48 protein-coding genes (1 of these 48 running past the window's edge) are annotated in these 57671 nt (G+C 61.8%); 29 read left to right on the forward strand and 19 right to left on the reverse strand.

The features are described from left to right. Positions 1–858: 858 nt before the first annotated feature. From K6T12_RS11495 to K6T12_RS11525, 7 genes are all read left to right on the forward strand, one after another. Positions 859–2109 carry an ABC transporter substrate-binding protein gene (locus K6T12_RS11495; protein ID WP_222222583.1) on the forward strand — a complete coding sequence of 417 codons (1251 nt, stop codon included), beginning with the start codon at positions 859–861 and terminating at the stop codon, positions 2107–2109. A 57-nt stretch (positions 2110–2166) separates the two neighbouring features. Continuing rightward, the gene (locus tag K6T12_RS11500; protein WP_222222585.1) at positions 2167–3102 is read left to right on the forward strand and encodes a carbohydrate ABC transporter permease; all 936 of its coding nucleotides are present in this window, start codon (positions 2167–2169) and stop codon (positions 3100–3102) included. Next, complete coding sequence (locus K6T12_RS11505; protein WP_222222587.1) at positions 3095–3967, forward strand: carbohydrate ABC transporter permease; 873 nt, start codon at positions 3095–3097, stop codon at positions 3965–3967. Before K6T12_RS11500 ends, K6T12_RS11505 begins: the two co-directional genes overlap by 8 nt. 31 nt (positions 3968–3998) lie before the next feature. Then, entirely contained in the window at positions 3999–5120 is a 1122-nt protein-coding gene (locus tag K6T12_RS11510) for an ABC transporter ATP-binding protein (RefSeq protein ID WP_222222589.1), read from the forward strand. A gap of 316 nt (positions 5121–5436) precedes the next feature. After that, positions 5437–6678, forward strand: a complete 1242-nt coding sequence (locus K6T12_RS11515; RefSeq protein ID WP_222222591.1) for a maltoporin — start codon at positions 5437–5439, stop codon at positions 6676–6678. Between the two features lie 110 nt (positions 6679–6788). Continuing rightward, the gene (locus tag K6T12_RS11520; protein ID WP_222222593.1) at positions 6789–7721 is read left to right on the forward strand and encodes a MalM family protein; all 933 of its coding nucleotides are present in this window, start codon (positions 6789–6791) and stop codon (positions 7719–7721) included. A gap of 64 nt (positions 7722–7785) precedes the next feature. Next, positions 7786–8685: a carbohydrate kinase family protein gene (locus tag K6T12_RS11525; RefSeq protein WP_222222595.1), complete on the forward strand. Its 900-nt coding sequence runs from the start codon at positions 7786–7788 to the stop codon at positions 8683–8685. A 445-nt stretch (positions 8686–9130) separates the two neighbouring features. Here the strand turns inward: K6T12_RS11525 and K6T12_RS11530 are convergent, their stop codons facing one another. Further along, complete coding sequence (locus K6T12_RS11530; RefSeq protein WP_222222597.1) at positions 9131–9418, reverse strand: hypothetical protein; 288 nt, start codon at positions 9416–9418, stop codon at positions 9131–9133. 374 nt (positions 9419–9792) lie between these two features. Between K6T12_RS11530 and malE the strand changes: the two genes are divergently transcribed. The 5 genes from malE to K6T12_RS11555 all read left to right on the forward strand — a co-directional run bounded on the left by malE (position 9793) and on the right by K6T12_RS11555 (position 16623). Then, positions 9793–10980: a maltose/maltodextrin ABC transporter substrate-binding protein MalE gene (gene malE, locus K6T12_RS11535; protein ID WP_222222599.1), complete on the forward strand. Its 1188-nt coding sequence runs from the start codon at positions 9793–9795 to the stop codon at positions 10978–10980. A 189-nt stretch (positions 10981–11169) separates the two neighbouring features. Continuing rightward, entirely contained in the window at positions 11170–12678 is a 1509-nt protein-coding gene (gene malF / locus K6T12_RS11540) for a maltose ABC transporter permease MalF (protein ID WP_255611682.1), read from the forward strand. Positions 12679–12681: 3 nt separating this feature from the next. Next, positions 12682–13572, forward strand: coding sequence for a maltose ABC transporter permease MalG (gene malG, locus K6T12_RS11545; RefSeq protein WP_222222602.1), 891 nt, complete (start codon positions 12682–12684; stop codon positions 13570–13572). A gap of 563 nt (positions 13573–14135) precedes the next feature. Continuing rightward, on the forward strand, positions 14136–15887 hold the full coding sequence (locus tag K6T12_RS11550) for a methyl-accepting chemotaxis protein (RefSeq protein ID WP_222222604.1): 1752 nt from the start codon (positions 14136–14138) through the stop codon (positions 15885–15887). Positions 15888–16101: 214 nt separating this feature from the next. Beyond that, positions 16102–16623, forward strand: coding sequence for a DUF1993 domain-containing protein (locus K6T12_RS11555; protein ID WP_222222609.1), 522 nt, complete (start codon positions 16102–16104; stop codon positions 16621–16623). A 330-nt stretch (positions 16624–16953) separates the two neighbouring features. Here K6T12_RS11555 and malK read toward each other — a convergent pair whose 3' ends face one another. The 5 genes from malK to gap form a co-directional block, all read right to left on the reverse strand. Further along, positions 16954–18066 (reverse strand): maltose/maltodextrin ABC transporter ATP-binding protein MalK, encoded by a 1113-nt coding sequence (malK, locus tag K6T12_RS11560; protein WP_222222611.1) that lies wholly within the window; start codon positions 18064–18066, stop codon positions 16954–16956. Positions 18067–18129: 63 nt separating this feature from the next. Beyond that, positions 18130–19755 carry an alpha-glucosidase gene (locus K6T12_RS11565; RefSeq protein WP_222222613.1) on the reverse strand — a complete coding sequence of 542 codons (1626 nt, stop codon included), beginning with the start codon at positions 19753–19755 and terminating at the stop codon, positions 18130–18132. Positions 19756–20049: 294 nt separating this feature from the next. Beyond that, positions 20050–22806 carry an HTH-type transcriptional regulator MalT gene (malT, locus tag K6T12_RS11570; protein ID WP_222222615.1) on the reverse strand — a complete coding sequence of 919 codons (2757 nt, stop codon included), beginning with the start codon at positions 22804–22806 and terminating at the stop codon, positions 20050–20052. 313 nt (positions 22807–23119) lie between these two features. Next, positions 23120–24568, reverse strand: coding sequence for a pyruvate kinase (pyk, locus tag K6T12_RS11575; protein WP_222222617.1), 1449 nt, complete (start codon positions 24566–24568; stop codon positions 23120–23122). Between the two features lie 13 nt (positions 24569–24581). Further along, on the reverse strand, positions 24582–25586 hold the full coding sequence (gene gap / locus K6T12_RS11580; RefSeq protein ID WP_222222619.1) for a type I glyceraldehyde-3-phosphate dehydrogenase: 1005 nt from the start codon (positions 25584–25586) through the stop codon (positions 24582–24584). A 346-nt stretch (positions 25587–25932) separates the two neighbouring features. Between gap and edd the strand changes: the two genes are divergently transcribed. From edd to K6T12_RS11600, 4 genes are read left to right on the forward strand one after another with little or no spacing between them, the layout of a single operon-like run. After that, on the forward strand, positions 25933–27765 hold the full coding sequence (gene edd, locus K6T12_RS11585) for a phosphogluconate dehydratase (RefSeq protein ID WP_222222621.1): 1833 nt from the start codon (positions 25933–25935) through the stop codon (positions 27763–27765). Next, on the forward strand, positions 27762–28727 hold the full coding sequence (locus tag K6T12_RS11590) for a glucokinase (protein ID WP_222222623.1): 966 nt from the start codon (positions 27762–27764) through the stop codon (positions 28725–28727). The genes edd and K6T12_RS11590 overlap by 4 nt, the downstream gene beginning before the upstream one ends. After that, a complete protein-coding gene (locus tag K6T12_RS11595) occupies positions 28724–29623 on the forward strand; it encodes a D-hexose-6-phosphate mutarotase (protein ID WP_222222625.1) in 900 nt (299 codons plus the stop codon). The genes K6T12_RS11590 and K6T12_RS11595 overlap by 4 nt, the downstream gene beginning before the upstream one ends. A gap of 16 nt (positions 29624–29639) precedes the next feature. Beyond that, positions 29640–30512 carry an aldo/keto reductase gene (locus K6T12_RS11600; protein ID WP_315853599.1) on the forward strand — a complete coding sequence of 291 codons (873 nt, stop codon included), beginning with the start codon at positions 29640–29642 and terminating at the stop codon, positions 30510–30512. Positions 30513–30744: 232 nt separating this feature from the next. On the opposite strand, the gene K6T12_RS11605 is transcribed toward K6T12_RS11600, so the two are convergent. Both K6T12_RS11605 and pgi read right to left on the reverse strand, forming a co-directional pair. Beyond that, a complete protein-coding gene (locus K6T12_RS11605) occupies positions 30745–31203 on the reverse strand; it encodes a methylglyoxal synthase (protein WP_222222627.1) in 459 nt (152 codons plus the stop codon). Between the two features lie 10 nt (positions 31204–31213). Beyond that, the gene (gene pgi, locus K6T12_RS11610; RefSeq protein WP_222222629.1) at positions 31214–32869 is read right to left on the reverse strand and encodes a glucose-6-phosphate isomerase; all 1656 of its coding nucleotides are present in this window, start codon (positions 32867–32869) and stop codon (positions 31214–31216) included. Between the two features lie 292 nt (positions 32870–33161). On the opposite strand from pgi, the gene K6T12_RS11615 reads away from it, so the two are divergent. From K6T12_RS11615 to fusA, 4 genes are all read left to right on the forward strand, one after another. After that, entirely contained in the window at positions 33162–34502 is a 1341-nt protein-coding gene (locus K6T12_RS11615; protein WP_222222631.1) for a flavohemoglobin expression-modulating QEGLA motif protein, read from the forward strand. A 242-nt stretch (positions 34503–34744) separates the two neighbouring features. Beyond that, entirely contained in the window at positions 34745–35200 is a 456-nt protein-coding gene (locus K6T12_RS11620; RefSeq protein WP_222222633.1) for a GNAT family N-acetyltransferase, read from the forward strand. Positions 35201–35338: 138 nt separating this feature from the next. Beyond that, the gene (locus K6T12_RS11625; RefSeq protein WP_222222635.1) at positions 35339–35779 is read left to right on the forward strand and encodes a host attachment protein; all 441 of its coding nucleotides are present in this window, start codon (positions 35339–35341) and stop codon (positions 35777–35779) included. A gap of 52 nt (positions 35780–35831) precedes the next feature. After that, on the forward strand, positions 35832–37910 hold the full coding sequence (gene fusA, locus K6T12_RS11630; protein WP_222222637.1) for an elongation factor G: 2079 nt from the start codon (positions 35832–35834) through the stop codon (positions 37908–37910). A 38-nt stretch (positions 37911–37948) separates the two neighbouring features. Here the strand turns inward: fusA and K6T12_RS11635 are convergent, their stop codons facing one another. Further along, the gene (locus tag K6T12_RS11635; protein ID WP_315853600.1) at positions 37949–38584 is read right to left on the reverse strand and encodes a class I SAM-dependent methyltransferase; all 636 of its coding nucleotides are present in this window, start codon (positions 38582–38584) and stop codon (positions 37949–37951) included. 434 nt (positions 38585–39018) lie between these two features. Between K6T12_RS11635 and K6T12_RS11640 the strand changes: the two genes are divergently transcribed. Continuing rightward, positions 39019–39228: a cold-shock protein gene (locus K6T12_RS11640; protein ID WP_222222641.1), complete on the forward strand. Its 210-nt coding sequence runs from the start codon at positions 39019–39021 to the stop codon at positions 39226–39228. A 719-nt stretch (positions 39229–39947) separates the two neighbouring features. On the opposite strand, the gene K6T12_RS11645 is transcribed toward K6T12_RS11640, so the two are convergent. From K6T12_RS11645 to gloB, 8 genes are all read right to left on the reverse strand, one after another. Beyond that, on the reverse strand, positions 39948–40355 hold the full coding sequence (locus K6T12_RS11645; protein ID WP_222222643.1) for an immunity protein Imm33 domain-containing protein: 408 nt from the start codon (positions 40353–40355) through the stop codon (positions 39948–39950). A 305-nt stretch (positions 40356–40660) separates the two neighbouring features. Continuing rightward, a complete protein-coding gene (locus K6T12_RS11650; RefSeq protein WP_222222645.1) occupies positions 40661–42277 on the reverse strand; it encodes an ABC transporter ATP-binding protein in 1617 nt (538 codons plus the stop codon). Beyond that, positions 42278–43303: an ABC transporter permease gene (locus K6T12_RS11655; RefSeq protein ID WP_222222647.1), complete on the reverse strand. Its 1026-nt coding sequence runs from the start codon at positions 43301–43303 to the stop codon at positions 42278–42280. Positions 43304–43306: 3 nt separating this feature from the next. Next, positions 43307–44401: a microcin C ABC transporter permease YejB gene (locus K6T12_RS11660; protein WP_222222649.1), complete on the reverse strand. Its 1095-nt coding sequence runs from the start codon at positions 44399–44401 to the stop codon at positions 43307–43309. Beyond that, a complete protein-coding gene (locus K6T12_RS11665) occupies positions 44401–46209 on the reverse strand; it encodes an extracellular solute-binding protein (protein ID WP_222222650.1) in 1809 nt (602 codons plus the stop codon). The genes K6T12_RS11660 and K6T12_RS11665 overlap by 1 nt, the downstream gene beginning before the upstream one ends. Before the next feature lie 82 nt (positions 46210–46291). Then, a complete protein-coding gene (locus K6T12_RS11670; RefSeq protein ID WP_222222652.1) occupies positions 46292–46540 on the reverse strand; it encodes a hypothetical protein in 249 nt (82 codons plus the stop codon). A gap of 13 nt (positions 46541–46553) precedes the next feature. After that, positions 46554–48212 carry a LysM peptidoglycan-binding domain-containing protein gene (locus K6T12_RS11675; protein WP_222222654.1) on the reverse strand — a complete coding sequence of 553 codons (1659 nt, stop codon included), beginning with the start codon at positions 48210–48212 and terminating at the stop codon, positions 46554–46556. 194 nt (positions 48213–48406) lie between these two features. Then, complete coding sequence (gene gloB / locus K6T12_RS11680; protein WP_222222656.1) at positions 48407–49180, reverse strand: hydroxyacylglutathione hydrolase; 774 nt, start codon at positions 49178–49180, stop codon at positions 48407–48409. Between the two features lie 190 nt (positions 49181–49370). Between gloB and K6T12_RS11685 the strand changes: the two genes are divergently transcribed. The 3 genes from K6T12_RS11685 to dnaQ are packed head-to-tail and all read left to right on the forward strand — an operon-like array spanning position 49371 to position 51324. After that, a complete protein-coding gene (locus tag K6T12_RS11685; RefSeq protein WP_222222658.1) occupies positions 49371–50144 on the forward strand; it encodes a class I SAM-dependent methyltransferase in 774 nt (257 codons plus the stop codon). After that, positions 50131–50571, forward strand: coding sequence for a ribonuclease HI (rnhA, locus tag K6T12_RS11690; RefSeq protein WP_222222660.1), 441 nt, complete (start codon positions 50131–50133; stop codon positions 50569–50571). The genes K6T12_RS11685 and rnhA overlap by 14 nt, the downstream gene beginning before the upstream one ends. A gap of 6 nt (positions 50572–50577) precedes the next feature. After that, positions 50578–51324 (forward strand): DNA polymerase III subunit epsilon, encoded by a 747-nt coding sequence (dnaQ, locus tag K6T12_RS11695; protein ID WP_222222662.1) that lies wholly within the window; start codon positions 50578–50580, stop codon positions 51322–51324. Between the two features lie 114 nt (positions 51325–51438). Here dnaQ and nhaB read toward each other — a convergent pair whose 3' ends face one another. Continuing rightward, on the reverse strand, positions 51439–52944 hold the full coding sequence (gene nhaB / locus K6T12_RS11700; RefSeq protein ID WP_222222664.1) for a sodium/proton antiporter NhaB: 1506 nt from the start codon (positions 52942–52944) through the stop codon (positions 51439–51441). 451 nt (positions 52945–53395) lie between these two features. After that, positions 53396–53731 (reverse strand): SCP2 sterol-binding domain-containing protein, encoded by a 336-nt coding sequence (locus K6T12_RS11705; RefSeq protein WP_222222667.1) that lies wholly within the window; start codon positions 53729–53731, stop codon positions 53396–53398. Between the two features lie 99 nt (positions 53732–53830). Between K6T12_RS11705 and sohB the strand changes: the two genes are divergently transcribed. From sohB to K6T12_RS11730, 5 genes are all read left to right on the forward strand, one after another. Further along, positions 53831–54919, forward strand: coding sequence for a protease SohB (sohB, locus tag K6T12_RS11710; protein ID WP_222222668.1), 1089 nt, complete (start codon positions 53831–53833; stop codon positions 54917–54919). Positions 54920–55010: 91 nt separating this feature from the next. Continuing rightward, complete coding sequence (locus tag K6T12_RS11715) at positions 55011–55667, forward strand: TetR/AcrR family transcriptional regulator (protein WP_222222670.1); 657 nt, start codon at positions 55011–55013, stop codon at positions 55665–55667. Between the two features lie 10 nt (positions 55668–55677). After that, positions 55678–56154: a L,D-transpeptidase gene (locus K6T12_RS11720; protein WP_222222704.1), complete on the forward strand. Its 477-nt coding sequence runs from the start codon at positions 55678–55680 to the stop codon at positions 56152–56154. A 3-nt stretch (positions 56155–56157) separates the two neighbouring features. Then, positions 56158–57171, forward strand: a complete 1014-nt coding sequence (nagZ, locus tag K6T12_RS11725; RefSeq protein WP_222222672.1) for a beta-N-acetylhexosaminidase — start codon at positions 56158–56160, stop codon at positions 57169–57171. Between the two features lie 5 nt (positions 57172–57176). Continuing rightward, positions 57177–57671 carry the start of a mechanosensitive ion channel family protein gene (locus K6T12_RS11730; protein ID WP_222222674.1) on the forward strand. The gene runs 645 nt beyond the window's last position, so 495 of the gene's 1140 nt are visible here — the first part of the coding sequence; its start codon is at positions 57177–57179; its stop codon lies off the right edge, out of view.

A 57671-nucleotide genomic window follows, 5' to 3' on the forward strand; every position in this document is an offset into this window, starting at 1 on the left:
CGGGGCCTCATCTACAGGGCAGTCTTTTCGACTTCGCAGCCCGCCTGGCTCACCGGCTCCTTGCGATGGGCGGTAGCTAATCACCCATCAACGAGAGATACAAGCAGCCCGCTCCGAGGGCGATCTATCCGGGCTACGTGAGTTCTGTCGCGGTCGGAGCCCGCGGCTACAGGGGCTGTTCTTCGTAGCAGCCCGCTCCGAGGGCGATATACCTGGGCTACGTGAGTTCTGTCGCGGTCGGAGCCCGCTGCTACGAGGGGCTGAGCTTCGTAGCAGCACGCTCCGAGGGCGATCTATCCGGGCTACGTGAGCCCTGTCGCGGTCGGAGCACGCTGCTACGGGGGCCGAGCTTCGTAGCAGCACGTTCCGAGGGCGATCTATCCGGGCAATGTGAGCCCTGTCGCGGTCGGAGCCCGCTGCTACGAGGGGCTGAGCTTTGTAGCATCCCACTCTGTGGGCGACAGCTATGGGCTTCATTGATCGATTCTGTAACTTTACCTAAATATTGATTTGTCTAGATATTGCCGGTCGGACACTTGAAGCGGTAGTTAGGTCACTGATGCGGTCGCTATTTCTTTCCTGATGTAACAATGCAACGCTTGTTTTGGCTTGTTCTCTGAATATATCTTTTGTATCTAATCTATTGATAATAAAAAACTTTATTTGAAGGTTGCGTGGCCGGAGTGGGCCGGTTCGATTTAAAAAAAATTAAACAACTGATCCGGCTTTGTTGCACTTTGTTACATTAGCTTGCAGTAGGTTACCCACCTGCAATCGCCGCTTTGTTATGTTGAATAACTACGGAGCCTGGCTCCGCTGGAAGTTGCGTCACACAAAAAATATAAAAGGCGAACCTCAATGAAAATGTTGAAAAGCTGTCTGACTGGTCTGGCTCTCTCTGTTGCGGCGTCGGTTGCCCCGGCCGCCGAAGTTGAAGTGCTGCACTATCTCACCTCGAGCGGCGAAGCCGCCGCGATCGATGTTCTGAAAAAATACCTGAAAGGTGCCGGGCACAATTGGAAGGACTTTGCCGTGGCCGGCGGTGGTGGCGAGTCCGCCATGACGGTGCTGAAATCCCGTGCCATCTCCGGCAATCCGCCTGCGGCGGCACAGATCAAGGGGCTCGATATCCAGGAGTGGGGCGAGCTGGGTTTCCTGACCGACATGGACGCGATCGCCCGGGCCGGTAACTGGGACGAACTGTTGCCGCCGGTGGTCAGCAAGGTGATGAAGTACGACGGCAAGTACGTGGCGGTGCCGGTCAACGTGCACCGGGTAAACTGGATCTGGGCCAACCCGGAGGTGTTTCGCAAGGCCGGCGTCGGCATCCCGACCACCTGGCAGCAGTTCCTCGAGGTGGCACCGAAGATCAAGGCCGCCGGCTTCGTACCGCTGGCCCATGGCGGCCAGGCCTGGCAGGACGCCACCCTGTTCGAAGCGGTGGCGCTGGGCTTGGGCGGCGCCGAGTTCTATAACAAGGCGTTCGTCGAACACGATGACGCGACCCTGCAGAGCGAGCAGATGGTCAAGGTGTTCGAAACCTTCAAGCAACTGGGCGACTATATCGACCCCAATGCCAGCGGTCGCGACTGGAACATCGCCACCTCGATGGTGATCAACGGCGAGGCGGCGATGCAGGTGATGGGCGACTGGGCCAAGGGCGAGTTTACCGCCGCCGGCCAGCAGCCCGGCGTCGACTACGTCTGCCTGCCGGCACCGAATACCAGCGGTACCTTCACCTTCAATATCGACAGCTTCGCGATGTTCGAGCTGAATGACGAGCAGCGCGCCAAGGCGCAGCAGCACCTGGCCCGACTGGTGATGGAACCCTCCTTCCAGAAAACCTTCAACCTGAACAAGGGCTCCATCCCGGCCCGGCTGGGGATGGACCGTGCGCCGTTCGACAGTTGTGCCCACGCGTCGATGGACGCCTTCGTGGCCAGCGCCTCCAGCGGTACGCTGGTGCCCAGCTTCGCCCACGGCCTGGCGACCACCTCCCAGGTGCAGGGGGCGATCTTCGACGTGGTGACCAACTTCTTCAACAGCGACATGAGTGCTCAGGACGCTGTTGCCAAGCTGGCCCGCTCGGTGAAGGCTGCCCAGCTGTAAGTCCCGGCGGACCGGCGATCGGCCGGTCCGCCTCCCGTAATTCTACGGATCTCCGCTATGAACAATATCGACGCTGTCCAGACTCTGTCTGAGGCAAAACGGGCGCCCCTTGCCCGAATTCAGGACCGGCTGGCCGACTGGCTGCCGAAACTGGTCCTCACCCCGACGCTGCTGGTGGTGCTGGTCTGCATGTACGGCTACATCCTCTGGACCGGCCTGCTGTCGCTGACTAACTCGCGCTTGCTGCCGGTCTGGAACTTCATCGGCACCGGCCAGTACGACAGGCTGTTCGACAATGATCGCTGGCTGGTGGCGCTGAACAACCTGGTGCTGTTCGGCGGCCTGTTTATCCTGGTCTGCCTGGCGCTCGGCGTATTCCTGGCGATCCTGCTGGATCAGAAGATCCGCCAGGAGGGGGCGCTGCGCACCATCTACCTCTACCCGATGGCGATCTCCTTCATCGTCACCGGTACCGCCTGGAAATGGCTGCTGAATCCGTCGCTGGGGCTGGAGAAGCTGGTCCACAGCTGGGGCTTCGACAGCTTCAGCTTCGACTGGCTGGTCGATCCCGACCGGGTGGTGTTCTGCCTGGTGATCGCCGCGGTCTGGCAGTCGTCCGGCTTTGTCATGGCGATGTTCCTGGCCGGCCTGCGCGGCGTCGATCAGGAGATGGTCAAGGCCGCCCAGTTGGACGGTGCCTCCATGCCGACCATCTACCGGCGGATTATCCTGCCGAGCCTGAAGCCGGTGTTCTTCAGCGCCTTCGTGATCCTGGCCCATATCGCGATCAAGAGCTTCGACCTGGTGGCGGCGCTGACCGGCGGCGGGCCGGGCTACAGCTCCGACCTGCCGGCCAACTTCATGTACACCCACGCGTTCACCCGGGCGCAGATGGGCTTGGGCGCGGCCAGCGCGATGGTGATGCTGGGCGGCGTGCTGGCGATCCTGGTGCCGTACCTCTATTCGGAACTGCGAGGTAAGCGCAATGCTTGATAATTCCCGGACCGCCAGCCAGCAGCTGCTGCGCTGGGGTATCTATGGCCTGCTGGCGCTGATGGCGCTGATCTACCTGATGCCGCTGTGGGTGATGCTGCTGACCTCGTTGAAGGATATCGAGGAGATCCGCAGCGGCACGCTGCTGTCGCTGCCGCAGGGGCTCAACTTCGACGCCTGGCAAAAGGCCTGGAGCAGCGCCTGCACCGGCGGTACCTGCGAGGGGATCTCGCCGTACCTGGCCAACTCCTTCCTGATCGTGATCCCGGCGGTGGCGATCTCCACCCTGGTCGGCGCGCTGAACGGCTATGTGGTGGCGATGTGGCGTTTTCGCGGCAGCGAGCTGTTCTTCGGCCTGCTGCTGGTGGGCTGCTTCATCCCGTTCCAGGTGGTGTTGCTGCCGATGGCCCGCACCCTCAGCTTCCTGGGGCTGGCCAATACCACCACCGGTCTGGTGCTGGTGCATGTGGTGTACGGCATCGCCTTCACCACGCTGTTCTTCCGCAACTTCTATGTCGGCCTGCCGCGGGAGCTGATCAGTGCCGCCCGGCTGGATGGCGCCGGCTTCTTCACCATATTCCGGCGGATCATCCTGCCGCTGTCGACACCGATCATCGTGGTCACCGTGATCTGGCAGTTCACCCAGATCTGGAACGACTTCCTGTTCGGGGTGGTGTTCTCTGGCAGCGATACCCAGCCGGTGACGGTGGCGCTGAACAACCTGGTGAACACCAGTTTCGGCGGCAAGCAGTACAACGTGGATATGGCGGCGGCACTGATCGCGGCGTTGCCGACGCTGCTCGTCTATGTGCTGGCCGGCAAGTATTTCGTGCGTGGTCTGACCGCCGGCGCGGTTAAAGGCTGAGGCTGAAAAAGAATAATTAGAGGAAATCGACATGGCTGCTTTAACCATCGACAACGTACAGAAGCGCTACGGCCAGACCGAAGTATTGAAGGGGATCGATATCGCCATCGACAAGGGCGAGTTCCTGATCCTGGTGGGCCCGTCCGGCTGTGGCAAGTCCACCCTGATGAACAGCATCGCCGGGTTGGAGGAGGTCAGCGACGGCCGCATTCTGATCGGCGATCAGGATGTCACCCGGGCCTCGCCGAAGGACCGCGACATCGCCATGGTGTTCCAGTCCTACGCCCTGTATCCGAACATGACGGTGCGCCAGAACATCGCCTTCGGCCTGGAGATCCGCAAGGTGCCCAAGGCCGAGCGCGAGGCCGAGGTAAAGCGGGTGGCGCAGATGCTGCAGATCGAGCACCTGCTGGAGCGCAAACCCTCGCAGCTGTCCGGCGGCCAGCGTCAGCGGGTGGCGATGGGGCGCGCCTTGGCCCGCCGGCCGCGGCTGTACCTGTTCGACGAACCGCTCTCCAACCTGGACGCCAAATTGCGGGTCGAGATGCGCACCGAGATCAAGAAGCTGCACCAGCGGCTCGGCACCACCATCGTCTACGTCACCCACGACCAGATCGAGGCGATGACCCTGGCCGACCGGATCGCGGTGATGCGCGATGGCGAGCTGCTGCAGCTGGCCACGCCGCAGGAGATCTACGACAACCCGGCCAACCAGTTCGTCGCCGGCTTCATGGGCTCGCCGGCGATGAACTTCATCCCCTGTCAGCTGGCGCAGGGCGATACCGGTATCGGGGTGCAGCTGGAAGACGGCAACGGCCAACCGGTCTGGCTGCCGCTGCCCGATGGCGGTGCCGGCCTGCAGCAGGCGCAGCTGGGCAAGACCGTCACCCTCGGGCTGCGGCCGGAGATGATCACCGAACCACAGCCGCACAAGGCGGGCCAGCCGCTGGTCCGTGAAGTGGCTATCCGGGTCGATGTCACCGAGCCGACCGGTGCCGACACCATGGTGCTGACCGAGCTGTCCGGCGTCGAGGTCAACTGCCGGGTCAATCCGCGCTATCCGCTGGCGACCGGTCAGCTGGCGTCGCTGATGTTCGATATGAGCAAGGCGGTGCTGTTCGATCCCATTACCGAGGCGCGCTTGGACAACTAGGGTTTCAGCCGGCCCGTTGTTGCGGGCCGGCCAGCGGTTTCCTCCTCTCCCTGATCTGTGTATGCGGCGGTGCTGCAGGGTTGCGGTCGTCCGCACGGTGAGGCGAGGGCGGTTGTTCCTCCCGGTACGCCGTCAATCTACGCCTTCAAAAAGAGGGGGGAGGAGGATGTTTTGCAACACCCTGCAAGCGACTATCCATATCGAGCCGCCGGGCTCGTTGGACAGATGAAAGCGTGGTGGGCTGGCCGTTCAGGCGCGTACCGGCCGCCGCGGAACTTGATTGAGACTGACAAAAAATAAAAGACGGGACTTACTCATGTCACAGAATAAAAACAAAATTAGCGCTGCCCCCAAGGTACTGGCTGCCATGGTTGCCGCGATGATCTCCATGCCGGCGGCGGCAGTCGATTTCCACGGCTACCTGCGCTCCGGTATCGGCGCCACCTCCGACGGTGGTGACCAGAGCTGCTTCCAGGCCGCAGGCGCAGGCGCCAAATACCGTCTGGGTAACGAGTGTGAAACCTACGCCGAGATCGCGCTGGGTAAGGAGCTGTACAACGAAAATGGTCGTACCTTTTACGTCGACTCGATGATCGCCTACGTCAGCGACCAGGCCAACGACTGGGAGGCCACGCGCGGCGAAGGCCCGTTCAATAACGGCACCTCCTCGATCCGCCAGTTCAATGTGCAAGCCAAGAACGTGATCGACGGGCTGCCGGGCGCCACCCTCTGGGCCGGTAAGCGCTACTACAAGCGTCATGACGTGCATATCAACGACTTCTACTACTGGGATGTGTCCGGGCCGGGCGCCGGTATCGAGGATATCGAGACCGGGGTCGGCAAGCTGTCGCTGGCCTGGACCCGTAACACCTCGACCGGTGATCTGACCGAAACCGATGTCGCCAGCGACGTGCTGGATATCCGTCTGGGCGATATCAAGGTCAACCAAGATGGCGCGCTGGAGCTGGGTTTCGACTACGGCAGCGCGGGCCTGACCGAAGCGCAGGAGCTGGCCGGCGACAGCGATGAGGACGGCTACCTGTTCACCGTCGAGCACACCCAGGGCAACTGGTTCGGCGGCTTCAACAAGCTGGCCCTGCAGTACGCCACCGATGGCATGATCGGCGGTGGCCACAACAACGCCACCGGTAGCGGCGATATGTTCCGGCTGGTCGACCAGGGCGTGGTTCAGCTGAGCGACAGCATCGAGATGATGTATGTCGGTATCTATGAAGACCAGGACATGGACAACAACAGCGGCCGCAAGTGGACCTCGTTCGGCGTGCGTCCGGTGTTCAAGTGGAACGACGTGATGAGCACCGCGGTCGAGCTGGGCTATGACGATGTCGATCCGCAGAACGGCGGCGAGGATTCCCAGCTGACCAAGCTGACCCTGGCGCAGCAGTGGTCCGCCGGCACCAGCTTCTGGGCGCGTCCGCAGATCCGTGCCTTCGTGACCTACGCCATCTGGGACGGCCCGGTCTGGCTGACCGGCGATGTCGATGCCGGCGAGGACGATGGCCTGACCTTCGGTATCCAGGCCGAGGCTTGGTGGTAAAGGTCTTCATCAACGTTTCGCTCAGCCAGCCTGGATGGGTTGGCTAATCCCTTCGTTCCTCTGTGGCTTCCCGGCCACAGGGGCTTTTTGCCTTCTGGGAGGCCCAGATTATGAACAAGCTGATCAACATTGCCACGCTGAGCCTGGCGGCGGCGCTGACCACCGGCTGCATCGGCGGCATGTCGACCACCACCGGCGCGGCCGGTAAGGCGCCGTTGGCGGCAACGGTGCCGGCGGACCGGGCCAGCTGCTGCGATTCGCTGGCGGCCCTGCCGTACCAGCCATTGAGCGCCGATTTCAACGGCGAGATTCTGCTCGACGAACATTCGCCGGTTTACGCGTTCGAGGACGGGCGCAGTTTCTTCGCCGCCTTCCAGCTGCCGGACGCGGGCAGCAATACCCGCATCGAACTGCGCAGCCTGGTGGAAAAGGGTGCGCTGTTCCAGCCCAGCGTACTGCTGCTGGACAGCCGCTTCCGGCCGGTACGGGCGTTCGACAGCGCCGCTTTCCCCTATCAGCCGGCCCAGATGCTGACCCCTGACAGCCTGTATGGCGAGATCAGCCTGCGTCAGAGCTACGCCGGTCATCCGGATAACGAAAGGTACCTGATCATCTACTCCAGCCGTGAACAGCAGCAGGGCGAAACCCAGCTGCTGCACCCGGCCAAGGCCTATGCCAAGGCGAAGGGCAATGAGCCGCCCAATGTGCCCGATCCGATCGCCCGGCACAGTGCCGGTGGCCGCCTGCAGCTGAAGGTGGTGGCCGGTCGCACGCAGTCGTTGGGTGAAACCCTGCTCAAGCCGTTGATCGGTGATGCGCCAGCACCGGCTGTCGCGGCACCGGTGGCCAATACACCGGCGGCGCTATCGGAAGAGCCGACCGAGCCGGCATTGCCGGAGACCGAAGCCTACTACCGTGCGGCGATCGACCGGGCCTTGCAGGCCAACGATCTGGACCGGGCATTGCGTCTTGCCGAAGAGGCGCGCCGGGTTGGTGCCACGCAGGTGCGCGACTACCTGCTGCAGAAGCTGCAGGTGAAATAGCGTTTTTGATACTCAGGCCGGTAGCGGCACAAGTTGTTAATTGACCCATAGCAAGGAGGTGGGGATGAGTGATCAACCGAAAGTGATGCAGCTGGGCGGTGTTTCCTGGAACACCATGGTCTATCTGGAGCGCTGGCCGGAGTCGCCGCAGGGCTCCGGCCCGGCGTCCGGCTGGCAGCAGGCGCTGGGCAGTACCGGCGCCGGCAAGGCGCTGAACCTGCAGCGGCTCGGTTTCGAGGTGCACCTGCACAGCCTGCTGGGCAGCGATAGCGCGGCGAAGCAGATATGCGACCAGCTGTTGCAGGCCGGTATCCACTGCCACTGGCAGCAATACCGGGGCGCCAGCGAGCAACACCTGAACCTGATGCTGCCAGGCGGCGAGCGTCGTTCGATCTTTCTGGAGCAGGAGCCGGATTTCGGCGAGGTCGACATCGCATCGCTGGCGCCGGTCTGGGCGGCGTGCGACTACCACTGGGTCAATATCAAGCCCTACTGCCGCCGGTTGCTGCCGGCGCTGCAGGCGTTCGGCAAGCCGATCTGGTGCGACCTGCACGACTACGATAGCGGTAACCCCTATCACCAGCCGTTTATCGACGCGGCCGACTACCTGATGGCCAGCGCCGAGAACCTGGCCGACTGCGACCGCTTCATGCAGCAGCAGATAGAGGCCGGTAAGCGGTTGGTGATCGTCACCGACGGCGGCGCCGGGCTCAGGGCGATGGACGCACAGGGGCAGCGATACCATGTCGAGCCGGCACCCGGTATCGAGCTGGTCGACAGCAACGGCGCCGGCGACGCCTTCAGTGCCGGTCTGCTGTGGGGCTGGCACCAGCGCCGCCCGTTGCTGGAATGCCTGCAGCTGGGGGCCTGTGCCGGTGCGCTCTGTGTCACCAGTCGGTCGTTGGCGTCCGAGCAGCTGGATATCGAAACACTGCGCGACTGGCATCGGCGTTATTACGCCTAGTAGCCCAGGCCTCGAACCTGGCGTGGACCGGCAATCCGGCGATCCGGCAATCCGGCGATTGAGCGCCGGCAACTGTTGTTATCTGGTACCGTTCGGCAGGCCACCGGTCGCCGCTGAAGCGCCTCCAACAAGGGAGGGCTTCCGTTGTGGGAGAGGCTTTAGCCGTGATTTTTTGTAGCAAGAGAGATTCAGGTCATACCTGGTCGCTCGCAGAGCGAGCTGCTACCAATAATCCCTTTCGTCTGCTATGCCGCGCCATAGTGTAGGTAGGAAGTTCCGTAGCAGAACGCTCCGCGCGCAACCTTTGCCTGGCCGGTAGTAACTCTGTCGCCCACGGAGTGGGCTGCTGCGGAGACCTTGGTCAACCAGCCGCGATATTGGTGCTTAGCTAAACGAAAGGGCGGTTGGCTAGCCGTGCCGTCCGCCCTTTGTGCGGTTCTGCGTATCAGTAGCGCGGTACATAATCGCCCTGGTACTGATGACGGTAGGGCTCGCCCCCGTTCGCCTGGCGATAGTAGTTGCGGTAGCCCGGTTCGAAGCTGGGGCCCCGCATCGAGCCGGCCGATGCCGGCAGCCCCTGGTCGGGCAGATAGGCCGGCGCCGCTGACTTCTGGCGCTGTTCAAGCGGATAGTTCTGGTAGAAGGGTTCGGTGATTGCGGCGGCCTGTGCGCTGGCCGCGATCACCAACGTCCCGGTCAATACTGCTCCACCGATCAGTTGAGTCATGGACATGGTCAACCTCCTCTGTGGTCAGGGGCGCAAACGGGCCACTCGCCCGGCTGCGCTCAGCAGGTTAGACAGCAGCCGCCGTCAATTACTCCCTCTCAATTCCGCCACGCCGAAACTTCATCCCTCGCCGTATATCGTACGTTGGGTGGTGATCGTGGGATAATGGCGGCTATGCAGGGCGCCATTGAACAGGCGGATTTTTCAGGCGGCGCAGGGGAGGACTACGCCCCCGCCGCTACGCCCTGATTACTAACGACAGGGAGGATGTGGGGCTGTTTCCAATGCCGGAGTATGGGTAGCGTTCGCCGACCCGGATCTTAGCGGCGGCGCACAGTCCGAAAGCAAAAAAATAAAAATCTGTATCGAGGATATACGGCATGAAACTGAACAAGCTGATCGCCTCCATGGCGGTGACGATGATGGCAACCGTCGGCGCCGGTGCGGCCCAAGCCGCCATCGAGGAGGGCAAGCTGGTTGTCTGGATCAACGGCGACAAGGGCTACACCGGCCTGGCCGAGGTGGGTAAGCGCTTTACCGAGGAGACCGGCATTCCGGTTGAGGTCGCGCACCCGGACAGCGTTACCGACAAGTTTCAGCAGGCGGCGGCCACCGGTAACGGGCCGGATATCTTCATCTGGGCCCATGACCGGTTCGGCGAGTGGGCAGCCAGCGGCCTGATCAGCCCGGTTGATCCGAGCCCGGCAGTAAAGCAGGAGATCGTCGACTTCACCTGGGATGCGGTGACCTATAACGGCAAGGTCTACGGCTACCCGATCGCCGTGGAAGCGGTCGGCCTGATCTACAACAAGGACCTGGTCGCCAACCCGCCGAAGGATTTCAGCGAGATCCCGGCGCTGGACAAGACCCTGCAGCAGCAGGGTAAGAAGGCGATCCTGTGGGATTACAGCAATACCTACTTCTCCTGGCCGCTGTTCGCCGCCAACGGCGGTTATCCGTTCAAGAAGACCGACAGCGGTTATGACGTCACCGATACCGGCGTCAACAACAGCGGCAGCCTGAAGGCGGCCAACACCATCAAGGGGCTGATCGACCAGGGCGTGATGCCGAAAGGGGCCGATTACGGGGTGATGGAGTCGGCCTTCAACAAGGGCGAAGTGGCGATGATGATCAACGGCCCCTGGTCCTGGGGCAACCTCAAGAAGAGCGGCATCAACTTCGGCGTGACCACCATTCCGGCGATCGACGGCCAGATCAGCCGGCCGTTCACCGGGGTGTTGGCGGCTACCTTGAACGCCGCCAGCCCGAACCAGGATCTGTCGAAGGAGTTCCTGGAGAACTACCTGCTCAAGATCGAAGGGCTGAAGACCGTCAACGATGATGTACCGTTGGGGGCGGTGGCCAACAAGCAGTTGATGGCCGAGCTGGCCGCCGATGCCAATATCGCGGCGACCTTCAAGAACGCCGAGCTGGGCCGGCCGATGCCGAACGTGCCGGAGATGGGCGCATTCTGGTCGGCGATGGGGCCGGCGCTGAAAAACATCACCTCCGGCCGCCAACCGGTCGAGGAAGCGCTGAACGACGCCGCCAAGCGGATCGCTAACTGATTTTCAAGGCGGAGTAGCGACCGGCTGCGCGCAGCCCGACTGAGCGCAGCCCGACTGAACGCAGCCCGGTCGCCATTCTTCTGCCTGCACTCCCGTTCTAAAAATAAGCAGCCTTTCCGAGGCGCGATAATAATAAAGGCTCATATCATGTCGAGTTATGTGCTGACCGTGTCTGACAAGCGAATGCGGATGCCTTCATTTGCAACCAGCCTGAAACTGACGGCGGCCCTGGCCGTTAACCTGATGGCGCTCTATCTGGTGGTGGTGCTCTACGCCCAGCAGAAGATCGCCTTCGCGCTGCTGGTGTTGCTGGTGGTCTCCTCCGCCAGTTACGTTTTCTTCAGCAAGCGGGCCTATGCCCACCGCTATGTGTATCCGGCGGTGGCGGGCATGGGTATCTTCGTAATCTTCCCGTTGCTCTATACCGTCGGTATCGGTTTTACCAACTACAGCGCCAGCAACCTGTTGGATCTGGAGCGGGTGCAGCAGTATCACCTGTCACAGAGCTACACCCTCGACGGCGGCCGTTATCCGTTCAAGCTGTACAGTGCCCAGGACCGTTATCGGCTGCAGTTGCAGCAGCCGGGTGAAGGGTACTTGGTCAGCCAACCTTTTGCGCTGACAGATGCCGAGGTCGAAAAGACCCTTGAACTGCATGAAAGCAACGCGGCGGTTGGCGGTGAAGCGTTGAAGATTCGTGACGTGATCAAGCTGAAAAAGCCGCTGCAGTCGCTGGTGTTGAGTTTGCCGGATGGCGGCCAGTTGCGGATGAGCGGTCTGCGCGAGTTTGCCGCACGCGCGCCAGTCTATACGCTGGAGGCGGATGGCAGCCTGCGCGACAACCGCAGCGGCGAGCGGCTGACCATCAACCATGAAAAGGGCTTCTACCAGCGGGCGGATGGCGAGCTGCTGTCGCCGGGCTTCGTGGTCACCATCGGCGCCGACAACTTTCTGCGGGTGCTGACCGACGACAGCATCCGCGGGCCCTTCCTGCAGATCTTCCTGTGGACGCTGGCGTTCTCGGCTGGCACGGTGCTGTTCACGATGGGCGTCGGCCTGCTGCTGGCCAATCTGCTGCAGTGGGACCGGATTGGTGGCAAGGCGGTCTACCGTACCCTGCTGATCCTGCCCTATGCGGTGCCGGCGTTCATCTCTATCCTGGTGTTCAAGGGGCTGTTCAACCAGAACTTCGGCGAGATCAACCTGGTGTTGCAGGGGCTGTTCGGCCTGCGGCCGGACTGGTTCAGCGAACCGGCGATGGCCCGTTCGATGATTCTGATCGTCAACACCTGGCTCGGTTACCCCTACATGATGCTGCTCTGCATGGGGCTGCTGCAGTCGATCCCGCAGGACCTGTACGAAGCCTCGGCGATGGATGGCGCCGGCCCGCTGGACAACCTGTTCCGCATCACGCTGCCGCTGATCATCAAGCCGCTGACACCGCTGTTGATCGCCACCTTTGCGTTCAACTTCAACAACTTCGTGCTGATCTCGCTGTTGACCGGCGGGGCGCCGGATATCATCGGCGCCAGTACCCCGGCCGGCACCACCGACCTGCTGGTCAGCTATACCTACCGGATCGCCTTCCAGGATTCCGGCCAGGACTTCGGGCTGGCGGCTGCTATCGCCACGATGATCTTCCTGCTGGTGGGCGGTATGGCCCTGCTGAAACTGCGTCTGAGTAAAATGGAGGTGTGACCGATGGCTATCGTACAGGCGAAATCCACCCGCTATCGGGTCTGGGCCACCCATCTCGGCCTGCTGTGTTTTATTGCGCTGATTCTGTTCCCGCTGCTGATGGTGATCTCGATCAGCTTCCGCGAAGGTAACTTCGCCACCGGTAGCCTGCTGCCGGAAAATCCGTCGCTGGAGCACTGGTCGCTGGCGCTGGGCATCCCCTATACCAACGAGGATGGCAGCGTCTCCCAGCCGCCGTTCCCGGTGCTGCTGTGGTTATGGAACTCGGTCAAGATCGCGGTGATCTCCTCGGTGTTGATCCTGCTGCTGTCCACCACCAGTGCCTACGCCTTCGCCCGGCTGCGCTTTGGCGGCAAGCCGACGCTGCTGAAGTCGATGCTGATCTTCCAGATGTTCCCGCCGGTGTTGTCGCTGGTGGCGATCTACGCCCTGTTCGACCAGCTGGGGCAGTACGTCAGCTGGCTGGGCATCAACAGCCACGGTGCGGTGATTGTCGCCTCGCTGGGCGGCATGGCGCTGCATATCTGGACCATCAAGGGCTACTTCGAAACCATCGACCGCTCATTGGAGGAGGCGGCGATCGTCGACGGCGCCACCACCTGGCAGGCGTTCTTCTACATCCTGCTGCCGCTGTCGGTGCCGATTCTGGCAGTGGTGTTCATTCTGGCGTTTATCACCTCGATCACCGAATACCCGATGGCCTCGGTGCTGCTGCTGGATGTGGACCAGCTGACCCTGGCGGTCGGCGCCCAGCAGTACCTCTACGAGCAGAACTACCTGTGGGGCGACTTCGCCGCCGCGGCGGTGCTGTCCGGCCTGCCGATCACCCTGGTGTTCCTGTACTGCCAGAAATGGCTGGTCGGCGGCCTGACCTCGGGCGGCGTCAAAGGCTAAACCCTCGGATATCTATCGGCTCTCTCTCGGTTACCCGGTGTTCGCACCGGGTTTTTTTGGCGCTGTGCCTGTGGGCTCCACCCGGGGCGCCAGGAAAACGCCTGCCGGCGTTTGGCTGGCCGTGCCTACCCGGCCGGACCTACCCGGCTGGGACCGGCCCCACAACGGAACCCCGTAGCAGCGGGCTTGGCATGCCCTTTGGGTACCGACCGCGACAGAATTGGCACAGTCCGCGGATGTCACCATCGATATCTAAGGGGCATACCAAGCGGGCTGTTATGAAGAGCGGACCCTGTAGGGCGCCACCCGGGGCGCCAATAACACGCCTGCCGGCACTTGGCTGGCCGGACCTACCCGGCCGGGACCGGCCCCACAACGGAACCCCGTAGCAGCGGGCTTGGCATGCCCTTTGGGTACCGACCGCGACAGAATTGGCACAGTCCGCAGATGTCGCCAGCGGTAACCATGGGGCATACCAAGCGGACAGCTCAGACGCATCGAGTGGCACCTTTCCAGCAAGCCTAAGAATATCAACCCGATAACAACAAGAACGGAACCCGAGTATGGAAAACAATAAGAAAAAAACTGCCCTCTGGTCTCTGTCGCTGGCCCGGCGGATCTGGCTCAGCACATTGGTGTTCGTACTGATCAGCGGCTGTGCGCTGGCATTTGCCGGCTGGCAGCTGCGGCAGATCAGCGATAGCAGCGCCCAACAGCAGCAGCGGATCGAGCTGCAGCAGCAGGCATTGCTGGAGCAGCGACAAAGCGACCGCCAGCGCGAGCAGGTGGCCGCGCTGCGCCGCCAGTTGCTGGCGGCCAGCGAAGCCTACAGCCATATGCTGTACTGGCATTTCGACGCCGCGTTGACCGTCGAGTATGACTCCCGCGACCGGGCCGAGGCGGCGCAGCAGCGGGTCAAGCAGGCCCTGGCGATGCTGGCCGGCGCGATGCCGCAGTCGGCCGCGCTCTTTGCCGAGTTCGAACAGCGTCTGAGCCAGTATCGCAATCTGGTCGACAAGGCGTTCGAGTTCTTCCAGAAGGGTTCCAACGCCCTCGGCACCTCGTTGATCGGCGGCGCCCGCGACGAGTCGGTCAAGATGAGTGGGTTGCTGAGTCAGCTGGCCGACCGCTTGGAGCAGCAGCTGTCCGAAGCCGAAGGCGCCAGCCAGCAGCGGCTGCAGATGGCCGAGCAACTGGGTGTCGATGTCAAGGGGGCCGCTGCCGCCCTGGCGCAGCAGGCGAGCTCGGGCAGCCGCTGGCTGCTGTTGATCGGTGGTGGCGCGCTATTGCTGTCGTTGCTGAACGGGCTGGCGTTCTCGCGGGCGCTGTTGAAACCGCTGCGCCGGATACAGTCGATCCTGGTGGCGACCGCCGCCGACCACGATCTGACCCGCCGTTGCGACAGCCGGCGCCGTGATGAACTGGGCGCGATGGCGGCGGCGTTCGATACCCTGCAGCACTCGTTCGGCGATACCCTCGGCCAAGTGCAGCAACTGCTGCAGCAGCTGGAGGGCAGCGTCGAGCGCAGCAGCGTTACCGGTAACCGTCTACAGCAGTTGGTGGTCGACCAGCAGCGCGATACCAGCGCGGTGATGGCGGCGGCCTGCCAGTTGAGCGGTACCGCCGACGCGGTCAGCGGTCACAGTGCCGATGCGCTCGGCAGGACCCGTGAAGCAGAGGCGGATGTCGCCGAAGGATTCCGGGTGGTGGCCAGCAGCCATCAGTCGATGCATCAGCTGGCCGACTGTATCGACAGTACCGGCGAGGCGATGAATCGGCTGGCGCAGCGCAGCCAGTCGATCGGCAGCATCCTGGACGTGATTCGCGGCATCTCCGAACAGACCAATCTGCTGGCGCTGAACGCCGCCATCGAAGCGGCCCGTGCCGGTGAGATGGGGCGCGGTTTCGCGGTGGTGGCCGACGAGGTACGCGAGCTTGCCCAGCGCACCAGCCGCTCCACCGATGAGATCCAGCAGATGGTCGAACAGCTGCAGCAGGATGCCGCTGCGGTGGAGACGGTCGTCGGCCGCAGTCGCTCTATCGCCGGCGAAAGCAGGACCCTGTCTGACCAGGCGCAACAGGCGTTGCAGGGCATCCAGCAGGCGGTGGAAGCGATCAGCGCCCTGAACGGACAGATCGCCGCTGCCGCCACCGAGCAACAGCAGTCGGCCAACAGTATCGAGCAGAGCCTGCAGCACTCCAACAGCCGGGTCGAGCAGGTCGCCGGCGAAGCCGCCGGCATGCAACAGCAGGGGCTGCAGTTGAGCGAGCAGCTCAACGGCCTGCGCCTGCGGCTGGACAGTTTTCGTTGTTGATTTTTTTGATATGGCCACCCGGTGAATAAGCGCACCGGGTGGTTTTCTAATTAATGAAGAGCCCCGCTCCGCCGACCGCCTCGCTGCAACAAAATCTACTCCTGATATCTGCGCCTAAGATCATCGTGGGCCGGTGCTGTGCTTTCAAACGAGGGGCGTCCGGTAAAGTGGGCACGCTTGTCGTGTCCACGCGGAGCGAGCCATAGGAATACAGATGCTAAAGCAGACCATGCAGATTGAACCCCTGACCCTGTTCACCCATTACCTCCAGCAGCTGGACCGGATACTGGAAAAATCCGCAGCTCACGCAGATTCCGAGGCCGAACTGCTGAATGCCCGGTTGGCGGAGGGGATGTTCCCGTTGAGCCAGCAGGCCCGCACGGCGATCGATTTTAGCTTGCGGGCGCTCTGTCCGCTGATCGGTGAGGAGATCCGCTCCTTCGCCAATGAACGGCAGAGCTTTACGGGTATTCGGATGCAGCTCGCCGAGACGCTCGACTATCTGGCGCAGATTGATAGCAGTCGATTTGAGGGTGCTGAAACGCGGCAGGTGACAACCCGGACCGGCTTCCGGGAGCATGCATTCAGCGGGGCTGATTACCTGGCGCTCTATGCATTGCCGAACTTCCTGTTCCACCTGAACATGGTCTATGCGCTCGCCCGTCAGCAGGGCGTGCCGTTAAGCAAGGGCGACTACGACGATTTTCACCAGTATCCGGATGGATTTCGGTTTTAATTTCAGGGTTGCTGGCTGCCTGTTATCGTTGCGGATCATTACGGGGGGATTCTCTCGATGGTATCCGGAACGCCTGCCGGCGTTTGGTCAGCTGAAGCGGACCCTGCAAGAGTCGCTGCGTGCTATAAGGGTTCGACTTTGTAGCAGCTCGCTCCGCGAGCGACAGGATTGTTTTAGATTATCAGGAAAGTTCGCGGATAAAATTTCTCTACCTCCAACCGCCGGGTAGCCTCCTCCCGTTTGTAGCTTGCTTCGCCGAATAACGAAAAAGCCGGTCAGTTGTGTCACTGACCGGCATAGAGATTTAGCTGTACGGGTATCAGGAACAACTCAGCTGTCGAAGCCGGCTTCCTTGTAAAGGCGTTGGCAGGCGCTGCCGTCCGCGCGGAACAGGTGGCAGCGTTTGGCGTCCAGCCCCATCGCCAGCGACTGGTTGGCGTGTATCGGCCGGTCGCCGTGCAGCCGGACGATGGCGTTGTCGATACCGGCGATGGTCATGTACAGCAGTGTCTGGTCGCCGAGCCGTTCCACCACGTTGACGTCGCCGACCAGGCTGGCGTCCGCCTGTTCGGCCGGTACGCAGTGTTCCGGGCGGATGCCCAGCGTGGCGTTGTCGCCAGCGCTCAGGCCGTCGCCGTTGACCGGCAGCTCGATCTGCTCGCCGTTCGGCAGGCTGACGCGGGCGCTGTCGCAGTTGGCGGAGATCACTTGAGCCGGGATGAAGTTCATCCCCGGCGAGCCGATAAAGCCGGCCACGAAGCGGTTGGCCGGGTAGTGGTACAGCTCCAGCGGCGCACCCACCTGGGAGACGCGACCGTGGTCCAGCACCACGATCTTGTCGGCCAGGGTCATCGCTTCCACCTGGTCGTGGGTGACGTAGATCATGGTGGACTTGAGCCGCTGGTGCAGCTTGGCGATCTCGATCCGCATCTGCACCCGCAGGCCGGCATCCAGGTTGGACAGCGGTTCGTCGAACAGCAGTACCTGGGGCTCGCGCACCATGGTCCGGCCGATCGCCACCCGCTGGCGCTGGCCGCCGGACAGGTCCTTCGGCTTGCGATCCAGCAGCTGGCTCAGTTGCAGGGTACGGGCCGCTTCGCCGATCCGCTTGTCGATCTCGCCCTTGTCGGTCTTGGCCAGCTTCAGGCCGAAGCCCATGTTCTCGGCCACGCTCAGGTGCGGGTAGAGCGCGTAGGACTGGAACACCATGCCGACCGAGCGCTCCGCCGGCGGCACGTCGTTGACCCGCTTGCCGCCGATATGGAGATCGCCGGAGGTGATCTCCTCCAGCCCGGCGATCATCCGCAGCAGGGTGGATTTGCCGCAGCCGGACGGGCCGACGAAGACGACGAACTCGCCCTGCTGGATCTCCAGGTCGATATTCTTGGAGATCGGGATGCCGTCATAGCTTTTGCAGATGTTATTTAGAGTGACCGTAGCCATGGGCTGCCCTCTTGTTCTCTTATTGTTCTTTTATTGATCTTTTCTGTTTCTCAGGGCCGGCGGTCAGGCCGGCTTGCAGATCAGTACGCCATAGGCGGGCAGGCTGAGCCGGTCGCCGCTCAGGTGGCCCAGCGGCAACGAATCGGGCAGCGTCATCGCTCGCCAGTTGCCGTCGACCATCAGGCTGGCCGGCTCTGCGCCCATGTTAACGGCAACCAGCATCTGTTCGCCATCCAGCGTGCGGCTGAACAGCAGGCAGTTGTCGGCGGTGTCGATAAAGTGGATCTCACCTTTGCACAGCGCCGGCTGCTGCTGACGCCAGCCGAGGAACGCCCGGTAGCTGTTGAGGATCGACGCGGCATCGTCCTGCTGTACGCTGATCGCCCGGCGGTGATGTTCGATCGCCACCGGCAGCCAGGGCTTGGCGCTGCTGAAGCCGGCCTGGGGCACGTCGGCTTGCCAGGGGATCGGCGTGCGGCAGCCGTCGCGGCCCTTGAACTCCGGCCAGAAGTTGATGCCGTAGGGGTCGACCAGGTCCTCGTAGGCCAGCTCCGCTTCGGTCAGGCCCAGCTCCTCGCCTTGATAGATGCAGATGCTGCCGCGCATGCTGAGCAGCAGCACCATCAGCATCTTGGCTTGCGCCTGCGGTGCGCCGGCATCGCCCCAGCGGCTCATCACCCGCTGCACGTCGTGGTTGCCGACCGACCAGCAGGGCCAGCCGTCGCCGATACCGCGCTCGATGGTTTCCAGGGTGTGGCGGATAAACTGCGGCGAGCCCTGTTCGGTCAGCAGATCGAACGAGTAGGCCATATGCAGCTTGTCGCCGTCGCTGGTGTACTCCGCCATGGTCTGCAGCGAGCGGTCGCAGCCCACCTCGCCGACGGTGGTGGTGCCGGGGTAGCGGTCCAGCAGCGCGCGCAGCTTCTGCAGGAAGCCGATATTCTCCGGCCGGGTCTTGTCGTAGATGTGGCACTGGTAGGCGTAGGGGTTGTCCAGCCGGACGCCGATGCCGCCTTCGCGCACCTCGGTGTTGGCCGGATTGTCGCGCAGCTGGTCGTCGTGGTAGTAGAAGTTGGCGGTATCCAGCCGGAAGCCGTCGACGCCGCGCTGCAGCCAGAATTCAACGTCCGACAGCACCTGTTCCACCACCGCCGGGTTATGGAAGTTCAGGTCCGGCTGGCTGCTGAGGAAGTTGTGCAGGTAGTACTGCCGGCGGCGGCTGTCCCAGGTCCAGGCCGAGCCGCCGAACACCGACACCCAATTGGTCGGCGGGGTGCCGTCCGGCCGGGCGTCGGCCCAGACGTACCAGTCGGACTTGTCGTTGTCGCGGTCCTGGCGGCTCTGCTTGAACCATTCGTGCTGGTCGGAGGTATGGCTCAGCACCTGGTCGATCATTACCCGCAGGCCCAGTTCATGGGCGCGGGCGACCAGCGCGTCGAAATCGGCCAGGGTGCCGAAGATCGGGTCCACATCGCGGTAGTCGGACACGTCGTAGCCGAAATCCTTCATCGGCGAGGTGAAAAACGGCGACAGCCAGATCGCGTCGACGTTGAGGCTGGCGATGTACTCCAGCTTTGCGGTGATGCCCGGCAGATCGCCGATGCCGTCGCCATTGGAATCGAAAAAGCTGCGCGGGTAAACCTGATAGATTACCGCGCCCCGCCACCAGTCGTTATCTGTCTTGATCATCTGCCAACTCTTGAGTCCTGAGGTGCCGCCGCGCCGGGCAATGCCGACACGCGGGGCACCGTGTTCCTATTTCGAGACAGGCTCCATGGTCGCCGTTGTCGCCAGGGGCAACATCCTCCCTGCGGATTCTTTTAAGGGCGTAGGGGTGGGGCGGTAGTCGTAGGGCGTAGGAGGGGGAAAAGTTTATAGTTGAACAGCTAACAGCTAACAGCTAACAGCTAACAGCTAACAGCTAACAGCTGTCGAGCGAAGAAATTCCTGTTAACTGTTTACTGTCCACTAGTAACTCTAAACTTACTCCCCCTGAATCTTGGCCAGCAGGTCGCTGGCCAGGGCGATCGCCTCGTTGCGGTTGGCGACCCCCAGCTTCTGATAGAGGCTGCGGATGTGGGTCTTGATGGTGGTTGGCGCGACATTCAGCTGGGAGGCGATCTGCTCGTTGGGCAGGCCGGCCTGGATCAGGCTTAGCACCTGCCACTCGCGGCGGGTCAGCGGCGAGGTGCGGATCAGCTCCGGCACGTCGGGCCGGTTGATGATGTCCTGGATGATCGCCTCGTCCAGGGTGATGCGGATCGCCTTGCTGAAGTTGCGCCGCTGCTGGCTGAGGTTGATCAGCCGCTCGGCCCGCTGCTGCTCGAGGTCGGCCAGCTGGCGTTCGTTCAGCAATGCCTTGAGCATCACGATCAGCGGCTTGCCGAGCCGCAGGAAGCTGCTCAGTACGCCGCTGGTGCTGGCCAGGGTCAGCGCCCGGTGCAACTGGTCGAGCGCTTCCTCGCGCTGCTCCTGCTGCCAGCGTAGTTGCGCCAGGTAGATCAGGTTGCGGGTCTGGTCCAGCACCAGGCCGCACTGCTCGGCCTGGTCCAGATTGCTGCGCAGCAGCTGGTCGGCTTCGTCGTAATGCTTCAACGCGGTCAGGGCGCGGGCCCGGTTGCGCACGCTGCACTGGGCGAAGTGGTTGGTGGCCGGTCTGACCACCGGTGCGCCGTCCAGCCAGTGGTGCAGGCTGTCGAGATCGCGCACCTCCTCCCAGTAGGTCACCAGGGTGGCGTGGGCGTTGGCGATCCAGTCGATATGGTAGTCCCAGCTGGCCAGCAGCTTCTGCATCCGCTTGATGTAGTCGGCGCACAGCTGCTGTTTGCCCTGGCCGAGGGCGACCTTGGCCAGCAGGGTGTAGCACTGCAGGTTCCAGCGCTCGCCGTGGCCTTCGAGGGTCTCGATCCCTTTCAGGGCGCATTTCTCGACCGCTTCCAGGTTGTGCCACTCCCACAGGATCTGGCCGCGCACCCGGTGGATGAACTCCATCAGCGGCGACGGCGGCAGCCGGTTCTCCTCGGCGTAGTTGAGCGCCTTCTCCTGCAGGTTGTAGGCCTGCTGCAGATAGCCGCGTGCCATCGAGATCTCCGACTGCTGGCTCAAGGTCCAGAGCACCAGCTTGCTGGCGTCGTGCGAGCGGGCCAGCTGCTCGGTCTGCTGCATCCGCTGGTAGGCGTCGTCCAGCCGGCCCTGTACGAAGGCGGCCTCGCCCAGTACCGACAAGGCGGTGGTGCGCGAGGTGCGCATATGTTCCGGTTGCAGCTCCAGCGCCAGTTCGGCGTAACTGATCGCCTGTTCGGTCTGGCCGATGTTCATCGCGATCTGCGCCCGCACCGCGTTGAAGTCTCCCTGCAGGGTGCGCCACTCCTCGTCGTTGTAGATCGGTTTCAGGGTCTGCTCGGCCTTGGCCAGCCACTGTTCCGCCTGTTCGAACTGGTACTGGCTCTGCGCTACCCAGGCGCGCAACAGGGTCAGCAGCGGCTGGCGGCAGATGCTGTCTTCGCTGAGCTGGTTCAGGCACTGCTCCAGCGCCAGCAGCTGGCCGTCGCGGAACAGCTGGCGGCCATAGCGTAGCAGGATCGCGGTCAGCAGTTGTTCGTCCTGTGCCTTCAGCGCGTGGTCGGCCGCCTTGGCCGGATTCTCCAGCGCCAGCCAGGCGTCGCTGGCGCGCTGGTGCAGCTGGCGCTGCTGATCGGGGTGGTGCTGGGCCAGTAATTGCTGCAGGCAGTTGGCGAACAGGCCGTGGTAGCGGTACCAGCGGCTGTCGCCGTCCTGCGGCTGACGGCTGATGAACAACCCCTGGCCGGTCAATTCGGCCAGCCGGGCGGCGGCATCCTGCTGGCCGGAGACCCGCTGGGCCAGCTCCAGGTTGAACTGCTGCAGGATGCAGGTGCGGTAGAGGAACTGCTTGAGCGGTTCCGCCAGCGGGCCGATCACCTCGTCGGCCAGGTAGTCGACGATATGTGGGTGGCCCAGGCTGAGCTGATCGATAAATTCGTCCAGCAGCGCCGGGGTCTGGCCGGTCAGGGTGGCCAGCTTCAGCGCCGAGGCCCAACCTTCGGTGCGCCGGTTCAGGCGCTCGGCCTGCTCGCGGCTGGCCTCGAAATTGAGGTGGCTGGACAGTAACTCGGCCGTTTCGTCGGCATCGAACGCCAGCTCGTCGCTGTGCAGCTCGACCAGCCGCCCCTTGGCGCGCAGTTCCGGAATGCCCAGCGGCGGCGGCGTCCGGGTCAGCACCGCCAGGGTCAGATAGTCCGGCTGATGGCGGCAGAGGAAGCGCAGTAGCTGGTGGTCCGTCTCGCTGTCGATCAGATGGTAGTCGTCCAGCACCAGCAGCAACGGCGGATATTCGTCCGGCAGTTCGTTCAGCAGCGCGATCAGCCGGGCTTCCGGTGTCAGCTCGGCGTTCACGTTTTTTGTCAGCGTCGACGCCGGTTCCGGCAGCTGCAGCAACTGGCGTAACCCCAGGTCCAGGTAGTGGATGAACGACTGCGGGCTGCTGTCGGTGTGATCGAGGTTGTACCAGAGCGTCGCCAGATCCTGTTGCCGGCTCCACTGGTTGATCAGGGTGCTCTTGCCGTAGCCGGCCGGCGCCTGCAACAGCAGCAGCTTGCCACCCAGCGGCTGTTGCAACAGCTCGTCATGGCGCGGTCGGGCGATCACCTCGGTGGCCAGGGGCGGGCGGCGCAGTTTGCTGCGGAGTTTGAGAAGGGAGGGCATCTGATCGGACTGGTGCATGGGGAATACCGTCTAATTATTGTTATGTTCGCCGTTTTTACGGCTAAGGCGGCGTGGTTGGCTGCCGTTGTTTCAAGTCGCTAGGTTACAAAGATGCTTCGTGCTTTGGCGGGAAGCCTCTTGCCTGATCACTGCTGCATCGAACCGTGCCCGGGACCCTCAGAGTTGGTGTGGAGAGGGGGCCAGCAGCGAGCTTATGACTGCCGTAAATGTTTTCCGCTACTCTGCTATGAACCAAAAAAACGGGGAGGATGGCCTCCCCGGAGAAGGGCAGAGTATAACAATATGGTGGCCGGGGGGAGCGGTCGGTTGGTCAGGCGATCGCCTGGCCGACCCGGACCACTTTCAGCGTATTGGTGCCGCCTTGGGCATTGAGGTAATCCCCCTTGGTGATGATCACCAGGTCACCGTCGGCGACCACGCCCCGTTTGACCAGCTCGTCGACCGCCCGCTGGTTGATCTCCTGCGGCGGCAGCTTGTCGGCGTGGAACGGCACCTGCTGCACGCCGCGATAGAGCGCCACCCGGCGTAGGGTGTCCTCGCGACGCGACAGCGCGAAGAACGGCAGTGACGAGCGCAGTCGCGACATCAGCCGCGGCGTGGCGCCGGTTTCGGTCAGGCAGATGATCGCCTTGACGCCGGTCAGGTGGTTGGCGGCATAGACCGCCGACAGCGCGATGGTTTCGTCGATCAACTCGAAGTGTTCGTGGATCCGGTGCTTGGATTTCTGCGCCGAGGGGTGCTGTTCGGCACCCAGGCAGATTCGTGCCATCGCCGCGACCGCCTCGACCGGGTAGTCGCCGGCGGCGGTTTCCGCCGACAGCATCACCGCATCGGTGGAATCCAGCACCGCGTTGGCGACGTCGGACACCTCGGCGCGGGTCGGCATCGGGCTGCTGATCATCGATTCCATCATCTGGGTGGCGGTGATCACCACCTTATTGAGGCTGCGGGCGCGACCGATGATCTGCTTTTGTACGCCGACCAGCGCGGCGTCGCCGATCTCCACCGCTAGATCACCGCGGGCCACCATCACCGCTTCGGAGGCGCGGATGATATCGTCCAGCACCTGCGGGTCGGCCACGGTTTCGGCCCGTTCGATCTTGGCGACCAGCCCGGCGGTCGAGCCGGTGGCTTCCAGCAGGGCACGTGCCTCGTGCATGTCGGCGGCATCGCGCGGGAAGGAGACCGCCACGTAATCGACGCCGATCTCGGCCGCGATCTTGATGTCGGCCTTGTCCTTGTCGGTCAGCGCCTTGGCGGACAGGCCGCCGCCAAGCCGGTTTATCCCCTTGTTGTTGGACAGCCAGCCGCCGACCAGCACTTCGGTGATCACCTGCTGGCCGGTCACCTCGAGCACCTTCAGCTCGATGCGGCCGTCATCCAGCAGCAGGATATCGCCGGGCCGGGAGTCGCTTATCAGAGCCTTGTAGTCGATCCCCACCCGGCTGGCGTCGCCGCCGTCACGGTCCAGTTCGGCATCCAGTGTAAACTGCCGACCGATCTCCAACCGGACCTTGGTGTCGGCAAAGCGGGCGATACGGATCTTCGGCCCCTGCAGGTCGCCCAGCAGGGCGACGTAACGGCCGTGCCGGGCGGCCATTTCGCGCACCAGCTCGGCCCGGCGACGGTGATCGTCGGCTTCGCCGTGGGAGAAATTCAACCGCATCACGTCGGCGCCGGCCAGGATCAGTTGTTCGATCTGCTGCGCACTGCTGGTGGCCGGACCCAGGGTAGCGACGATCTTGGTACGTCTCAGCATCTTGTCATGCTCCTCAGGCGGGTGCCTGCATCAGGGCCAGGGTGTTGTCCAGCATCCGGTTGGAGAAGCCCCACTCGTTGTCATACCAGGCCATTACCTTGACCAGCCGGCCCGACACCTTGGTCTGCGCGCTGTCGAAGATCGAGGACAGCGGGTTATGGTTGAAGTCGACCGACACCAGCGGCGCGCTGTTGTAGCCCAGCACCGGTGACTGCTGCGCCGTCTCCGCCAACAGCCGGTTCACTTCGTCGACGCTGGTGTTGCGCGCGGCGACGAAGCTCAGGTCGACCAGCGACACGTTGATGGTCGGCACCCGCACCGCCATGCCGTCGAACTTGCCGGCCAGCTCCGGCAGTACCAGGCCGACCGCGGCGGCGGCGCCGGTCTTGGTCGGGATCATCGACTGGGTGGCCGAGCGGGCGCGGTACAGGTCCGGGTGGTAGACGTCGGACAGGTTCTGATCGTTAGTGTAGGCGTGAATGGTGGTCATCAGGCCGCTTTCGATACCGATATGCTGCTGCAGTACCTGGGCCACCGGCGCCAGGCAGTTGGTGGTGCAGGAGGCATTGGAGATGATCCGGTGCGACTGACGCAGCTGCGCGTGGTTGACGCCGTACACGATGGTGGCGTCGACATCCTTGCCCGGCGCGGAGATGATCACCTTGCCGGCGCCGGCCTCGAGGTGGGCGGCGGCCCGGCTCCGTTCGGTGAACAGCCCGGTGCATTCGTAAACCACGTCGATCGCCAGCTCGCGCCAGGGCAGTTCGGCCGGATTGCGGATCGCGCTGATGGCGATCCGGTCGCCGTTGACGCTAATGCTTTCGTCGTCGTGGCTGACGTTGCCGCCAAAACGGCCGTGTACGCTGTCATACTGGAACAGGTGGGCGTTGATCGCGGCATCGCCGAGGTCGTTGATGGCAACCACCTGAATCTGCTCGCGGTAGTTATTTTCATAAAGTGCTCGCAGCACATTGCGGCCGATACGGCCAAAACCGTTGATTGCGACGCGGATGGTCATGGTTGTTACCTCGTAATCACCTGACGTTGATGTTGTTTTTTTATAAATATTACGAGATGAAACGCAAATCAAACAGTGATTTCTGAAAAAATTTTGGTAAACTTACCAAAAATTGAGATTGGGCTTGGCTGCGAATATCGGCGCGAGCCCCTGTGAGAGGCTGTCGCAAAATGTAGCGAGCGAAGGTGAGACAAGGCAAAAATCGGCGAAAAAGTGGAGTTTACGAGCTGTAAATGAGCATTTTGTACGGTCCGCCGCTGCGGCCGATTTTTAACGCAGTATCACCGAGCGCAGTAGTTTTGCGACAGCCTGGTAAGAAAGAACCAGAACAGAGTCGAGGGCATCCATGCACGCTGTAGTTGAACAGGTTACCGCACGTATCGTCAGCCGTAGCAGGGCCAGTCGTGCCGCTTATCTTCGCCAGATGAAGGCCGCAGAAGAGCAGGGCGTGCACCGTGCCCGGCTGTCCTGCGGCAACCTGGCGCACGGCTTCGCCGCCTGCGGCACCGGCGACAAGCAGGCGCTGAAACTGACCAATGCGGTCAATGTCGGCATTATTACGTCATATAACGACATGTTGTCCGCGCACCAGCCGTTCGAGACCTACCCTGAGCAGATCAAGCAGGCGGTCCACGAGCTGGGCTCGGTGGCGCAGGTCGCCGGCGGCGTGCCGGCGATGTGCGATGGGGTGACCCAGGGGCAGCCGGGCATGGAGCTGAGCCTGTTCAGCCGCGACCTGATCGCGATGGCGGCGGCGGTGGGGCTGTCCCACAACATGTTCGACGCGGCGCTTTATCTGGGCGTGTGCGACAAGATCGTGCCGGGCTTGCTGATCGGCGCGCTGCGCTTTGGTCACCTGCCGACCCTGTTCGTGCCGGCCGGGCCGATGCCGAGCGGTCTGCCGAACAAGGAAAAGGCCCGTATCCGTCAGCTCTATGCCGAAGGCAAGGTCGGTCGCCAGGAGCTGCTGCAGTGTGAGGCCGATTCCTACCACAGCGCCGGCACCTGCACCTTCTACGGCACCGCCAACAGCAACCAGATGGTGGTTGAGGTGATGGGGCTGCACCTGCCCGGCGCCTCGTTCGTCAACCCCGGCACCGAACTGCGCGAGGCGCTGACCCGCGAGGCGGGCCGTCAGGCGGTACGGCTGACCCAGCCGAACGGCCGCTTCACGCCGCTGTACGAGATCGTCGACGAGCGTGCTCTGGTCAACGCGATCGTCGCGCTGCTGGCGACCGGCGGCTCGACCAACCACACCATGCACCTGATCGCCATCGCCCGGGCGGCCGGGATCCAGATCAACTGGGATGACTTTTCCGATCTGTCGGCGGTGGTGCCGCTGCTGGCGCGGGTCTACCCGAACGGCGAAGCGGATATCAACCACTTCCAGGCGGCCGGCGGTGTCGCCTACCTGGTGCGTCAGCTGCTGGCAGGCGGCCTGCTGCACGAGGATGTGATGACCGTCGCCGGCAAAGGGCTGTCGCGCTACACCCGGGAGCCGTTCCTGGACGACGGCAAGCTGGTCTGGCGCGAGGGCAGCGAGCAGTCGCTGGATGAAAACGTGCTGCGACCGGTCGATCGGCCGTTCAGCCGCGATGGTGGCTTGAAGGTGCTGACCGGCAACCTGGGACGTGGCGTGATCAAGGTCTCGGCGGTGGCCGAACAGCATCGGCTGGTCGAGGCGCCGGCGGTGGTGTTCGAAGATCAGGATCAGTTGGCCGAGGCGTTCGAGCGCGGTGAGCTGGAGCGCGACTTCGTGGCGGTGGTGCGCTACCAGGGGCCGACGGCAAACGGCATGCCGGAGCTGCATAAGCTGACTCCGTACCTGGGTACCCTGCAGGATCGTGGCTTCAAGGTGGCGCTGGTGACCGATGGCCGGATGTCCGGCGCGTCCGGCAAGGTACCGGCGGCGATCCATGTCTGGCCGGAGGCCTGCCAGGGCGGCCCGCTGGCGCAGGTGGCCGATGGCGATCTGATCCGGCTCGACGCCGATGCCGGTACGCTGCAGCTGCTGGCCGGCGACGAACGGTGGTTGCAGCGCGGTCAGGCCATGCCGGATTCGGCGGCCGATCATCATCATGCGATGGGCCGTGAGCTGTTCGCGCCGATGCGCCGGCAGGTCAGCTGCGCCGAGCAGGGCGCCGGGGTCTTCGAATTCGCGGAGGAGGCGGTCGAATGAGCGAGTACGCCCTGGTTGGCGATATCGGCGGCACCAATGCCCGTTTTGCGCTGGTGCGGCCCGGCTCGGTCGAGCTACAGCAGGTAAGGACGCTGAACTGTGCCGATTACCGCAATATCGACGATGCCTGTCGCGATTACTTCGCCGCCGTCGGCATCGAACGGGTGGCGCGTGCCTGTCTGGCATTCGCCTGCCCGGTGCAGGGCGACGAAATCCGTATGACCAACAACCACTGGCGGTTCACGCGTGAGACGCTGAAGCGCCAACTGGGCCTGGACCAGCTCAAGCTGGTCAACGACTTTACCGCCATGGCGCTGGGGATGCTGCATGTTCCGTCAGGAGAGCGTCTGGTGGTGGGGGGCGGTCGCGCGCTGGATGGCGCTGCGCGACTTGTGATCGGCCCCGGCACCGGGCTAGGGGTGTCGGGGCTGGTTCCAGCCAATGACGGTTGGATCCCGCTGGCGACCGAAGGCGGTCATGTCAGTTTTGCGCCGACCGACGAGGTGGAGCTGGCGGTTTGGCGCCAGCTCAATGAACAGTTCGGCCGGGTGTCGGTGGAGCGGATTCTCTGTGGCCAGGGGCTGCTGAATCTCTACCGCGCGCTGTGCGGCTACCGCAGCCAGCCGGTCCGTTGTGAAAGTCCGGCGGAGATCAGCACCCGTGCGCTGGCGGGCAGCGAGCCGATGGCGGTGGAGGCGTTGAGCCGCTTCTGCCGCATTCTGGGCGCGGTGGCCGGCGATGCGGTGCTGACGCTGGGCGCACGCGGCGGTGTCTACCTCTGCGGCGGCATTCTGCCGAAAGTGGCGGAGTTCTTCCTGCAGAGTGGTTTCCGCGAAGCGTTCGAAGCCAAAGGCCGATTTGTCGAGTATATGGCGCAGGTGCCGGTCTGGCTCTGTACCGCCGACAATCCCGGCCTGCTGGGTGCCGCCGCGGCCCTGGATAACGCCGAGGTGGCCGGGTGAGTCAGTGTGTCGGCGACCCTGATCTGCAAGCACAGATCGAATCGGCCAATCCGGGATCTCATAAGCTGAATTGGCAGGGGTTTTCGTTACTGCTGTGCAAGCAGGCCTGGGGCGAGCTGATATTGGCTGAACAGGGCGGCCAGGTGCTGCATTTTCGGCCGGCCGGTCAGCGCCCTGTGCTCTGGCTGACCGACCAGCCGCAACGGCCGGGCCGGGCGCTCCGGGGCGGCGTGCCGCTGTGTTGGCCCTGGTTCGGCAACCATCCGTCCGATCCGTCGCAGCCGCCCCATGGCCTGGCCCGCACCGCACTTTGGGATATTGAAACCGTCCATCTGGATCAACATGGCGGCCGCTGGCGGCTGAGCCCGCAGACGCCGTTGTGGCCCGGGCTGCAATTGAGCCAGTTTGTCGACGTGGTCGACGGGCAATTAAGTATCCGGCTGGAAACCCTCAACCAAAGCGATCGTGCTGTCACCATCAGCCAGGCATTGCACAGCTATCTGGCAGTTTCCGATCTGTCGCAGGTGGCGTTGCGTGGCCTGCAGGGCTGCGACTATGTCGACAAGCTGCAGCAGATGGCGGCCGGACGGCAGGCGGGGGCGATCAGGATCGACGGCGAGATCGACCGGATTTTTTCCCATCGCGACGATGGCTTGTTGGTCGACCCTGGTTGGCGGCGGGCGATCCGTATCGGCAAGGCGAATAGCGGCTCGACAGTGGTCTGGAATCCGGCCGGTGCGGCGGCGCTGATGGCCGATGTCGGCCTGGCCCAGGCGTCGCGCTTTGTTTGCATTGAGGCGGCCAACACCGGACCGTTCGATCCGCTGCAACTGGAACCCGGCGCCGCGGCGTCGCTGCAAACGACGATCTCGGTGGAAGCTCTGCCAGAGGATTGATAGGAGGGGATACAGGGTGAGTGTTGAGTTGATTGAAACGCCGCTGGTGCTGGGCATGATGCGGCTGACGGAGAATGACGAATTGAGCCATCCGGCGCGGCTGGCCGACTGGATCGCCGCGCAACTGGATAGCGGGCTGGACTGGTTCGACCATGCCGATATCTATGGCGACCGGCGTTGCGAGACACTGTTCGGCGAGGCGTTGGCACGCCAGCCGGCGCTGCGCTCGAAGGTGCGGCTGATCAGCAAGGCCGATATCGTCACCGCCGCGCGGGACGGCTCTCGCTGGGGTGTGAAACATTACGATACCAGCGCGGCCTACCTGCGCCAGTCGGTGGAGGGCTCGTTGCGCCGGCTGGGCGTGGAGCGGTTGGACCTGTTCCTGATCCACCGGCCGGACCCGCTGATGGATGTCGATGAAACCGCCCAGTTGCTCGACGATCTGGTGGCTGAAGGCAAGCTGGCGGCGGTGGGGGTGTCCAATTTCCTGCCGGACCAGTGGCGGTTGCTGCAATCGCGGCTGACTCAGCCGCTGCGCTGCAACCAGATCGAGCTGTCGCTGAAGCGTACCGAACCGCTGTTCGACGGCCAGGCGGAAGCGCTGCAACTGGACCGGATGCAGGCGCTCTGCTGGTCGCCGCTGGCCGGCGGCACGCTCGAGCAGGGCGAACTGGCTCAACCTTTGGCGGCGATGGCCGATATCTATGGTTGTACGCCAACCGCATTGGCGATGGCCTGGCTGCGCCGCATTCCGGGCGCGCCGGTGCCGGTGTTGGGCAGCTTTAACGCCGCGCGCATCGCAGCCGCCCGACAGGGCTGCGAGCTGTCACTGACTCGCAGCGACTGGTTCACGCTGCTGCAAGCGGCGCGCGGCCACCGGGTCGCCTGAAACCGAATTGAAGATGCTCTTTTGTTGTTGTTTGTGACCGCTCCATTGGGGCGGTTTTTTTATCTCTTTTTTACGTGCACCGAGGGGCGCGGTTATTCCAGCCTCTTGCAGTCTGAGCGGGGCTCCGATTTTTGTAGGGCGTCACCTGGGGCGCCACCGCCGTAGGCGGTTGATGTTCGGTCGGCTGGGTTTTCAATCAGCCGGCCTCTCGGCTACAGAATAAAATTGAATATCAATTCAACCGCTGGTCCAGATAGCTCTGGTAATCCGGCACCTTGTAGCCATGCGGCTGGTCGAGCAGCGGCGAGCTGATCAGGAAATCCGCCGAGCTGCGGTTGCAGGCCACCGCCACGTTCCAGACGGCGGCGATCCGCAGCAGCGCCTTGACGTCGGGGTCGTGCGGCATCGGTTCGAACGGGTCCCAGAAGAAGACGATCATATCGATCTTCTGCTCGGTCAGCAGGGCGCCGATCTGCTGGTCGCCGCCCAGCGGGCCGCTGAGCAGTTTATGGATCGGCGTGCCCAGCGCCCGTTCCAGCAGGTGGCCGGTGGTGCCGGTGGCGAACAGCTGGTGCGGCCGCAGCCGGTCCAGGTGGCTGCGGGTCCAGTCCAGCAGCTCTTCTTTCATATTGTCGTGGGCGATCAGCGCTATCCGCTTGCTGGCCGGCATCTCGATCTGTTTGTAGTTCATAGGGCTCTCCTCAGCTTTTCAGCTTTTCGCGCTGCTGCTTGAAGTAGCGGATCAGGTTTTCGGTGGAACCGTCGTGGCGGCCTTCATTCTGCGCCTGTTGCAGTTCCGGCAATATGCGGGCGGCCAGGGTCTTGCCCAGCTCGACGCCCCACTGGTCGAACGAGCAGATATTCCAGATCACCCCCAGCACGAAGATCTTGTGTTCATACAGCGCGATCAGTGCGCCCAATGTGCGCGGGTCCAGCCGTTTCAACAGCAGGGTGTTGGTCGGCCGGTTGCCTTGGTGCACCTTGTGCGGCAGCAGTCGCTCGATCTCTTGTTCGGACAATCCCTGGCCGGCCAGCTCGCGCGCCACCTCCTCGGCGCTGATGCCGTTCATCAATGCCTCGGTCTGGGCGAAGAAGTTGGCCATCAGTTTCTCGTGGTGGCCGCGCACCGGGGTGCTGCTCTCGATCGAGCCGATAAAGTCGGCCGGTACCACGGTGTTGCTCTGGTGCAGGTATTGGTAGAAAGCGTGCTGGCCATCGATGCCCAGCTGGCCCCAGATCACCGCGCCGGTGGTGTAGGGTACCCGCTCGCCGACGCGGTCGACCGACTTGCCGTTGCTCTCCATCTCCGCCTGCTGCAAATAGGCGGCGAACCGCTGCAGCGGCCAGTCGTAGGGCAGGATCACCTGTGAATGGCGGCCCAGGAAAGTGCTGTTCCACAACGTCATTAGTGCCAGCAGTACCGGCGCGTTGCGCTCGAACGGCATGTCGCGGAAGTGCAGGTCCATCTCGTGGGCGCCGCTGAGCAGCTCCTCGAACTGCTTGAAGCCCAGCTGCAGGGCGATCGGCAGGCCGATTGCCGACCACAGCGAGAAGCGGCCGCCGACCCAGTCCCACATCTGGAAGCTGTTTTCAGGCCGGATGCCGAACGCCTTGACCGCCGCCTCGTTACTGGATACCGCGACGAAGTGCTTGGCCACCGCTCGCTCGTCGAACGCCGACGACATCAGCCAGTTGCGGGCGGTCTGGGCGTTGGTCATGGTCTCGCTGGTGGTGAAGGTCTTCGAAGCGACCACGAACAGCACCCGCTCCGGGTTCAGCGGCCGCAGGGTGTTGGCGATCTCGACACCGTCGACGTTGGAGACGAAGTGCACCCGGATGCGGTCGTCGGCGTAGGGCTTCAGTGCCTGGGTGACCATCCGCGGGCCGAGATCCGAGCCGCCGATGCCGATATTGACCACGTCGGTGATCCGCTTGCCGGAATAACCGCGCCAGCGGCCTTTGCGAACCGCGTTGACGAAGTTCTTGATCCGCGCCAGCTCACGGTTGACCGCGTCCATCACGTTAACGCCGTCCAGGAACACCGGGGTATTGCTGCGATTGCGCAGCGCGGTATGCAGCACTGCGCGGTTCTCGGTGGCGTTGATGCGGTCGCCGTGGAACATCCGGTCGCGCCAGTTATCCAGCCCGACCTCCTTCACCAGCGCCAGCAGGTCGGCCAGGGTGGCGTCGTCGACCGGGTTCTTCGAGTAGTCCAGCAGGATGTTCTGCGCCTGCAGCGAGTATTTCTGGAAGCGCGCCTCATCCTGCGCGAACAGCGCCTTGATCGGAGTCTGCTGTGCCTGTTCGGTACGGGTCAGGAGGGATTGCCAAGCCTTGAGTGAAGTGACGTTCGCCATGATCGATCCGGATTTATTATTGGAATTTATGTAAGTTAACTACATTATCGGCTTTTTGATCAGTTGGCACGTCTATTTTTTATGAAAAAGGATGGTTTATTACGTTTTGTCGCTCGGGCAGGGCGGCCTCCAGAGAGCGGTTCGAAGCGATGGCGAAAAGTGGAGCGAAAGCGGCTCCGATAATCGTTGCAGCTAACCCGGTAGCGATATTAAATCGCAGCAAGATATGCTCTAACCTGCAGTGTAATAGTGCCAAGCAGTTGGAGCCGGTCACTTACCAGGGAATCTGAACATGAGCCAAGCCCGCTATGCCGAACAACTGAAGGCCCTGTCCGACCGGCTGGTGGAGATCCAACGGCCGATTCTGCTGCTGGACGCAATCAAGTGGCCGCAGGCGTACGAGACGCAGTTCCTGGCGTCGGGTGGCACCCGACTGCCGGCGGCGGATCGGGCGTTCTACGAGGCGCAGCCGTTGCGGTTCGATGCCGGTGTGAAGCGGGCGGAGTTACGTGCGCTGCGGGCCGACATCAGACGCCGGCTGGGACCGGGCGACCGGCTCGGGCGGATTCTCAGCGAGACGGCCGAGCAGTACGAGCGGGTGGTCGAACTGCTGCAACAACGCGGCCGTGCCGGTTTTCTGACCGCCAGCCGGGCGCTGTATGGCAGCGCCCGCGACCATCTGCGCGGCGACCGCAAGACCCTGATCGAGCTGGGCGACCGGCTGTGCGGCATCTTTTCGTTGCCGGCGGCGGCCCGTCTGGCGCACGCCTATCCGAAGGAGATCGAAGCTTCGGATGCGGTGGCGGAGCTGCAGCGGCGGTTGGGCGGCTACTTCGGCGATTGGCCGGTCAATGTCGAGCTGAGCGACGGTATCGTGTCGGACGCCTCGGCCGGCGGGGATCGCATCAAGATCAACAGTTATGCCCGTTTTTCCGAACTGGACCTGCGGGTGCTGGAGGTGCACGAGGGCTGGGTGCATGTGGGCACTACGCTGAACGGTCGCGGCCAGCCCTGGGCCAGCTGGCTGAGTGTCGGCTCGCCGCGTATCACCGCGATCCAGGAGGGGCTGGCGGTGCTGATCGAGACGCTGACCTTCAGCTCCTTCCCCGACCGCGCCCGCCGGATCAGCGACCGGGTGGTGGCGATCGATCTGGCCGAGCGGGGCGCCGATTTCATCGAGGTCTATCGCTTCTTCCTTGAGCGTGGCCTGAGCGAGCAGGCCAGCTACAAGGTGGCCCAGCGGGTGTTCCGCGGCGGCATGGTCGAGGGCGGCGCCTGCTTTACCAAGGATCTCTCCTATGTCCGGGGATTCGTCGAGACCGTTAACTTCATCAAGAGCGCGATCCTGGCCGGGGTGCCGGAGATCCTGCCGATGCTGTTCGTCGGCAAGGTCACCCTGGACGATCTGCCGGTGCTGTACGAGTACGCACTGGAGGGGCTGATCGTCCAGCCGGCCTACCTGCCGCCGATGTTCCGCGACCTCAACGGGCTCTACACCTGGTTCGGTTTCTCCAGCGGTATGAGCCTGGTCAACCTGGGCCGGGTGCAGAGCCACTTCGAGCGGCTGTTCCAGCAACTGCCGCAGTTTCCGTCCGCCGAGGCCTGCGAAGATAACGACAGCGATCAGGAGTGATTCGCGATACTGGCTTAATATGGCGTTTTGCTTGGACGCTTTGGAGCCGGTCCTGCCCTACCTGTCACTCGATCTATCGCCGCCGTTGTCTGAGCTGCTACCGGCGCTGCCTCTCGACCCGAATCAGGTGCTGGGGCAACAGGGTGAAGCGACAGCCGGATCAACAAGCGGCTGGCCGCTAACAATTGTTAATGCCGTCGACAGGCTACTCGCCTGAAGCAAGCGGCACTGGAGGAGTAGCGATGAACTGGCAGCTGAAAACATTTGCTGAACTGACCCTGGATCAACTGTACGACCTGTTGCAACTGCGCAATGAGGTGTTCGTGGTGGAGCAGGCCTGTCCTTACGGTGATATCGACGGGCAGGATCGAGACCCGCAGGTGCGCCACCTGCTGGGCTATGACGGCGACCGATTGCTGGCCTATCTGCGGCTGCTGCCACCGGATATGGCCTATCCCGGCCGTGCTTGCATCGGTCGGGTCGTGACCCATCCGGATGGCCGTGGCAATGGGCTGGGACGCCGGTTGCTGGCCGAAGGACTGCGCCACTGCGAGCGCTGCTGGCCGCAAAGTGCTATCCAGATCGGCGCCCAGGCCTATCTGCAGGATTTTTACGCCGGCTACGGCTTCGTTGCCAGCTCCGAGGTCTACCTGGAGGATGGCATTCCTCATCTGCATATGCTGCGTCCGGCCGGCTGATCGTCGCCGGCGGCTACGCCGTTGTTTTTGAACTGCACTATTCTTTTTACAGGGTCGGCCGGAGTCGATGCGCGGGAAAGGAGAACCTATGCAGGTTCGGTCGGCAGTTCATCAACTGCGATAGCTGAGGTGACGATCATGAGTATCGGTGTTGTGGTAGCGGACGCAGGACGAGCCCGCATCTTTGCCACCCAACGGCTAGGAAGTTCGCTCGAAGCACTGAAAGATCTGGTAAATCCCTATAGTAAACAACGGGAACAGGACCTGACCTCCGACCGCTCAGGCCATACCCGCAGCGCCAGTGGCGCCGGTATCACGATGAGCAACCGGGTGGAGTTCAAAGACCAGGAAGCTCACCAGTTTGCCAAAGGCATCATCAGCGAGCTTGAGCAGTCCCGCCAGACTGAACACTTTGACAAGCTGTTCCTGGTGGCGGCGCCTCGTTTTCTTGGCCATCTGCGCCAGGAGTTGAGCCCGCAGCTGCAGAAACTGGTTAGCGGCGAACTGTCCAAGGACCTCAGTCTGATGAGCGAGCAGGAGATTCAGAAGCAGCTCTACGAGGCCGGGCGGCTGCACTGATCGGCAGTTTGATCGGGTCGGCTGAAACCGCGAATGGCTCAGGACAAGGTCGATGGACAGCAACACTGTTGAGCTCGAACGGGTTCGCAATATCGGCATTATCGCCCATATAGATGCCGGCAAAACCACCACCACCGAGCGGGTGCTGTACTACACCGGACGTACTCACCGGCTCGGCTCGGTGGATGACGGTACCACCGTGACCGACTGGATGATCCAGGAGCGGGAGCGGGGCATCACCATCGTTTCCGCGGTGATCACCGCCAGTTGGCGCGACCACCAGATCAATCTTATCGACACCCCGGGGCATATCGACTTCACCGCCGAGGTGCAGCGTGCGCTGCGGGTGCTCGACGGCGGTATTGTGGTGTTCGATGCGGTACACGGCGTGGAACCGCAGAGCGAGACCGTCTGGCGCCAGGCCGACCGCTACCGGGTGCCGCGCATCTGCTTCGTCAACAAGATGGACCGGCTGGGTGCCGATTTCGACTTCGCCGTTGAAACTATCGAGCAGCGCCTGGGCGCACGTACCTTGCTGCTGCAGCTGCCGATCGGTGCCGAGGCGGAATTTGAAGGGGTAATCGATCTGCTGCGGATGCAGGCGATACGTTGGCCGGACGAGCTGGGTGCCAGCCCCGAGATCGGCGATATCCCGCCCCAGTTGCAGGCGCGTGCCGAGCAGGCCCGAAGCCAGTTGCTGGAACGGGTGGTGGAAACCGATGACAGCCTGCTGGAGCTGTACCTCGAAGGCGAAGAGCCGGACGCGGACGCACTGATCGGGGCGCTGCGTCGGGCAACGATCGCCAACCGGCTGTTCCCGGTGCTCTGCGGTGCCTCACTGCGCAACAAGGGGATCCAACCGTTGCTGGACGCAGTGGTGGATCTGCTGCCATCACCGCTGGACATAGGGGCGGTGAGCGGTACCGATCCGCGCAGCGAGCAGCCGGCGGAGCGCCCGCCCAGCGAGGATGCGCCGCTGGCGGCGCTGGTGTTCAAGGTGGTTTCCGACCCCTATGTCGGCCACCTGGCCTACTTCCGGGTCTATTCCGGCCGGATGCGGCCGGGCGACAAAGTTTACAACGCCACCCGGGACAAGAACGAACGGGTCGGCCGGATGGTGCGCATGTATGCCGACCACCGCGAAGCGATCGAGCAGGTGTCGACCGGTGATATCGATGCGGTGTTGGGCATGAAGTCGGTCCATACCGGCGATACTCTGTGCGACCCGGCACATCCGATCCTGCTGGAGTCGATCCAGTTCCCCGAGCCGGTGATCAATATCGCACTGGAGCCGCGCACTCACGAGGAGGAGAAGCAGATCGGTGAGGCGCTGCATCATCTGGCCGAGGAGGATCCCACCTTCAAGGTCTTTACCGACGAGGAGACCGGCCAGACCATACTGGCCGGCATGGGTGAGTTGCACCTGCAGATCGTGGTCGACCGGCTGGAGCGCGAGCACCAGCTGAAGGTCAAGACCGGTAAGCCCCGGGTTTCCTACAAGGAGACCGTCTCGCAACCGGTCGCCGGTATCGAAGGCAGGCACGTCAAGCAGACCGGCGGCCACGGCCAATACGGTCATGTGGTGCTGGATCTGGCACCGGCCGCGCCGGGCAGCGGTATCTGCATCGACAACCAGATCAGTGGCGGTGCTATCCCTCGCGAATTCATTCCGGCGGTTGAAAAGGGGATCCATGAGGCGGCTCGCAGCGGGGTATTGGGTGGCTATGCGATCACCGATCTCCAGGTGACTCTGCGTGATGGCTCCTCCCATGAGGTGGACTCCAGCGAGCAGGCGTTTCGCAGCGCCGGTGCCAAGGCGCTGATCGCGGCGGTACGCGAGGCTGAGCCGATCCTGCTGGAGCCGATCTGTCGGCTGGAGGTGGTGACCCCCGAGGAGTACACCGGCGATGTGCTGGGTCAGCTCAGCGCCCGGCGTGGCGAGATCGAGGGAATGACCCCGCGGGCGGGTGGCGTTGAGGTGATCCGCGGTCAGGTGCCGCTGAGGGAGATGTTCGGTTATGCCACCCAGCTACGCTCCATTACTCAGGGGCGGGCACTGTTCTCAATGGAGTTCGATCACTACGCATCGCTGCCGCCGGAGCTCAAGCAGGAGGTATTGGCGCGCGGCTAGTGGCGCGCGGCGAGTGGTGCACGGCGCGTGGTACTCGGTTAGCGGTTATAGGTCAGTACCTGGCCGGAAAACGGCGATGCATCGCCCGCCGTCATGGCCGGCTTGCTCTGGCTGTGTGAATAGCCCAATGCGACCATGCGCTTGCTGAAACGCGCATGATGCCCCCGGCCGGGATCCACCAGGATGACCTCACAGTGGGCATTGGCGTGCTGATCGATAAACCCCGCCAGTTGCGTTGCGTGATCCCGTTCATAGAGCAGGTCGCTGCCAATGATTAGGTCGAAATCGCCTAGCTCGCTCTGGTCGCTGTCCCAGCTGGTCCGTACGAAGGGGATCGTCTGGCCATTATTCAGCCGGGTATTCTCGATCAGGAAACGCTCAGCTTCCGGGTGATAATCGGTAGCGGTGATGTCGGCTTCGCGATGGTTCAGCAACAAGCTGGACAGGGCGATGCCGCAGCCCACCTCCAGAATTCGTTTTCCCTCGATTTCGAAGTCGGCCATCAGGTGGGCGAGCACTTCGCCCGAAGGCCAGACGATACCGAACAGCGGCCAGGTTGCCGAGGATATGCCCAACTTTTCCGCCGTACCCTCAGGGTCGGAGAACTGCTGCCTGTCCCGAAGCGTACGCAGGTGGATATCCACCCCGCCAAATTCGATGGTCTGATAACGCACGCGCAGAGAGGACATAAAACACCAGTGGGGGCAGGGGAGGGGACGACGACACCCTTGTAAGTACCACTGTACGCTTTTGCGGATATTTAGACTACTTAATATTATTCACCTCTTACCTACAATCTGTTCAATATGGTTAACGTTCGCTGTATTAAGACCAGAAAAGGGTGGCCCCCAATGGATGAATTTCACTGAACAGCGAAATAGATAAACATTTTATAAAAAGAGCTTGTATAACCGTCCATGCTCGCGTAGTATTGTCGTTGCTGTGTATAAGTAAGCCTCTTGTGTTCTTGTAGATTCTTGTTTTCAAACTGTTTTCTGCTCCCACCCATCTGCCTTTCTTGATACATGCATAGATGGCCGTCGTCTACATGGAGCCTGTTGGACTGTGGCGATGGTTGACTTACCTAAAAAATAGTGAGATTTAAAAAATGTCTAATGTACAGACTGGTACTGTGAAGTGGTTCAACGATGAGAAAGGCTTCGGCTTCATCGAGCGTGAAAACGGCAACGATGTATTCGTACACTTCCGTTCCATCATCGGCGAAGGCCGCAAGACGCTGGTTGAAGGCCAGTCGGTAACTTTCGTAGAAGTTCAGGGCCAGAAAGGTCCGCAGGCTGATCAGGTTACCCCGCTGTAAATTCTTCGCGTCATGCTCTGCATCACCTGACCCGTTCAGGTGATTGAGCCCTGCTTCTCCCCTGTCATCATCGTGACGGGGGAGAGGTTATATACTCGGAATTAGTCCTAATTCCATCCTTCTGGCTTTATCCTCATTGGGCGGTTTTTTCTCTGTCCCAAGGCCGCTTGTCGTGGATTTTTCGGTTGTTTTTGCCTGAAACTACCACGAGCTTGTGCTAATTAAGTCATATTTTTCAAAGTATTATAATTATGTTGTGCCAGTGCGCAAAAACTGTGGCTGGTTAAAACAGGGAGAATCTATGCTAATAAATCTTAGCGATAATATATGTGTTTCCAGATATCAGGATACACATACTGAACAATGGGTTTGCTACGAACAGCTTGGTAAGGTGGCAAGCCAGAAGCGCCAAATCTGGAAAAAAGTCACCGGCTTCATGACCGTTGGTGGCATGCAGGTCTGGTTGGACGAACGTTACCCGGGTAGTGATATGGCGGGAGCGTTTCTGAAAGTATCCGCTTGCTAGTAGGTGGACTGATGAGCTTTGTTTTTTAGCTTTTACTGCCCTCCCAATCGTCCTCAGTATCTCTCTGCTGCGAGTCTCGGCTTGCGCGTGGGGGATTCAATGTTGCTGTGCTGCCTGCCGCGCAATTACCTTGCTGCGCAGGCTGATGGCCTTTATCGCAAGGCGCTGTTTGCAGGCAGGCACGACAGGAACTTTAGTTCTTGAACTGGCTTACGTCGTTGGTGATGTTGACCTCGACGCTCTCGGTCGGAATGCGGAAATCGTATACCCGCTGCCAGCCCTCGCTACCCGGGGCGCGTTCCCAGACCGTGCCGGCGTTATATTCGAACAGCTCGCTCAGTGATGAGTCCAATTGGCTCAATTTCTCCAGCGGTACCGGGGTGGTGTTGACCACCAGGTCGGCCAGGAACTCCTCGCTTTCATAACCGGTGAACAACCGCCAGCCGGTGTCGTTCAGGTGTTCGGGCACGGTCTTGTACATGAAGCGGACCGGCAGTTTTTCATCGAACACCAGTCTCGAGACCAGTGCCAGGTAACCGTTCTTGGTCTGGTTGGTGTCGGTATTTGTCGGCTGGGCTTGATCGACTTCGGGTGATTTCATACGTCTGGTCCTCGCGCCTTGCCTGGCCCGTTTCGGGGCAATGACGCGTCTCTCGAATTTAGTGTTAACAGGCCTGGTCTGAACGGTAATGCTGTTCGGTTAAGTGATTGGGGCGGTGATTGTAGGGCTGGCTTCAGTCGGCCAGGAGCCCTCAGGGCTCCATAACCGCCTGCGGCGGTGACGCACTGAAGTGCGCCCTACAAGGCTATGCCGTTCCTGATGGCGAGCATTTCTTCTATCGCAACCGGCATTGCGCAACCTGACAGCATTACCGTCTGAGTGGCCATTTTACTGTCGTCGACGGATTACTGAAAGGCCGCCTCCAGCAGCTTGCGGGTGTAAGGGTGCTGTGGCGCGCTGAAGATCCGTTCGGCGTCGCCCTGTTCGATCACTTCGCCGTGACGCATCACCAGCAGGCTGTGGCTCAGGGCTTTGACCACCGCCAGGTCGTGGCTGATGAACAGATAGCTGAGATTGTATTTCTGTTGCAGGTTGCGCAGCAGTTCGATGATCTGCTTCTGAATGGTACGGTCCAGTGCCGAGGTCGGCTCGTCCAGGATGATCAGTTCCGGCTTCAGCACCAGGGCGCGGGCGATAGCCACCCGCTGGCGCTGGCCGCCGGAGAATTCGTGCGGGTAACGGTGGCGGACCGCCGGATCGATGCCGACCTCGTTCAGTGCCTCGATGATCATCTGCTCGCGATCGGCCGGCTCGCCTACCTGGTGGATCTCCAGCCCTTCGGCGATACATTCGGCGATCGACATCCGTGGGCTGAGGCTGCCATATGGATCTTGGAACACCACCTGCATACGGCGTCGCAGCGGTTTGACCTGCTTCTGGCTCAGGCCGTTGAGCGGCTGGCTGTCGAAATGGATCTCGCCTCGGCTCTGCTGCAGGCGCAGGATCGCCATCCCCAGGGTGGTCTTGCCTGAGCCTGACTCGCCAACCACCCCCAGGGTTTCGCCCGGCCGCAGCTGGATATCGACGCCGTCGACGGCCCGGATATGATCGACGGTACGGCGTAGCAATCCTTTGCGGATCGGGAACCAGACCTTGAGGTCCTTGGTTTCCAGCAGTGTGCGATCGTCTTTGAGCGGCAGCGGGGCGCCGGCCGGCTCGGCCGCCAGCAGTGACTGGGTGTAGGCGTGCTGCGGCGCGGCGAACAACTTGGCGGTGTCGTTTTGCTCGACCAGCTTGCCGTGGCACATCACGCAGACATGGTGGGCATAGCGGCGCACGATATTGAGGTCGTGGGTGATCAGCAGGATCGCCATGCCGAGTTTCTGCTGCAGTTCGCGCAGTAGCTCGAGAATCTGCGCCTGGATAGTGACATCCAGCGCGGTGGTCGGCTCGTCGGCGATCAGCAGTTCCGGGTCGTTGGCCAGCGCCATGGCGATCATCACCCGCTGGCGTTGGCCGCCGGACAGCTCGTGCGGATAGCTGCGCAGACGTTTTTCCGGATCCTGAAGGCCGACCAGTTCGAGCAGCTCCAGGGTGCGCTCGCGCGCCTGGGCGCCGCTCAATCCCTTGTGCAGCAGTAGGATCTCGCCGATCTGGCGCTCGATATTGTGCAGCGGGTTCAGCGAGGTCATCGGCTCCTGGAAGATGATGCCGATGCGGTCGCCGCGCAGCTGCCGCATCCGCTGCTCGTCGGTGTCCAGCAGATTTTCGTCGCGGTAGTAGATCGCTCCGCTCGGGTGGCTGGCGTGCGGGTAGGGCAGCAGCCGCATGATCGACAATGCGCAGACCGATTTGCCGGAGCCCGACTCGCCAACCAGCGCCAGGGTTTCGCCGGCCTTGATATCAAAGCTGACCCGCTTGACCACCGTGGTGCGCCCCGGAGGGCCGCTTTTGCGTCCGGACGTTTTGCCGTCCTGGAAAGCCACCGACAGCTCACGGACCTGAATCAATGGAGAGCTCATCTACACCTTCCTCGGATCGAATGCATCGCGAACCGCCTCGCCGATAAAGATCAGCAGGGTCAGCATCACCGACAGTACCACGAAGGCGGTGATGCCCAGCCAGGGGGCGTGCAGGTTGCCCTTGCCCTGGGCGACCAGTTCACCCAGCGACGGCGAGCCGGGTGGCAGGCCGAAGCCGAGGAAATCCAGTGCGGTCAGGGTGACCACCGAGCCGTTGAAGATGAACGGCATGAAGGTCAGCGTGGCGACCATCGCGTTGGGCAGTATATGGCGGAACATGATCATCCGGTCGGACAATCCCAGTGCGCGGGCAGCCCGTACGTACTCCAGGTTGCGGCCGCGCAGGAACTCTGCGCGCACCACGTCGACCAGGCTCATCCAGGAGAACAGCAGCATGATGCCGAGCAGCCACCAGAAGTTCGGCTCGACGATACTGGCCAGGATGATCAGCAGGAACAGTACCGGCAGGCCGGACCAGATCTCGATAAAGCGCTGGAAGAACAGGTCCACCTTGCCGCCGTAGTAGCCCTGCACGGCGCCGGCGATCACCCCGATCACCGAGCTGGCCAGGGTCAGTACCACCGCGAACAGGATCGAGATCCGGAAGCCGTAGATCACCCGCGCCGTGACATCGCGGCCCTGGTCGTCGGTGCCGAGCCAGTTCTCGGCAGTGGGCGGCGACGGTGCCGGCACCGGCAGCTCGTAGTTGATGGTGTTGTAGCTGAAGCGAATCGGCGGCCACAGCATCCAGCCATCGCCTTCAAGCTCGATCAGCTCCTGGATATAGGAGTCTTTGTAGTCGGCCAGGGTGTCGAATTCGCCGCCGAAGCTAAGCTCTGTGTAGTCGTTCAGCAGCGGGCTGTACAGCTCGCCCTTGTAACTGAGCAGCAGTGGCTTGTCGTTGGCAATCAGCTCGGCGCCGAGGCTCAGCAGGAACAGTGCCAGGAACAGCCACAGCGACCAGTAGCCGCGGCGGTTGGCCTTGAATGTCTGCAGGCGTCGTCGGTTGATCGGGCTCAGCTTCATCGCTCAATACTCCCGGCTTTCGAAGTCGATACGCGGGTCCACCAGGGTGTAGGCGATATCGCTGATCAGCTTCAGCAGCAGACCGAGCAGGGTGAAGATGTACAGGGTGCCGAAGATCACCGGGTAATCGCGCTTGATCACCGATTCGTAGCCGAGCAGGCCGAGCCCGTCCAGCGAGAAGATCACCTCGATCAGCATCGAGCCGGTGAAGAAGATGCCGATCAGCGCGGCCGGCATGCCGGCGATGATCAGCAGCATGGCGTTGCGGAACACATGGCCGTAGAGCACCTGGTTTTCGTTCAACCCCTTGGCGCGGGCTGTCAGTACGTACTGCTTGTTGATCTCGTCCAGGAAGCAGTTCTTGGTCAGCATGGTCAGGGTGGCGAAGCTGCTGATCACCGAGGCGAACACCGGCAGGGTGATATGCCAGAAATAGTCGCCAATCTTGCCCAGCAGGCTGAGTTCGTCGAAGTTGGGCGAGGTCAGGCCGCGCAGCGGGAACCAGTCGAAATAGGTGCCGCCGGCGAACAGTACGATCAGCAGGATGGCGAACAGGAAGTTCGGGATCGCGTAGCCGATGATTACCACGGTGCTGGTCCAGACATCGAACGGGGTGCCGTCGCGCACCGCCTTGCGGACGCCGAGTGGTATCGAGATCAGGTAGGTCAGCAGGGTGGTCCACAGGCCGATGGAGATCGATACCGGCATCTTCTCGATGATCAGTTCGATCACTGTCTTGTCGCTGTAGAAGCTCTTGCCGAAGTCGAACACCAGGTAGTTCTTGAGCATCTGCCAGAAGCGCTCGTGGGCTGGCTTGTCGAAGCCGTACAGCTCCTCGATCTCTTTGACCAGTTGCGGGTCCAGTCCGCGACCGCCGCGATAGCTGCTCTCGCCGCTGCCGCTGGTGGTCTGTACCGTATCGCTCTGCACGCCGGAGCCGACCCGGCTGGTGGCGCCGGGATCAAGCCCTTCCAGTTGGGCAATGGTTTGCTCGACCGGACCGCCAGGCGCGGCCTGGACGATCAGGAAGTTAATGGTCAGGATGCCGAGCAGGGTGGGGATGATCAGCAGCAGCCGGCGCAGGATATAGGCGGCCATCAGTTAGCGGCACTCCGTTGCTGTTGCGGTTTGATCCACCAGGTGTCCAGGCCGAGACTGTATTTCGGCCGGATCGCCGGCATGCCGAATTTGTCCCAGTAGGCCACTCGATAGCTGCTGATGTGGTACTGCGGGATTACGTAGTGGTTCCACTGCAGTACCCGGTCCAGCGCCCGGGCGCGGGCTACCAGATCGGCGCGGGTCGGCGCCTGGATCAGCTGTTCGACCAGGTAGTCCACCGCCGGATTCTTGATGCCGATAATATTCCGGCTGCCCGGTTGGTCGGCCATGGTGGAGTGCCAGTAGTCACGTTGTTCGTTGCCCGGCGAATTGGATTGCGGGAAGCTGGCGACCAGCATATCGAAGTCGTAGCTGCGCAGCCGGTTGATGAACTGGGAGATATCCACCAGTCGCAGCTGGACATCGATCCCCATCAGTTCGAGATTGCGGACGAACGGACCGACGATTCGTTCGAATGCCTTGTCACGCATCAGTAGCTCGAACTGGAACTGCTCCCCCTTGTCGTTGACCAGCTTGCCCTGTTTCAGTTGCCAGCCAGCCTGGCGGAACAGGCGTAGCGCCGTGCGCAGATGGCTGCGGATCTTGCCGTTGCCGTCGGTGGTGGGGGCGCGATACACCTTGCTGAACACCTCGTCAGGCACCTGGTCGCGGATCGGCTCCAGTACCGCCAGTTCGCGCTCGTCCGGCAGCTCGCTGGCGGCCATCTCGGAGTTGGCAAAGTAGCTGTGGCTGCGGGTGTAGGCGTTATAGAAAATATTACGGTTGGTCCATTCGAAATCGAAGGCGTAGGCCAGCGCCTCGCGCACCCGTTGGTCGCTGAACTTCGGCTTGCGGATGTTCATGGCGAACGCCTGCATGCCGGTGGGGTTCTCGTGGTGCAGTTCGCGCACCTGTATCCGGCCCTCGACGAACGGCTGGCCGGTATAGCCGGTGGCCCAGCGCTTGGAGGAGTTCTCCAGTCGGAAGTCGTACTCGCCGGCCTTGAAGGCTTCCAGCGCCACGGTGCCGTCCAGATAGTAGTCGTAAACGATGGTGCCGAAGTTGTTGCGGCCCCGGTTGGCCGCCAGCTCCGTGCCCCAGTAATCATTGCGCAACTGGTAGGTGATCGAGCGGCCGGCGTCGAACTTGCTGAGCGTGTAGGGGCCGGAGCCAATAGGAATATCCAGGCTCGGCGCACTGAAATCGCGTTGCTGCCAGTAATGCTTCGGCAGGATCGGTACCTCGCCGATGATCAGTGCCAGTTCACGGTTCTCGCCGCCGCGGAAGTGGAACTTGACCTGCTGCGGGGCGATCACCTCGACCTGTTCGATATCGGCGTAGTAGGCGCGGTAGAAGGGGGCGCCTTTTTCACGCAGTAGCTTGAAGGTGTAGGCGACATCCTCGGCGGTGACCGGCTGGCCGTCGCTGAAGCGGGCTTCGGGGCGCAGCTTGAAGCTGATCCAGCTGCGGTCGTCGGCCACTTCCAGCCGCTCGGCCAGCAGGCCGTATAGCGAGAACGGTTCATCGTCGGCGCGCACCAGCAGGCTGTCGTAGATCAACCCCAGCCCGTCGGCAGAGGTGCCTTTGATGATGAATTGGTTGAAGCTGTCGAAGGTGCCGATGGCGGACTGCACCATCCGGCCGCCCTTGGGGGCATCCGGATTGACATAATCGAAGTGCTGGAAGTCGGCACCGTATTTAAGGTCGCCATGCATGGCGATACCGTGCTGCGTGGTGCCGGCCCATGCCGGCAGGTTGGCGGCCGCGATGACCAGGCCACCGAGCATGATCTTTTTCAGAAACGTCATTTGTGGTCCGTCACCCTTGTTCGCCCAGTCGGTTGAAAGCCTAACCGAATCAGGCTGATGGTTGTTGTTCTGTGACTGCCGTTCAGGGCTTTTGTTCAAATTGCGCGGCCAGCTCGGTCAATTGCTGATGCTGGGCGCTGCGTTTGATGCCGGCGGCCTTTAATTGGGCCTGCTGTTCCTGAAGGTATAGCAACTTGGCCTCGTTATTGCCTGCCAAGCCACGAATCAGGTCGCGATCCATCCAGTCGCGGATACGGCGGAACAGCACCCATTTGAACAGGATCGCCAGCACGGTGGAGACGACGATAATGAAGATGCTGGTGGCGTCCATCCTCTGAGCTCCGTTAGCGGGTGATATCGACGTACAGGGTCAGGCGCTGACCGGGCTGCAGGTACTTCTGTTTATCCAGTTTGTTCCAGCGCGTGATGTCATTGATCTTAACATTGAAGCGGCCGGCGATGCGGGCCAGAGAATCGCCGCTGCGCACCTTGTAGCCGATCTTGCGGACCAACTGGCGGCCATCGCCGGCGCTGGCCAGTTTCTGGTTAGGTTCTTGCCAGATGACCAGCTGTTTGCCGATGCTGAGCGGGTCGCCGGGGGCCATCTGGTTCCAGCTTGCCAGGCTGCGTACCCCCACTTTGTATTTGCGGGAGATCGACCAGAAACTGTCGCCGGATTTGACGGTGTAGGTCCGCTTTTGCTTGTTGCTGTTGCGGGCGATCTTCTGCTGAGTGCGCTGCTGGCGCTGGGCCTGGCTGAGTACGTACTCGCTGCTGTTGTGGGCGGCGGTCGGGATCAGCAGTGCGGCGCCGGCCCGGATCCGGTTACCGCGCAGGCTATTGGCGGTGCGGATCACGTCGGGTGTGGTCTTGAAGCGCTTGGCGATCAAGCCGAGTGAGTCACCCGATTTGATGGTGTAGCGGGTCCACTTCATCCGCTTCTCTGGCGGTAGCTTGGCCAGTTTCTCGGCGAAGGCTTCGGCCTTGTCGGCAGGGATGGCCAGGTAGTGAGGGCCTTTGGGGTCGGTGGCCCAGCGGTTGAAGCCCGGGTTCAGCAGGTACAGCTCCTCCATGCTGATCTCTGCCAGGTTGGCCGCTTCGGCCAGGTCGATCTGGCCCTGGGTTTCGACCACTTCGAAATAGGGTTTATTCGGCAACGGCTTCAGGCTCAGCTGATAGCGCTCAGGTTCGTTGAACAGCTTGGCGACGGCCAGCAGTTTGGGTACATAGGCCTGGGTTTCTTTCGGCAGCTTCAATGACCAGAAATCGGTCGGTTTGCCGGCCCGGCGGTTACGCTTGACCGCGCGGTCGACGTTGCCTTCGCCGGCGTTGTAGGCGGCCAGTGCCAGCAGCCAGTCACCGTCATAGCGCTTCTGCAGCAGATCCAGGTAGTCCAGCGCCGCCCGGGTGGAGGCGACCACATCCCGGCGTCCGTCGTACCACCAGCCCTGACGCAGGCCGAAACGCTTGCCGGTACCGGGGATGAACTGCCAGGGGCCGGCCGCCCGGCCGTGGGAGTAGGCGAACGGGTCGAAGGCGCTCTCGACGATCGGCAGCAGGGCCAGTTCGGCCGGCATATCGCGGGCGATCACTTCGTTGATGATGTGGTGGTAGTAGCGTGAGGCGCGATCGGCCACCCGGTTGATATATTTCGGATGGCGGGCGTACCAGCTCAACTGGGCGTCGATCCGTCGGTTGCTCTGCTCGAGGTCCAGCTTGAAGTGCTGGCGGGTCAGTTGCCAGAGGTCGTCAGGCTCCTCGGCTGCAACAGCCTGCGGGGATTGTTCAGAACGCTCAGAGTCGGGTTGGTTTTCAAGCCCGATGACGTTCCTCAATGCGCTGGCGAGAGTCGTGACCTTTTCCTTCTCGGTCGGCCGGGCTTCGGCCGTCCGGGCGGTATTGTCGGTCGCCGGAATTGAACTTTGCTGCTGGGGCAGCGATTGGCAGCCGGACAGGATAAGCGTGGAGACTACCGGAATGGTCAAAAATGGCCTGAAAATCATGGGGTTCCTGTGCCGATGCTGCGATTGAATCGAGCCATTCTATGGGGCGCCTAAAATAGGGTCAACAGGCACTCAAAAATGCCGTGCTCGGTCGGCGGGCAGGAAGGGGCTGGTGCGGTCGCGCCGCTGAACTGACGTTAGCGGGCGCGACCAGGCAGGAGTTGAGCTGGGGTGAACGTTTGGCTGAAAAGCGTTCAGAATTGATTTTTCCACTCACGGATGGCTGCGAACACGGCTTCTTCGCTGGCGCCGGCACCTGCTTGGAAACGCTCGGCGGCCTGGACCACCGCCGGCTGATCGCTGCGCATGAACGGGTTGACCCGCTTTTCGGTGGCGATGTTGCTCGGCAGCGTCGGTTGGTTATCGTTCCGTAATAGCTGGCAGTGCCGGATCGCCTGTTGGATATCCCGGTTGTCCGGCTCGACGGCGGCGGCGAACGCCAGGTTGGCCAGCGAATATTCGTGGGTGCAGTAGACTTCGCAGCTGTCCGGCAGTCCCTTGAAATAATGCATTGCGGCCAGCATCTGTGCAGCAGAACCTTCGAACAGCCGGCCGCAGCCGGCCAGGAACAGGGTGTCGCCGCAGAATAGCTGGCCACTGCCCTCGGCTTGGAGATAGCTGATGTGGTCGAGGGTGTGGCCGGGAACTTCGGTGATCTGCAGCGGCAGGCCGAGCACTTCGATTCGATCGCCGTCCCGTAGCGGATGACTGATCCCCTTGAATGGTGAGCTGGCCGGGCCGTAAACCGGAATGTCCCGCTGGGCAGTCAGCTGGCTGACACCGCCGGTATGATCGGCATGATGGTGGGTGATCAGGATGGCTGCCAGTTGCAGCTGCTGGTGTTGCAGGTAGCGTTCAACGGGCGCCGCATCGCCTGGGTCAACCACCACCACCCGCTGTTCGCCTTCGCGCTGGAGCAGCCATATATAGTTATCGTTGAAAGCGGGGATCGGGGTGACCTGGAACATGCGGTGCCTCACTGGTGGAGCCGGCTGGTAGCAAGGCGATAGACTGGCTGTCATACCGGCCGGCAGTCGGCTGTGTAACAAAAACAGTTTATCCGGCAATGGGTTATTGCCGCTTTTCAAGGTCAGATTACTCTATAATAGGTTCCCTGTTAACGGTGCGATCGCGCGGGTAACGTGAACTGGAGGTTTAATGGCGTTCCGATCCCAACCCTCTTTGGAGGTTTTGCTGCCCGAGTTGCGGCACTGGTTCGACAGCGAACTGGGACAGGAGCTGCTGGCTGCGGAGCGCGAGCAGATCGATCGCGTATTGGCGAACCTCCACGGGATGCACCTGTTGCAGATTAGCGTTGACAATCGTTTGACGCTGTTTGATCAGAGCCCGGTACATCACCCGTTCATGCTCTGCTCCGAACTGGCCTTGGGGGCGGGTACCAATGTGCTGGTCGGTGATCACCATGATCTTCCGCTGCAGTCCGATGTAGTGGATGTGGTGTTGCTGCACCATGTGCTCGACTTCGCCACCAGTCCGCATCAGGTGCTGCGCGAAGCGGCGCGGGTTTTGCGGCCCGGCGGTCATCTGCTGGTGATAGGTTTCAATCCGGTCAGCTATTGGGGGCTTTACCGGCTGCTGCGGCGCAAAGATCGTGAGCGGGTGCCCTGGCGTGGCCACTTTATCAGCCACCGGCGGCTACAGGATTGGCTGGCGCTGCTGGAGTTGACCGAGTTGAAATCCTGGTCCGGCTATTTCTGGCTGCCGTTTGCCAGTGCGATCTGGCGTCGGCGCAGCCGCCTGATGGCTGGTTGGTCAAAGCGCAGCCCGGCCCGTACCGGCGCCTTTTTGATGATGCTGGCCCGCAAGGATGTGGCCGGAATGACACCGATTACACCCGTCTGGCGGCGCAGGCTGATTCGACTGCCGCTGGCGGAACCGACCGCGAGGGGACATACGCGTGAATGCCGTTGAGATCTATACCGATGGCGCCTGCAAGGGCAATCCCGGCCCGGGGGGCTGGGGAGCCGTGTTACGTTACGGCGAAAACGAAAAGCATCTCTATGGCGGTGAAGCGAATACCACCAATAACCGGATGGAGTTGCTGGCGGCGATCGAGGCGCTGGCGGCGCTGAACCGTTCCTGTCAGGTAATTCTGACCACTGACTCCCAGTACCTGCGTAAGGGGATAACCGAGTGGCTGGCCGGCTGGAAGCGCAACGGTTGGAAGACGGCGGCCAAGAAGCCGGTCAAGAACGAAGATCTCTGGCGCCGGCTGGACGAGGAGGTGGCGCGTCACCAGATCGATTGGCGCTGGGTCAAGGGGCACAGTGGTCACCCGGAAAACGAGCTGGCCGATCAGCTGGCCAACCGGGGCGTTGAAGAATTGCGAAGAGGTTAACAACAAATGCGGCAAATAGTGCTCGATACCGAAACCACCGGTATTGATCCCAAGGACGGCCACAACATTATCGAGATCGGCTGTGTTGAGATGGTCGGCCGTAAGCTGACCGGCGCGACCTACCATCAGTACGTGAAGCCGGATCGCGAGGTCGACGCCGAGGCGATCAGCGTACACGGTATCACCAATGAGTTTCTGGCCGACAAGCCGAAGTTTCGCGAGGTGATGCAGGAGTTTCTCGACTTTATCCGCGGCGCCGAGCTGGTGATCCACAACGCCGCGTTCGACGTGGGCTTCATCGATACCGAATTGGCGCGCAATGGCATCAAAGAGCGGGTGCATGACATCTGTACGGTGGTCGATACCCTGGCGGTGGCGCGCAAGAAGCATCCAGGGCAGAAGAACAATCTGGATGCGCTCTGTCGGCGCTACGGCATCGACAACTCGCACCGTGAGCTGCACGGCGCGTTGCTCGACTCCGAGATCCTGGCCGATGTCTATCTGATGCTGACCGGCGGCCAGACCGCCCTAATGCTGGATAGTCGTGGCGGTAGCGATGGTGATGGTGATCAGGAGGCGGGCGAGATCCGCCGGATTGCCGCCGATCGCTATAATCTGGCGGTACTGCCGGCTTCCGATGAGGAGCTGGCTGAGCATCAGGCATTTCTTAAGATGCTGGACAGGAAGAGTGGTGGCGAGTGTGTCTGGCTGAAACAATCTGAACCGCAGGACGAGGAATTGGCGGTTCATTGAGGGTAGGTGCTGGCTTTTTCGCTGTTGCTCTCGGTTGAAGCCTTGCTGTAATGAGAAAGAAAAATGCCGGTCAGCGGGGCTGACCGGCATTTTTTGTGCCCGAAGAAAGTGCGCTTAAAGCGCGTAGTTCACCGCGATGACGCCGGTGGCACTCATTACGATGGTGTACGGCAGTGCCATCCAGACCATGGTGCCGTAGGAGAGGCGGATCAGCGGGGCGATCGCCGAGGTCAGCAGGAACAGGAAGGCTGCCTGGCCGTTCGGCGTGGCGACACTCGGGATGTTGGTGCCGGTATTGATCGCGACTGCCAGGGCATCGAAATGCTCGCGGCTAATTGCGCCGGCGTTCAGCGCCTCGACTACCTCGTTGATGTAGACGGTCGCAACGAAGACGTTGTCGCTGATCGCGGAAAGCAGGCCGTTGGCGGCAAAGAACAGTACCGGCTGGATGCTTTCGTCCATGCTCAATACCCACTGGATGATCGGCTGGAACAGGTGCTGTTCGTGGATTACTGACACAATGGTGAAGAACACCACCAGCAGGGCGGTGAAGGGCAGTGCTTCTTCGAATGCCTTACCGATCTGGTGCTCCTCCACCACGCCGTTGAGGGCGGTCAGCAGTACGATGATGGTCAGGCCGATCAGGCCAACCGCCGCCAGGTGAAACGCCAGCGCGAACACCAGGAAGATCGCTACCACCACCTGGGTGGCCAGCATCGCCTTGTCACGCATGCTGCGGGCCTTGTCTTCCTCGGCAGCGAACTCTTCCAGAATATGGCGCACGTTCGACGGTAGTTCGGCGCCGTAGGAGAACCACTTGGTTTTCTCCAGCAGGAAGCAGGTCAGCAGGCCTGCAGCCAGTACCGGCATGGTGATCGGTGCCATCAGTACAAAGAATTCGACGAACTCCCAGCCGGCCTTCTCGGCGATCAGCAGGTTCTGCGGCTCGCCCACCAGGGTGCAGACACCGCCCAGTGCGGTGCCGACTGCGCCATGCATCAGCAGGCTGCGAAGGAAGGCGCGGAACTGTGCCAGGTCGCTGCGGCTGCGTTCATGGACGCTGTTGTCATCGGAGTGGTCGTGGCCGGTGCTGTGGAAGCTGGTGCCGGACGCCACCTTGTGGAAAACGGCATAGAAGCCCACTGCCACGCTGATCAGTACCGCGGTCACCGTCAGGGCGTCGAGAAAGGCCGAAAGAACCGCTGCGGACAGCGAGAACATCAGGGATAGCAGAGCCTTGGAGCGTATCTGAAGCAGGATCTTGGTGAATACCCACAGCAGCATGCTCTTCATAAAGTAGATGCCGGCCACCATGAACATCAGCAGCAGGATTACTTCCAGGTTGGACTCGATCTCATGGGACACCGCATCCGGACCGGCAAGGCCGATAACTACGGCCTCCAGGGCAAGCAGGCCGCCAGGCTGCAGCGGGTAGCATTTCAGGGCCAGTGCCAGCGTGAAGATAAATTCGAATATCAGTAGCCAGCCAGTGACCACCGGTCCGGCTGCGAACAGCAAGATCGGATTCAGTACTAGAAAACCGATAATGGCCTGTTTATACCAGACAGGTGAATTCCCTAGGAAATTGCGTACAAAAGCCTGGGGTAGCGTGTATGTCATCAATTACTCTCCCTTCAACCAGGGCTCTTTTTATAAACGTCTGCCTTGAGCAAGGCGCCGATAGACTAGCAGCAGATTATTGAAATCAAAAGCCTAGACATTCACTCGAAGGTTGTTATATGGCGAAAGTTGGCTTCATTTCGCTGCTAATTGTCCGAAGTTAATTCCGCTTTCTTTCTTTTTGGTAAGACCTATTTGTAGGTTTTTTGGCTGTCTATGGTCCTTTGGTATGGGTCCCTTAAACGATCCGTAACATAAGCGATTTCATCTGTGCACGAATCTGTATCATTAAAGTGCGTTTGCGGGTTGCTTGAAAACGACACCGGAGAATAGTCGGTTAATCGACTCTGTTTGCTGACCGGGGTCAGTGTTTGTTCGGTGTATGAGGGAGGGGGCGGTGGCAGGCCGGCAGTTGTCAGCCTGCATGGGTGGGGCACTATAAAGGAGGGGCTTATTTGCGTTTTTCGCGTGAAAACAGCTTGCCGAGCTTAGTTGCCAATATCACATTGCCTTCCGCGCGCAGGCGGCCTTTCATAAAGGCGCTCATGCCGTCGATATCGCCGCTGACCACGCCGATCATGGTTTCGGCATCGGTGATCAGGGTCAGGTTCGGATCGTCGTGCAGGCCTTTCTCTACCTGGCAGAGGCCATCATTGATCTGGATGTAGAAATCGCTATCGTCGTCCAGCTCGAACTGGAATACGGCGTTTATGCCCTCTGCGTTTTCCGGTAGGAAGCGGGACGGCAATTTGTTGATGATCTTGTCGACTGTGATCGGCTTGCTCATGGCGCTGCGGCTACCCTATTTACTGAAGCTTAGTTGACGGTGCTTATGGTACATTAGGCGGCATTTTGTGAGAACCGAAACAGAATTGGAGAGCGGTGCGTGGGCGAATTTCTAACGGAATATGGGTTGTTTCTGGCGGAGGCGGTTACCGTGGTGCTGGCGATCTTGGCAGTGATCGCTGGGATCGTGATGCTGACAGCCCACCGTAAGCCGCATGGGCACGAGGGCGAGATCGAGGTCACCAGCCTGAATGACGAGCTGGACCATATGCGCCATGTAATGGAGCAGGCGATACTCGACAAGGCCGAGTACAAGGCGTTGCTCAAGGAAGAGAAGAAAAAGGAGAAGGCTGAAGCTAAGGCCCGTAAAAAGCAGTTGGCGGGTAGGGGCAAGAAGGAAGATGAGGCTGAGGAGTCTGCGGAACGTGACAAGCGTTACTTCGTACTCGACTTCGATGGCGATATCAAGGCCAGCGAGGTTGAGCCGTTGCGCGAGGAGATCAATGCGGTACTGAGCCTGGCGGAGGCCGACGACGAGGTGGTGCTGCGCTTGGAAAGTGCCGGCGGGCTGGTGCACAGCTATGGTCTGGCGGCGTCCCAGCTGGAGCGTATTAAACGCAAGGGGATCGCGCTGACAATCTGTGTTGACGAAGTGGCGGCCAGTGGCGGCTATATGATGGCCTGTCTGGCCGACCGTTTGCTGGCGGCGCCGTTCGCCATTGTCGGCTCCATCGGTGTGATCGCCCAGATGCCTAACTTCCACCGTTTGCTGAAGAAAAATGATATCGATTTCGAAGTGCTTACCGCCGGTGAGTACAAGCGGACCCTGACGATGTTCGGCCAGAATACCGACAAGGGGCGGCAGAAGTTCGTCGAAGAGTTGGAAGACACCCACGAGCTGTTCAAATCCTTCGTTGCCGAGTATCGCAGTCAGCTGGAGATCGATAAGGTGGCGACCGGCGAAGTATGGTTCGGTAAGCGTGCACTCGACCTGAATCTGGTGGACGAGCTGATGACGTCGGATGAATACCTGCTGGACGCATGCGACCAGGGTGAGGTGTTCCTGATCCGTTATGAGCAGAAAAAATCGCTGCAGGAAAAGCTGACCGATATCGGTGTCAATTCGGCCGATCGGGTGGCTTTGCGCTGGTGGGATCGGGCTATGAATAGTCGCTTCTGGAGTCGTTGATAGAATGGCCCGGGTGGGGGTGCAATCCCCGTGCGGGTCACTATAATGAGCGTTCGATTTTGTAGTTTTAAACGTCGGTTTGGGGACGGAGATGCAGTATTCAGGGACTGCGGCGAATATTGTGCGGGCGGCGGAGACGCTGTTTGCGGAACAGGGCTTCACCGACACCACGGTGCGGCAGATTACTGCGCGGGCGCAGGTCAACCTGGCGGCGGTGAACTACCACTTCGGCTCCAAGAAGGGGTTGATCCAGGCGGTGGCGGAAAAATTTCTCGGGCCGCTCTGCCAGCATATTGAACAGGCGCTGGATCAGCGGCTGGCGGCATCCGAATACAGCCTGTCGCTTGAGGAGCTGCTGGAGATCCTGATGCGGGCGCTGTTGGGGGTCAACCGCAACAACGACCACGCGTTGTCGGTCTTCATGCGGCTGCTGGACCTGGCCTATATGAAGAATCAGGAGGATCTGCGCGATTTCCTGATCGATCGCTACGGTGTCCGGTTGCAGCGTTTTATCTCGCTGGTGCGCAATGACGCGGCGCCGATGGAAGATGACGAGTTCTTCTGGCGGCTGCACTTCCTGCTCGGTTCGATTACCTTCACGCTGTCCAACTTCCATACCCTGAACGCCATCGAGAAGCAGGAGTATGAAAGCAGTGCCGAGGTGGAGCGCATTCTGCACCGGATGATCCCGGTGTTGACCGCCGGTCTGCAGGCGCGGGCCGATAAAACCTATTTCTGCCGGATCTGAGGTGGTGGATATCCGGCTGCAGATCTCTATCGCCGAGCAGTCGTTGAGCCTGTATGAAAACGGCCGGCTCCGTCACCGCTATCCGGTCTCGACCGCCAGTAACGGGGCCGGCGAGCTCAAGAACAGTGGCTGTACCCCGCGCGGCCGGCATCTCATTCGGGCTTGTATCGGTGCTGGCCTGCCGCTTAATGCCGTGCTGGTTGGGCGCCGCTTTACCGGTGAGATCTACACGCCGGAGCTGGCTCGCCAGTATCCCGGTCGCGACTGGATCCTGAGCCGTATTCTCTGGCTGAGTGGCTGCGAGCCGGGTCGGAACCGGCTTGGCGCGGTCGATACCATGCAGCGCTATATCTATATTCACGGTACTCCCGACTCCGAGCCGATGGGGGTGCCGCTCTCCCATGGTTGTATCCGCATGCGTAATTCCGATCTGGTCGAGTTGTTTGGCCGGGTGGTGGCGGGTACGCCGGTGTTGATTGAGGACTGAACTATGACAACCGGCGCTTTGATGCTGGACCTGGAAGGAACGACGTTGACCGCTGACGAGCATGAGTTGCTGCAGCAGTCGCAGGTCGGCGGCCTGATCCTGTTTGGCCGTAATATCGAAAGCCGTGATCAACTGGCCGAACTGGTGGCATCTATCCGGGCGGTGCGTCCCGAGCTGCTGATCGCCATCGACCAGGAGGGCGGTCGGGTACAGCGTCTGAAGGACGCCGTGGTCCGTCTGCCGCCGATGAATCGGCTGGGAAGATTGGCGCAGCGGGAGCCCGGTCGGGCCCGTCCGGCGGCCCGGGAGCTGGGTTGGCTGATGGCGGCGCAGCTGCGCCAGTTGCAGATCGATATCAGCTTCGCCCCGGTGCTCGACCTGGATTTTGGTCGCAGCGAGGTGATCGGCGATCGGGCCTTTGCCCGCGACGCCGAGCAGGTGGTCGAGCTGGCCGGCGCCTTTATCGAGGGTATGGCCGAGGCGGGTATGGCGGCCACCGGCAAGCACTTCCCCGGCCACGGCTGGGTTGAGGCGGATTCCCATCTGGCGGTACCGGTTGATCAGCGGCCGCTGGCCGAGATTGAGCAAGCTGACCTGATACCGTTCCGTCAGCTGGTGGGTAAGGGGGTGGCCGGTATCATGCCGGCCCACGTGATCTATCCGCGAGTCGATCCGAATCCGGCCGGCTTTTCGCCGTTCTGGCTGCAGCAGGTGCTGCGCGGGCAGTTCGGCTTCGAAGGGGTGATCTTCAGTGACGACCTGACCATGGAGGGGGCCAGCGTGGCCGGCAGTTATCCGGCACGGGCCGATGCGGCGCTGGCGGCGGGTTGCGACATGTTGCTGGTCTGCAATAACCGCTCGGCGGCGCTGGAGGTGCTGGCCTGGTTGCGGCGGCAGGGGCATCCCGGTTCCAAACGGATTGGCGCCATGCTTGGGCGGCCATGTCCGGCTATTGATAGTGAGCGGTTGAGGGCGGCGAGCGAGCTGGCGGAGCAGCTCTGGCAGCTGGAGGGGTAAACCGGATGGGCGAGCAGGAGTGGCTGGCACGGCTGCTGGAGCAGTTGGCGGAATACGGCCTCTGGGTGCAGCTTGGCGCGTTGCTGCTGGGCGCGCTGGCGAGTCATGTAGCGGCGCGAGTGGTGCTCCATTTTCTGTTGCAGCGGGCGGAGCGCAGTAAGGCGGTTTGGGACGATCTGGTGATCAAGGCTGCCCGGCCGCCGCTGTTGTTCTTTATCTGGCTGCTGGCGGCAAGCTGGGCGGTCCAGCTGATGTCGCTGGGCTATTCCGACAGCTTGGTCGGGGCGATGCAGTTGACCCGCAAGCTTGGCACTCTGTTGCTGTTGGCCTGGTTTTTGACCCGGTTAGTGCGGCAGAGCGAGCAGGTGTTGACCTCGGCCAGTCGGATGCGCAAGCCGATGGATGTCACCACTGTGTCGGCGGTCGGTCGCCTGCTGCGGTTGACGGTGTTTATCCTGGTCGGTCTGGTGGTATTGCAGAGTCTGGGTTACAGCATCTCC

The organism is Marinobacterium arenosum, assembly GCF_019795155.1.
Lineage (GTDB): Bacteria > Pseudomonadota > Gammaproteobacteria > Pseudomonadales > Balneatricaceae > Marinobacterium_C > Marinobacterium_C arenosum.

What these genes read in the sequence shown, in the direction of transcription:
- K6T12_RS11495 (WP_222222583.1), top strand. Translation starts at nt 859, where the DNA reads ATGAAAATGTTGAAAAGCTGTCTGACTGGTCTGGCTCTCTCTGTTGCG.
- K6T12_RS11500 (WP_222222585.1), top strand. Translation starts at nt 2,167, where the DNA reads ATGAACAATATCGACGCTGTCCAGACTCTGTCTGAGGCAAAACGGGCG.
- K6T12_RS11505 (WP_222222587.1), top strand. Translation starts at nt 3,095, where the DNA reads ATGCTTGATAATTCCCGGACCGCCAGCCAGCAGCTGCTGCGCTGGGGT.
- K6T12_RS11510 (WP_222222589.1), top strand. Translation starts at nt 3,999, where the DNA reads ATGGCTGCTTTAACCATCGACAACGTACAGAAGCGCTACGGCCAGACC.
- K6T12_RS11515 (WP_222222591.1), top strand. Translation starts at nt 5,437, where the DNA reads ATGTCACAGAATAAAAACAAAATTAGCGCTGCCCCCAAGGTACTGGCT.
- K6T12_RS11520 (WP_222222593.1), top strand. Translation starts at nt 6,789, where the DNA reads ATGAACAAGCTGATCAACATTGCCACGCTGAGCCTGGCGGCGGCGCTG.
- K6T12_RS11525 (WP_222222595.1), top strand. Translation starts at nt 7,786, where the DNA reads ATGAGTGATCAACCGAAAGTGATGCAGCTGGGCGGTGTTTCCTGGAAC.
- K6T12_RS11530 (WP_222222597.1), bottom strand. Translation starts at nt 9,418, where the DNA reads ATGTCCATGACTCAACTGATCGGTGGAGCAGTATTGACCGGGACGTTG.
- malE (WP_222222599.1), top strand. Translation starts at nt 9,793, where the DNA reads ATGAAACTGAACAAGCTGATCGCCTCCATGGCGGTGACGATGATGGCA.
- malF (WP_255611682.1), top strand. Translation starts at nt 11,170, where the DNA reads ATGCCTTCATTTGCAACCAGCCTGAAACTGACGGCGGCCCTGGCCGTT.
- malG (WP_222222602.1), top strand. Translation starts at nt 12,682, where the DNA reads ATGGCTATCGTACAGGCGAAATCCACCCGCTATCGGGTCTGGGCCACC.
- K6T12_RS11550 (WP_222222604.1), top strand. Translation starts at nt 14,136, where the DNA reads ATGGAAAACAATAAGAAAAAAACTGCCCTCTGGTCTCTGTCGCTGGCC.
- K6T12_RS11555 (WP_222222609.1), top strand. Translation starts at nt 16,102, where the DNA reads ATGCTAAAGCAGACCATGCAGATTGAACCCCTGACCCTGTTCACCCAT.
- malK (WP_222222611.1), bottom strand. Translation starts at nt 18,066, where the DNA reads ATGGCTACGGTCACTCTAAATAACATCTGCAAAAGCTATGACGGCATC.
- K6T12_RS11565 (WP_222222613.1), bottom strand. Translation starts at nt 19,755, where the DNA reads ATGATCAAGACAGATAACGACTGGTGGCGGGGCGCGGTAATCTATCAG.
- malT (WP_222222615.1), bottom strand. Translation starts at nt 22,806, where the DNA reads ATGCACCAGTCCGATCAGATGCCCTCCCTTCTCAAACTCCGCAGCAAA.
- pyk (WP_222222617.1), bottom strand. Translation starts at nt 24,568, where the DNA reads ATGCTGAGACGTACCAAGATCGTCGCTACCCTGGGTCCGGCCACCAGC.
- gap (WP_222222619.1), bottom strand. Translation starts at nt 25,586, where the DNA reads ATGACCATCCGCGTCGCAATCAACGGTTTTGGCCGTATCGGCCGCAAT.
- edd (WP_222222621.1), top strand. Translation starts at nt 25,933, where the DNA reads ATGCACGCTGTAGTTGAACAGGTTACCGCACGTATCGTCAGCCGTAGC.
- K6T12_RS11590 (WP_222222623.1), top strand. Translation starts at nt 27,762, where the DNA reads ATGAGCGAGTACGCCCTGGTTGGCGATATCGGCGGCACCAATGCCCGT.
- K6T12_RS11605 (WP_222222627.1), bottom strand. Translation starts at nt 31,203, where the DNA reads ATGAACTACAAACAGATCGAGATGCCGGCCAGCAAGCGGATAGCGCTG.
- pgi (WP_222222629.1), bottom strand. Translation starts at nt 32,869, where the DNA reads ATGGCGAACGTCACTTCACTCAAGGCTTGGCAATCCCTCCTGACCCGT.
- K6T12_RS11615 (WP_222222631.1), top strand. Translation starts at nt 33,162, where the DNA reads ATGAGCCAAGCCCGCTATGCCGAACAACTGAAGGCCCTGTCCGACCGG.
- K6T12_RS11620 (WP_222222633.1), top strand. Translation starts at nt 34,745, where the DNA reads ATGAACTGGCAGCTGAAAACATTTGCTGAACTGACCCTGGATCAACTG.
- K6T12_RS11625 (WP_222222635.1), top strand. Translation starts at nt 35,339, where the DNA reads ATGAGTATCGGTGTTGTGGTAGCGGACGCAGGACGAGCCCGCATCTTT.
- fusA (WP_222222637.1), top strand. Translation starts at nt 35,832, where the DNA reads ATGGACAGCAACACTGTTGAGCTCGAACGGGTTCGCAATATCGGCATT.
- K6T12_RS11640 (WP_222222641.1), top strand. Translation starts at nt 39,019, where the DNA reads ATGTCTAATGTACAGACTGGTACTGTGAAGTGGTTCAACGATGAGAAA.
- K6T12_RS11645 (WP_222222643.1), bottom strand. Translation starts at nt 40,355, where the DNA reads ATGAAATCACCCGAAGTCGATCAAGCCCAGCCGACAAATACCGACACC.
- K6T12_RS11650 (WP_222222645.1), bottom strand. Translation starts at nt 42,277, where the DNA reads ATGAGCTCTCCATTGATTCAGGTCCGTGAGCTGTCGGTGGCTTTCCAG.
- K6T12_RS11655 (WP_222222647.1), bottom strand. Translation starts at nt 43,303, where the DNA reads ATGAAGCTGAGCCCGATCAACCGACGACGCCTGCAGACATTCAAGGCC.
- K6T12_RS11660 (WP_222222649.1), bottom strand. Translation starts at nt 44,401, where the DNA reads ATGGCCGCCTATATCCTGCGCCGGCTGCTGCTGATCATCCCCACCCTG.
- K6T12_RS11665 (WP_222222650.1), bottom strand. Translation starts at nt 46,209, where the DNA reads ATGACGTTTCTGAAAAAGATCATGCTCGGTGGCCTGGTCATCGCGGCC.
- K6T12_RS11670 (WP_222222652.1), bottom strand. Translation starts at nt 46,540, where the DNA reads ATGGACGCCACCAGCATCTTCATTATCGTCGTCTCCACCGTGCTGGCG.
- K6T12_RS11675 (WP_222222654.1), bottom strand. Translation starts at nt 48,212, where the DNA reads ATGATTTTCAGGCCATTTTTGACCATTCCGGTAGTCTCCACGCTTATC.
- gloB (WP_222222656.1), bottom strand. Translation starts at nt 49,180, where the DNA reads ATGTTCCAGGTCACCCCGATCCCCGCTTTCAACGATAACTATATATGG.
- K6T12_RS11685 (WP_222222658.1), top strand. Translation starts at nt 49,371, where the DNA reads ATGGCGTTCCGATCCCAACCCTCTTTGGAGGTTTTGCTGCCCGAGTTG.
- dnaQ (WP_222222662.1), top strand. Translation starts at nt 50,578, where the DNA reads ATGCGGCAAATAGTGCTCGATACCGAAACCACCGGTATTGATCCCAAG.
- nhaB (WP_222222664.1), bottom strand. Translation starts at nt 52,944, where the DNA reads ATGACATACACGCTACCCCAGGCTTTTGTACGCAATTTCCTAGGGAAT.
- K6T12_RS11705 (WP_222222667.1), bottom strand. Translation starts at nt 53,731, where the DNA reads ATGAGCAAGCCGATCACAGTCGACAAGATCATCAACAAATTGCCGTCC.
- K6T12_RS11715 (WP_222222670.1), top strand. Translation starts at nt 55,011, where the DNA reads ATGCAGTATTCAGGGACTGCGGCGAATATTGTGCGGGCGGCGGAGACG.
- nagZ (WP_222222672.1), top strand. Translation starts at nt 56,158, where the DNA reads ATGACAACCGGCGCTTTGATGCTGGACCTGGAAGGAACGACGTTGACC.